The sequence below is a fragment of the Caballeronia sp. LZ003 genome, from assembly GCF_031451465.1.
Taxonomy (GTDB): domain Bacteria; phylum Pseudomonadota; class Gammaproteobacteria; order Burkholderiales; family Burkholderiaceae; genus Caballeronia.
Map to the genome: position 1 here is coordinate 1 of NZ_JARUXJ010000234.1, position 45,047 is coordinate 45,047.

At 61.4% G+C, this 45,047-nt stretch carries 42 protein-coding genes and 1 pseudogene; 18 read left to right on the forward strand and 25 right to left on the reverse strand.

Going from position 1 to position 45,047, the window contains the following annotated elements:
- From QCE79_RS35830 to QCE79_RS35860, 7 genes and pseudogenes are all read right to left on the reverse strand, one after another.
- A pseudogene (locus tag QCE79_RS35830) lies at positions 1-99 on the reverse strand (electron transfer flavoprotein subunit beta/FixA family protein); the annotation flags it as partial.
- Between the two features lie 46 nt (positions 100-145).
- Positions 146-754: a HutD family protein gene (locus tag QCE79_RS35835; RefSeq protein ID WP_309852972.1), complete on the reverse strand. Its 609-nt coding sequence runs from the start codon at positions 752-754 to the stop codon at positions 146-148.
- The gene (locus QCE79_RS35840; RefSeq protein WP_309852975.1) at positions 735-1,922 is read right to left on the reverse strand and encodes an FAD-binding oxidoreductase; all 1,188 of its coding nucleotides are present in this window, start codon (positions 1,920-1,922) and stop codon (positions 735-737) included. Before QCE79_RS35840 ends, QCE79_RS35835 begins: the two co-directional genes overlap by 20 nt.
- A 112-nt stretch (positions 1,923-2,034) precedes the next feature.
- The gene (locus tag QCE79_RS35845) at positions 2,035-2,820 is read right to left on the reverse strand and encodes an ABC transporter ATP-binding protein (protein ID WP_250495306.1); all 786 of its coding nucleotides are present in this window, start codon (positions 2,818-2,820) and stop codon (positions 2,035-2,037) included.
- Positions 2,808-3,581: an ABC transporter permease gene (locus tag QCE79_RS35850; protein ID WP_309852982.1), complete on the reverse strand. Its 774-nt coding sequence runs from the start codon at positions 3,579-3,581 to the stop codon at positions 2,808-2,810. The genes QCE79_RS35845 and QCE79_RS35850 overlap by 13 nt, the downstream gene beginning before the upstream one ends.
- 9 nt (positions 3,582-3,590) lie before the next feature.
- Positions 3,591-4,601, reverse strand: coding sequence for an ABC transporter substrate-binding protein (locus QCE79_RS35855; protein ID WP_250469924.1), 1,011 nt, complete (start codon positions 4,599-4,601; stop codon positions 3,591-3,593).
- Positions 4,602-4,735: 134 nt separating this feature from the next.
- Positions 4,736-5,737, reverse strand: a complete 1,002-nt coding sequence (locus tag QCE79_RS35860; protein ID WP_250469923.1) for a LysR family transcriptional regulator — start codon at positions 5,735-5,737, stop codon at positions 4,736-4,738.
- Positions 5,738-5,876: 139 nt separating this feature from the next.
- On the opposite strand from QCE79_RS35860, the gene QCE79_RS35865 reads away from it, so the two are divergent.
- Positions 5,877-6,893 carry a GlxA family transcriptional regulator gene (locus tag QCE79_RS35865; protein WP_309852988.1) on the forward strand — a complete coding sequence of 339 codons (1,017 nt, stop codon included), beginning with the start codon at positions 5,877-5,879 and terminating at the stop codon, positions 6,891-6,893.
- Between the two features lie 30 nt (positions 6,894-6,923).
- On the opposite strand, the gene QCE79_RS35870 is transcribed toward QCE79_RS35865, so the two are convergent.
- From QCE79_RS35870 to QCE79_RS35915, 10 genes are all read right to left on the reverse strand, one after another.
- Positions 6,924-8,126 carry an FAD-binding oxidoreductase gene (locus QCE79_RS35870; protein WP_309852991.1) on the reverse strand — a complete coding sequence of 401 codons (1,203 nt, stop codon included), beginning with the start codon at positions 8,124-8,126 and terminating at the stop codon, positions 6,924-6,926.
- Positions 8,127-8,179: 53 nt separating this feature from the next.
- Positions 8,180-9,826, reverse strand: a complete 1,647-nt coding sequence (locus QCE79_RS35875) for an NAD(P)/FAD-dependent oxidoreductase (RefSeq protein ID WP_309852994.1) — start codon at positions 9,824-9,826, stop codon at positions 8,180-8,182.
- Between the two features lie 31 nt (positions 9,827-9,857).
- Positions 9,858-11,222: an MmgE/PrpD family protein gene (locus QCE79_RS35880; RefSeq protein WP_309852997.1), complete on the reverse strand. Its 1,365-nt coding sequence runs from the start codon at positions 11,220-11,222 to the stop codon at positions 9,858-9,860.
- A 1-nt stretch (position 11,223) separates the two neighbouring features.
- Positions 11,224-12,327, reverse strand: a complete 1,104-nt coding sequence (locus tag QCE79_RS35885) for a hybrid-cluster NAD(P)-dependent oxidoreductase (RefSeq protein ID WP_309853002.1) — start codon at positions 12,325-12,327, stop codon at positions 11,224-11,226.
- Positions 12,320-13,573 (reverse strand): aromatic ring-hydroxylating dioxygenase subunit alpha, encoded by a 1,254-nt coding sequence (locus tag QCE79_RS35890; RefSeq protein ID WP_309853005.1) that lies wholly within the window; start codon positions 13,571-13,573, stop codon positions 12,320-12,322. The genes QCE79_RS35885 and QCE79_RS35890 overlap by 8 nt, the downstream gene beginning before the upstream one ends.
- 84 nt (positions 13,574-13,657) lie before the next feature.
- The gene (locus QCE79_RS35895; protein ID WP_244831419.1) at positions 13,658-14,503 is read right to left on the reverse strand and encodes a nitrilase-related carbon-nitrogen hydrolase; all 846 of its coding nucleotides are present in this window, start codon (positions 14,501-14,503) and stop codon (positions 13,658-13,660) included.
- A 10-nt stretch (positions 14,504-14,513) separates the two neighbouring features.
- On the reverse strand, positions 14,514-15,356 hold the full coding sequence (locus QCE79_RS35900; protein WP_244831948.1) for a glycine betaine ABC transporter substrate-binding protein: 843 nt from the start codon (positions 15,354-15,356) through the stop codon (positions 14,514-14,516).
- Between the two features lie 100 nt (positions 15,357-15,456).
- Positions 15,457-16,179: an ABC transporter permease gene (locus QCE79_RS35905; protein ID WP_250495298.1), complete on the reverse strand. Its 723-nt coding sequence runs from the start codon at positions 16,177-16,179 to the stop codon at positions 15,457-15,459.
- Positions 16,176-17,405: an ABC transporter ATP-binding protein gene (locus tag QCE79_RS35910; RefSeq protein ID WP_309853014.1), complete on the reverse strand. Its 1,230-nt coding sequence runs from the start codon at positions 17,403-17,405 to the stop codon at positions 16,176-16,178. Before QCE79_RS35910 ends, QCE79_RS35905 begins: the two co-directional genes overlap by 4 nt.
- On the reverse strand, positions 17,402-18,151 hold the full coding sequence (locus tag QCE79_RS35915) for an ABC transporter permease (protein WP_244831416.1): 750 nt from the start codon (positions 18,149-18,151) through the stop codon (positions 17,402-17,404). The genes QCE79_RS35910 and QCE79_RS35915 overlap by 4 nt, the downstream gene beginning before the upstream one ends.
- A 264-nt stretch (positions 18,152-18,415) precedes the next feature.
- On the opposite strand from QCE79_RS35915, the gene QCE79_RS35920 reads away from it, so the two are divergent.
- A complete protein-coding gene (locus QCE79_RS35920; RefSeq protein WP_309853017.1) occupies positions 18,416-19,384 on the forward strand; it encodes a LysR family transcriptional regulator in 969 nt (322 codons plus the stop codon).
- Positions 19,385-19,426: 42 nt separating this feature from the next.
- Positions 19,427-20,239, forward strand: a complete 813-nt coding sequence (hutG, locus tag QCE79_RS35925; RefSeq protein ID WP_309853020.1) for an N-formylglutamate deformylase — start codon at positions 19,427-19,429, stop codon at positions 20,237-20,239.
- Positions 20,240-20,671: 432 nt separating this feature from the next.
- Here the strand turns inward: hutG and QCE79_RS35930 are convergent, their stop codons facing one another.
- The 3 genes from QCE79_RS35930 to QCE79_RS35940 form a co-directional block, all read right to left on the reverse strand.
- Complete coding sequence (locus tag QCE79_RS35930; RefSeq protein ID WP_309853023.1) at positions 20,672-22,294, reverse strand: DUF1254 domain-containing protein; 1,623 nt, start codon at positions 22,292-22,294, stop codon at positions 20,672-20,674.
- Positions 22,295-22,482: 188 nt separating this feature from the next.
- The gene (locus QCE79_RS35935) at positions 22,483-23,820 is read right to left on the reverse strand and encodes a DUF1254 domain-containing protein (RefSeq protein WP_309853027.1); all 1,338 of its coding nucleotides are present in this window, start codon (positions 23,818-23,820) and stop codon (positions 22,483-22,485) included.
- Positions 23,821-23,891: 71 nt separating this feature from the next.
- Complete coding sequence (locus QCE79_RS35940; protein ID WP_309853029.1) at positions 23,892-24,536, reverse strand: hypothetical protein; 645 nt, start codon at positions 24,534-24,536, stop codon at positions 23,892-23,894.
- 493 nt (positions 24,537-25,029) lie between these two features.
- Here QCE79_RS35940 and QCE79_RS35945 point away from each other — a divergent pair, with 493 nt between their 5' ends.
- Positions 25,030-25,410, forward strand: coding sequence for a penicillin acylase family protein (locus tag QCE79_RS35945; protein ID WP_309853031.1), 381 nt, complete (start codon positions 25,030-25,032; stop codon positions 25,408-25,410).
- A gap of 7 nt (positions 25,411-25,417) precedes the next feature.
- Here the strand turns inward: QCE79_RS35945 and QCE79_RS35950 are convergent, their stop codons facing one another.
- Both QCE79_RS35950 and QCE79_RS35955 read right to left on the reverse strand, forming a co-directional pair.
- Positions 25,418-26,059, reverse strand: coding sequence for a 4'-phosphopantetheinyl transferase superfamily protein (locus QCE79_RS35950; RefSeq protein WP_309853034.1), 642 nt, complete (start codon positions 26,057-26,059; stop codon positions 25,418-25,420).
- A 507-nt stretch (positions 26,060-26,566) separates the two neighbouring features.
- A complete protein-coding gene (locus QCE79_RS35955) occupies positions 26,567-27,850 on the reverse strand; it encodes a cystathionine gamma-synthase family protein (RefSeq protein WP_309853036.1) in 1,284 nt (427 codons plus the stop codon).
- A 362-nt stretch (positions 27,851-28,212) separates the two neighbouring features.
- Between QCE79_RS35955 and QCE79_RS35960 the strand changes: the two genes are divergently transcribed.
- From QCE79_RS35960 to QCE79_RS35970, 3 genes are all read left to right on the forward strand, one after another.
- Positions 28,213-28,998 carry an iron-containing redox enzyme family protein gene (locus tag QCE79_RS35960; protein WP_244831408.1) on the forward strand — a complete coding sequence of 262 codons (786 nt, stop codon included), beginning with the start codon at positions 28,213-28,215 and terminating at the stop codon, positions 28,996-28,998.
- 187 nt (positions 28,999-29,185) lie between these two features.
- Complete coding sequence (locus QCE79_RS35965) at positions 29,186-30,031, forward strand: aspartyl/asparaginyl beta-hydroxylase domain-containing protein (RefSeq protein ID WP_309853039.1); 846 nt, start codon at positions 29,186-29,188, stop codon at positions 30,029-30,031.
- The gene (locus tag QCE79_RS35970) at positions 30,015-31,169 is read left to right on the forward strand and encodes a hypothetical protein (RefSeq protein ID WP_309853042.1); all 1,155 of its coding nucleotides are present in this window, start codon (positions 30,015-30,017) and stop codon (positions 31,167-31,169) included. Before QCE79_RS35965 ends, QCE79_RS35970 begins: the two co-directional genes overlap by 17 nt.
- 155 nt (positions 31,170-31,324) lie before the next feature.
- On the opposite strand, the gene QCE79_RS35975 is transcribed toward QCE79_RS35970, so the two are convergent.
- Entirely contained in the window at positions 31,325-32,242 is a 918-nt protein-coding gene (locus tag QCE79_RS35975) for a LysR family transcriptional regulator (RefSeq protein WP_250469903.1), read from the reverse strand.
- A 1,348-nt stretch (positions 32,243-33,590) separates the two neighbouring features.
- On the opposite strand from QCE79_RS35975, the gene QCE79_RS35980 reads away from it, so the two are divergent.
- On the forward strand, positions 33,591-34,481 hold the full coding sequence (locus QCE79_RS35980; RefSeq protein ID WP_309853047.1) for a DMT family transporter: 891 nt from the start codon (positions 33,591-33,593) through the stop codon (positions 34,479-34,481).
- Here the strand turns inward: QCE79_RS35980 and QCE79_RS35985 are convergent.
- Positions 34,453-34,725: a hypothetical protein gene (locus QCE79_RS35985; RefSeq protein WP_309853050.1), complete on the reverse strand. Its 273-nt coding sequence runs from the start codon at positions 34,723-34,725 to the stop codon at positions 34,453-34,455. The two genes, QCE79_RS35980 and QCE79_RS35985, sit on opposite strands and share 29 nt — an antisense overlap.
- A 158-nt stretch (positions 34,726-34,883) precedes the next feature.
- On the opposite strand from QCE79_RS35985, the gene QCE79_RS35990 reads away from it, so the two are divergent.
- The 10 genes from QCE79_RS35990 to QCE79_RS36035 all read left to right on the forward strand — a co-directional run bounded on the left by QCE79_RS35990 (position 34,884) and on the right by QCE79_RS36035 (position 44,007).
- Entirely contained in the window at positions 34,884-35,702 is an 819-nt protein-coding gene (locus QCE79_RS35990; protein ID WP_309853053.1) for an ABC transporter permease, read from the forward strand.
- A gap of 82 nt (positions 35,703-35,784) precedes the next feature.
- Positions 35,785-36,789: an ABC transporter substrate-binding protein gene (locus QCE79_RS35995; RefSeq protein ID WP_244831402.1), complete on the forward strand. Its 1,005-nt coding sequence runs from the start codon at positions 35,785-35,787 to the stop codon at positions 36,787-36,789.
- A gap of 62 nt (positions 36,790-36,851) precedes the next feature.
- Positions 36,852-37,325 (forward strand): MaoC/PaaZ C-terminal domain-containing protein, encoded by a 474-nt coding sequence (locus tag QCE79_RS36000; protein WP_250510592.1) that lies wholly within the window; start codon positions 36,852-36,854, stop codon positions 37,323-37,325.
- A gap of 21 nt (positions 37,326-37,346) precedes the next feature.
- The gene (locus QCE79_RS36005) at positions 37,347-38,189 is read left to right on the forward strand and encodes an ABC transporter ATP-binding protein (protein ID WP_250469898.1); all 843 of its coding nucleotides are present in this window, start codon (positions 37,347-37,349) and stop codon (positions 38,187-38,189) included.
- 17 nt (positions 38,190-38,206) lie between these two features.
- Positions 38,207-39,019 carry an enoyl-CoA hydratase/isomerase family protein gene (locus tag QCE79_RS36010; protein ID WP_309853059.1) on the forward strand — a complete coding sequence of 271 codons (813 nt, stop codon included), beginning with the start codon at positions 38,207-38,209 and terminating at the stop codon, positions 39,017-39,019.
- Positions 39,016-39,777, forward strand: a complete 762-nt coding sequence (locus tag QCE79_RS36015; protein ID WP_244831398.1) for a hypothetical protein — start codon at positions 39,016-39,018, stop codon at positions 39,775-39,777. Before QCE79_RS36010 ends, QCE79_RS36015 begins: the two co-directional genes overlap by 4 nt.
- A gap of 22 nt (positions 39,778-39,799) precedes the next feature.
- Entirely contained in the window at positions 39,800-40,651 is an 852-nt protein-coding gene (locus QCE79_RS36020; protein WP_250469895.1) for a fumarylacetoacetate hydrolase family protein, read from the forward strand.
- Positions 40,652-40,711: 60 nt separating this feature from the next.
- Positions 40,712-42,325, forward strand: a complete 1,614-nt coding sequence (locus QCE79_RS36025) for an acyl CoA:acetate/3-ketoacid CoA transferase (RefSeq protein ID WP_250495280.1) — start codon at positions 40,712-40,714, stop codon at positions 42,323-42,325.
- A gap of 2 nt (positions 42,326-42,327) precedes the next feature.
- Positions 42,328-43,134 carry a shikimate dehydrogenase gene (locus tag QCE79_RS36030; RefSeq protein WP_309853067.1) on the forward strand — a complete coding sequence of 269 codons (807 nt, stop codon included), beginning with the start codon at positions 42,328-42,330 and terminating at the stop codon, positions 43,132-43,134.
- A 57-nt stretch (positions 43,135-43,191) separates the two neighbouring features.
- A complete protein-coding gene (locus tag QCE79_RS36035; protein ID WP_309853070.1) occupies positions 43,192-44,007 on the forward strand; it encodes an IclR family transcriptional regulator in 816 nt (271 codons plus the stop codon).
- Between the two features lie 55 nt (positions 44,008-44,062).
- On the opposite strand, the gene QCE79_RS36040 is transcribed toward QCE79_RS36035, so the two are convergent.
- Positions 44,063-44,449, reverse strand: coding sequence for a hypothetical protein (locus QCE79_RS36040; RefSeq protein WP_309853073.1), 387 nt, complete (start codon positions 44,447-44,449; stop codon positions 44,063-44,065).
- Positions 44,450-45,047 lie beyond the last annotated feature (598 nt).

The window sequence follows — 45,047 nt, forward strand, 5'->3', positions numbered from 1 at the left end:
CATCTTCACGTTGGCGATATCGACACCCGTGTTGTCCGACTTCACCCGGACCTTCACGTTGTAGTCGACCACGCGCTTGACTGGCACCAGAATTTTCATGGGTGCATATCTCCTTGCTTGAATGATTCGAAAAGAGCCGCGCGGATCAGCGCCGACTGTCGGGCTCGACGAGGACGAGCGCAATCGATACATCGCTTCCCGACGACCGAGGCGCGAGATGAAGCGCAGGCGCGCCCGGCATGCGCGTCAACACGTGACCTTTCGCCAGCATGATCTCGTCGTCGCTGTCGGCAGCGTGGACGAGGCAGCGGCCATTCATCGTCAGCACGAGCGCGACACATTCGAGGGGCACGAACGCGGCGTCGCGCAATGGCTCGATGCGTGCTCGATAGCGCCCGCGCAACGCCATGACATTGAGCGCGACAACAGGGCCGTCGTGCAACGTGGCTTGCCACGCAACGCCGCCGTCGTATTCCATGGCGATACCGCGCCGCAAGTGACATTGCACGGCGTCGTCTTGCAGCGTGACGCCCGCACCGGTCATGACGAGCGATTGCCGCGTCATGCCGGGAAAGCGCGAATACGGACCGTCGCGTTCCACGTCGGCCAGGCTGATGCGCCAGCCGCCCTCCGCATCTTCCGCGAGCGCGCGCGTGGTGCCGCCGCCGTTGCGCCATGCCTGCGGCGCAAAAGACGCGAGCGGTGCAATGGCGACGCCCTCGGGCGCGCGCGCTTCAGGAGACGGCGCCGACACCGTACTTTCCAGTGAGCAGCGCGCCGGTCTCGAAGCGTTCGATCGAGTAAGGCGCGAGCGAGACATCGGTTTGCAGGCCGAGTGCGGCTTGCGCAAGCACCTTGCCGACCGTCGGCGAGAGCTTGAAGCCGTGCCCCGAAAAGCCGTAGCCGACGACGAGCCCTTCGATGCCGGGCAGCGCGCCGAGCACCGGGTTCCAGTCGGGCGTGACGTCGTACACGCCCGTCCACGACGACGCAATGCCCGCCGCTCCGTATGCGGGAAACCGTTCGGCGATCTGAGCGCCGACCTCGACGACATAGTCCATCGAGATGTCGCCCTGTTCGGTATCGGCCGTGGCGAGTTTTTCTCCGGCGGTGCCTTCGCTGACGAGCATCTGATTGCCGCCATAGCAGCGGTAATAGAGCATGCCGGGCGAGGCCAGATCCTTGAACACCGGCATGGTGTAGGTGTAGGCCGCGCCCTCGCATTCGAGCGCAAGCACCGCATGACGCTCCGGCGAGACGGGCAGTGTGCGGCCGGTCCATCCGGCGAGTTCCAGGGTCCAGATGTTCTGCGTGCTCACGACCATTGCCGCTGAAAAATCTCCGATGCTCGTCGACACGCCGCTCACCTTGCCGTGCTCGATCAGCAAGCGGTTCACGGTGACGTTCTCGCGGATCGTCACGCCGCCGCGCCGCGCCGCGCGAGCGAAACTGGTCGCCGTGAGATACGCATCCGCGAAGCCCGCCTCGGGTTCATAGCCGATCAACGCGGCGTCGTCGAACTGCGCGATGGGCATGAGCTCGTGAGCCTGGCGAGCATCGAGCAATTCGAGCGGAATGCCTTGCTGCTTCTGCTGTTCGAGCGATGCGCGCAGCGGTTCGACCTTGTCGCCATCGGCCGCGACGATCATGTAGCCGCACTTCACGAGTCCGCACGAGGCTTCATCGTCGCCGACGTAGCCTGCGAAATCGTTGAACACGGCCCACGACTTACGCGCGAGTTCGACGTTTTCCTTGACCGAATAATGCGTGCGCAAGATGCCCGACGATTGCGACGTCGTGCCCGCGCCGATGGTCGCGCGATCGAGCACGAGCACGCTTTTGGCGCCAAGCTTTTGCAGATGAAACGCAACGGAACTGCCGATCACGCCCGCGCCGATCACCACTACATCGTACGTATTCACTGTCGCGCTTCCTTTCTCATGCTGATGATGTTGCAGTGTGCCGGGTTGCCGCCATCGCGAGCACTTCATAAGCAAAAGCGATGGATAGCAGCAGTACCGGCGCGTTCGAACGTCAGCCAGCGCCTTCCAGGCCTCGCATGACTTCGGCCTGCACCGTTTCCCAGATCGACTTCTTCATCTCCAGATACGCAGGCGATAGCTGCACTTCGGCGGTACGCGGCAAGGGCAGGTCGTTGCGGATGTCCTGCACGATGCGCCCCGGTTTCGCGCCCATCACGATCATGCGCGTGGAGAGCAGCAGCGCTTCGTCGATCGAATGCGTGATGAAGACGATCGTCTTGCCGCTCTTCTCGTAGATCGACAGAAGCTGTTCCTGCAGCACTTGCCGCGTCATGGCGTCGAGCGCGGCGAAGGGTTCGTCGAGCAGCATCACGTCCGGGTCGTTGGCGAGTACGCGCGCAATCGACACGCGCTGTTTCATGCCGCCCGAAAGCGCGCCGGGATAGCTGTCCTCGAAGCCTTTCAGCCCCACGGCTTCGATATAGCGACGCGCGGCATCACGCCTTTCAGCCCGGCCGACACCGCGCATCTTCAACCCGAACGCGACGTTCTCGCTGACCGTTTTCCACGGAAACAGCGCGTATTGCTGAAAGACCATGCCGCACGCCGGCTCGACATCCTTCACTTCGCGGCCATTGACGAGCACGCGGCCCTGCGTCGGCGGCTCGAAGCCGGAGATCATGTTGAGCATCGTCGATTTGCCGCAACCCGACGCGCCAAGCAGCACGAGAAACTCGCCCTTCGCGACTTCGAGATCGACTTCCTTGAGCACTTGCAACGCGCCGAAGGACTTCGCCACGCCTTCGAGGCGAATCATGGGGGCATCTATCGTTGCCATGCGAGCACTCCGCGTTCGATGAGCCTGAACAAGCCATCCGTAATGAGCACCGTGATGCTGATGAGCACCATGCCGAGCACGACCGTATCGGTCTGGAAGAATTCGCGGCCGTTCATGATCATGAAGCCGAGCCCTTGCTGCGCGGCGACGAGTTCGGCGGAAATCACGCAGGTCCACGAGAGGCCGAGAATCACTTTCATGCCCGACAGGATCTGCGGCATGCAGCCCGGCAGGATGACTTCGCGCATGACCTGCCAGCGGTTCGCGCCGAGATTGCGCGCCGCGCGCACGAAGATCGGGTCGATGTTGCGCGTGGCGTCGATCACATAGAGAAGGGCAGGCGCGAACGATCCCATGAAGACGATGCTGTACTTCTGCGTCTCGGTGATGCCGAACCACAGCAGCGACAGCGGTATCCAACTCATCGACGGCAGCGGGCGCAGGAAGGACAGCAGCGGGTCGAACACGGCGCGCGCCACGCGCGAGGTGCCGAGCGCAATGCCGAGCGGTATCGACACGACCGCCGCGGCGAGAAAGCCCACCATGACCCGGCGTATGGAGGCCAGCACGTTATCGAGCAACGTATGCTGATTCCACATGCGGATGCCGCGGCTCAGCACTTGCGACGGCGCGGGCAGAAACACCGCATCGACCAAACCCGCGCGGCACACGAGTTCCCAGAGCAGCAGAAAGCCGATCAGCGAGCAGGCGCTGACGACGAGAAGCCCGCCGCGCTTCGTCCATTTGTTGTCGGATGCCATGCCGCGCGCTCAGAGATACGACGCGTTGATCCAGTCCGCCACTTTCGGCGACTGGTCGATCTGCTTGAGATCGACGAGCATGTCGCTCAGTTTCTGCACGCCGTCGACGAACGGTCCCGGCTTTCCGCCGCTGCCGACGAAAAGCGTCTTTTGCTGCGCGTGGGAATACCACTGCGTCTGCTTGAGCACCGCCATCTGCTCGTCCTGCGTGAGATTCGTGAGCGTCATCAGAATGGGCGCGACCTTCTCCGGCTCGTGCGTCATCATGTCGTTGGCTTGCGCGACACCTTGCAGAAAGGCTTTCGGCACATCAGGATGGGCGCTGGCGAATGCGGTACGCACCAGCAGCACGTCCGGGCCGGGCGTCAACTGATATTGCTTGTAGAGCGAGAAGGAGGAATCGTCGAGCAGCAGTTTGGTATCGGGCAGCGCCTTGATGCGGTCGAACGTCGGTGTCCATGCGGCGGCGGCATCGATCTGATTACCGCGATACGCCGCCAGCAGTTCCGTCGCCGGCAAGTTGATGATGCTCACGTCCTTCGCCGGGTCCAAGTTCGCCTGGCGCAGCACGTCGAGCAGCAGGACATGCGAGCTCGACGCATACGTGACGCCGATCTTCTTGCCCTTGAGATCGGCGAGCGACTTCACATTGCCACGCACGAGAAGGCCTTCCGATTTGCCGAAGTTGTTCGGCGTCGAGATGAGCTGAAACTGCTTCGCGCCGCTTGCCATCAGCGCGAGCGCCGAGACGACGCCGGTCCCCGCAATGTCGATGTTCCCCGCCATCACCGCGCCCATGCGCGCCGACGAAGTGGAGAACGATTGCCAGCGGCAGTCGATGCCGAGCTTCGTGAAGATGTCCGTCTTCATCGCGACATAGGCCGCGTAGTGCCCGAGCCATGCCGAGCCGCCGTAGTTGACGACGGTCGCGGCGCGCGCGAATGACGCAAGGCCCGAGGTGGCCGCGGCTACGCCGACGAGTGAAGCCTGCTTCAGAAAACTACGGCGGTTTGTGGTCATCGTCCTGCCCTGTCTCTTAGGTTGAACTGCGTGTATCCGCTGTCAGCTACGGATGGTAGAGGCGAACGCATCCCTGCCATTAAGCCGCGCGGCCGAATCAGAAACTCTTATGTTTTGAAGCAGTTCCGCTAATTTCACGCGGCGCTTTGCGCGGCGAACGCGGCGGTGTAGGCATCGAAAAGGTGGGGCGGCGCGCCGGGCAAAGCCGCAAGCAAGCCGGGTGCAATTACGTCGCGCGTCACGGCCACCGACTCGCGCGCGACGGCCTCTGCCATCGACGACCATTCGGCCTGACGCGTGAGAATGTAGAAATGACGATGCCCGATGCGCGTCGTGGCCAGCGGCACGACCGCGATATCCGCCAGATGCGCGCGCGATTGCCAGAGACACAGCGGCGACGTGATGGCGCAGCCGAATCCCGAGCCGACCAGACTCAGAAGCGGGTCGGTATCGTCAAATTCATAGCGGTTCGGGGCGTTGAAATTCATGTGCCTGATGAGCCGCTCCACTTGCTGCCCGATGAGCGAGCGGCCCGTATAACGCAAGAGCGGCAACTCGCGCAGCACCTCATGAAAGGACTCGGGCGCGCGCTTGCCGCTGAAGCGCCTCGGCGCGACCGCAATGAAAGTCTCGGAGAAAAGCGGCCGTAGTTCGACGCGTCGTGGATCGAGCGTGGCTTCCGTGCAAATGGCGAGATCGAGTTCGCGATTGGTAAGCTGTTCGCTAAGGGTCGGCGTGAGGCCGGACCACATCGACAAGGTTTTCATGCGCCCGGAAAGACGTTGCACGAGATGCGGCCCGACGCTTCCGGCGAAGGAATCCACGCAACCAATGCGCAGACTCGGCACGCCTTCGCTCGTCGCCGTACGCACGTCGTGCGAGACCGCCTGCGCGTGTTCGAGCAGCGCGCCCGCGCGATCGAAGAGAATGCGGCCCGCCGCGTTGGGCCGCACCGGACGGAACTCGCGATCGAAGAGCGCCACGCCTTGTTCGCGCTCGAGCGCCGCGATGAGTTGGCTCACGGCGCTTTGCGTGACGCCGAGTACGCGCGCCGCTTCCGTCATGGAGCGGGTTTCGCAGACCGCGACGAACGCCTGCAACGCGCGCAGATCGACCCCGACGAACGAATTTCGCATGCTTTCTCCTCGGCCGATTCCGCCGCAGATGCAGCGCGTGTCGCCGCTCAGATCCCATACCGTTGCGGCGCTTCTGGCCATACGCTTGTTTTAGCGACCATAATAGCGCTCACATGCTGGCCCCAAGCCGCCTTCGCGAATGCGGAGGTTCGAATCGTCCATTGCGAATCGCGCGTTGCTCAAATCCGCTTCTTCGTCCGCCGCCGTGCCTCGCCAGTTCGTGTTCTTGCTGGCCGATGGCTTGTCCATGATGAGCCTCTCGTCCGCCATCGAGCCGTTGCGCTCGGCCAACCGCCTTGCTGGCGAAACATTGTATGCGTGGACGCTCGCCAGCCTCGACGGCGAGCCGGCGCCTGCATCGAACGGCATCGCGCTTGCCGCGCGCAAGTTCGACGACGTGCTGGCCGGCGCGGACTATGTGTTCGTCTGCGGCGGCCTGCGGCTCGCACCCGCGCTCGAACCGGCCTTCGTCGCCGCGTTGCGACGCGCGGCGCGCACCGGTGCGGTCATCGGATCGCTTTCCACGGGCACTTATCTGCTCGCGCTGGCAGGTCTGCTCGATGGCTATCAATGCACCATCCACTGGGAAAATCTGCCGGCTTTCACGGAGGCTTTTCCCGACCTGCTGTGCAGCAGCAAGCTGTATGAAATCGATCGTGACCGCATGACGTGCTCGGGCGGTATCGCTTCGATGGACCTGATGCTGCATCTCATCAAGATGCAGCACGGCAGCGATCTCGCGGTGCGCGTGGCGAACCAGTTCCATCACGAGCGCATGCGCGACACCGCCGACAGCCAGCGCGGCTGGCGCGACCAGAATCACGCGAGTCTGCCGCGCGGCATCCGCCGGGCGATCGAGATGATGCGCGCGCATGTCGAGACGCCGTTGCAGATCAACGATATCGGCTCGGCTATCGGCATGACGTCGCGGCAGATGGAACGCCTGTTTGTGCGGCATCTGAACGCGACGCCCGCACGCTACTACGTGCAGTTGCGGCTGGAGCGCGCGCACGAAATGCTCACGTATTCGAGCGTGCCGGTCGCGGATGTCGCGGTGGCGACGGGATTCGCGTCGCCTTCGCATCTGGCGCGCTGGGTCCGGCGCGCCTACGGCATCAGTCCGACGGAGTTGAGGGCGGCGCAGACGCAGTCGTGAGCAGGCGGGCGTAAGGGCGACGCAATGCGCTCAGGCCGCTTCCAGCACCGGCGCCGATGCGCGCAGCGGCAACGGCAGCCAGCCCTGAAGCTCGCGCCAGTCCGGTTCGAGATGAGCGAAGCGCGCCAATCTCAGCGACGACAAATCCGCAAAACCGCAGCGCCCGTCCATCACGAGGTCGCGGATGGCGTGACCGCTTGCGGGCGAAAGGCCGAAGCCGACGCTCGATAGCGTGGCGACCGTCACATTGCCTCGTTCATCCGGACGATCGATCACGGGCCGTCCATCCGGCGTGTTCTCGATATATCCCGCCCAACTGCGGATGACTTTCGCGTGCGCCGCCTTGGGCAGCAACGCAGCCAGGCGCGCCGCGATACTGCACTGAAGCGGAGTCGATTGCGGCCGCACCTTCGGCACATCGTCGAGGCCGATCCATTCGTGCGGACCGCCGCCGTAAGCGAGATTGCCGCGCAGCGTCTGCCGTCCATAGAGGCCATTGCCGTCCACGCCGCCGATGGCCATTGGCGGCAACGGCTCGGTGACGATCATCTCGGCGCGTGCGGCGGCGAGCGGCACATCGATATCCAGTTGCGCCGCGAGCACGCCGGTATGCGGCCCGGCCGCGATCACGAGATGATCGCAGGCAATCTCGCCGTGAGCCGTTTTCACCGCGCTCACGCGTCCGCCTTGCCGGACGAATCCTGTCACCGGCGTGTGCTGGAGAATGCGCCCGCCGTGATCCTCCAGCGCCCACGCATAAGCCTGCAACGTGCGATGCGGATTCGCATGTCCGCCGAAGTGATAGAAGTAGCCGGCATGGACGTTGTCGCCGGCGAGCGGCACCAGTTCGCGCACCTGTTTCGCATCGAGCACGTCCGAGCGCAGGCCGTGATGTTCGCCGTTTTCGAGCGCGCGCCGGTACAACACGAACTGCTGTTCATCGAGCGCAATGCGCAGACGCTCGGCGCGGAACTCGGTCGGATAGCCGAGCAGGTCGTCCATCATCGGCCAGAGACGCTGTTCTTCGAGAAAGAGCGGGCTGTGATGATGCGAGCAACCGCCGCCGTTGCGGCCCGACGCGCCCCAGCCGATCATTCCCGCTTCGAGCATCAGCACGTCGACACCCTCGCGCGCGAGCCACCATCCCGCCGACAAACCCGTTACGCCGCCGCCGACGATAACCACCGAAGCGCCCTTCGGCGTGCCGCTGTCCTGTTGCGTGTCTGCTTTCATGCTTGTGTGTCCGGAAGATTCGATTCGAGTGCGACGGCCGGTCGATGCTTCGTTCATTCGCTCGCCACCGGTTCGCCCTGACGGCGCGTGGCCGCGCGATACAGCGGATCGACACGCCAGAACGGCACCCATTGCGACGCCATGCCGAACCAGCTGTCCCAATGCGCGCCGGTCGCCTGCGCTTCGGCCACCTCGGCTAGCTGCCGCAGCGCGAGCGGCCGGACGGGCGCGCGGAATGTGGCGAGCGGAATCTGCGGCAGCGCGCAGCCGGAGCCTATCGCGAGCAGCGCGGCGACTTGCTCGCGGCATCGGCGGCCCTGGCACGGGCCCATGCATGCGCGCGTGAGACGCTTCACCGCGTCGGGACTGGGCGGCCCGCTTTGCGCGAGACCCGCGACGCCGCGTGTGTCGTGAAGCGCGTCGGCGGGCTGCCAGCCGAGGTAGCGCGGCGGACGCACATCGAGGATTTCGCGCGCCGTCACTTCCTCGCACTGGCAGACGAACGGCTCGCCCGCCGCGCCGATGACGCTTGCCCGCACCCATTCGACACGCGATAGCGCGATGTCTTGCGCGGGTGCATCGGGTTGGCGCGCGGGCGGCGCGTCGGCGAGAGGAGCGCTTTCATCCAACGACGATAAAGCCGCGCGCGCCGCAAGGCGGCCTTCTTCACGCGCGATCGTTTCGTCGCGGCTCTTCGCCGGCCAGACGCCCGCGCAGTCGCCTGCCGCGTAGGCGAACGGCAACGAGGTGCGCTGTATCGCATCGACACGGGCGATATGACCGCCGCGCGCGGCATCGAACGCAGTCGCGCAGCCTGCCGCTTCGAGCAGCTCGATTGCAGGCAACGCGGCGATGCCGAGCAGCACGGTATCGCAATCGAATGTCGTCAGGGCGGTCGTGTCGGGCGTGGCTGCGTCGACGGAAGTCACGCCATAAGCATCGCCATGTGCATGGCGCACGACATGACGCGTGAGAATGTGCGCGCCGCTCGCTTCGAGTTGCGCCGCGAGCGCCGCATCGCCGACGATTTCGCCAGCCTGTTCGATCACCGCGACGATCTGCACGCCGCGCGAGACGAGTTCGAGCGCGACGTTCAGCGCCTCCCTGTCGCTGCCCACGAGCACCGCGCGCCGCGCGTCGAGCGCGCCGTAGAGAACCGCGAGCCGCCACGCGGCGCTTGCACCCATCACGCCCGGGCGTTGCCAGCCGTCGAAGGCGAGTCCCATGTCGCGCCGCCCCGACGCAACGATCACCTGACTGAATTGCAGCAGCCAGGTATGTTCGGCGTCCGCGAGACCGGCCACGTGCGTGCCGATCCAAGCGTTCGCCGGCCCGTGCGGGAAGAGTCCCCACACTGCCGTGCCCAGCTTCACGTCGATACCCGCTTCGAGCGCGTCGCCCAGTTCGGGACGGGCGTCGAGCATGGCTTCGAGCATCGCGTTGGCGTTGCCTGCCTCCGCGCCCATGCGGCTGCCGAAGTGCAGCGGCACGTCTTCGCCCATGGTTTCGAGCGGCACGGGGTTTTCGTCGACGAGCGTGACGCGTATACCGCGACCGGCCGCTTCGAGTGCCGCCGCGATGCCGGCCGGCCCCGCTCCGACGATCAGCAGATCGGTCGATTCGCCGATGGGCGGCGCCTTGCCCGCCACGGACGCGGGATCGTGGAACGGCGTTGAGAATGCGTCGGGATTTACTGGCATGGCTCGTTGTTTCGTTGGCTGATCGGAGTGTTCATGTTTGCGACGCACTGGGCGGCGTGCCCAGCACGAGTTCGCACAGGCGCCCGGCGCGGGCGTGCGGTTCGGCGAGCGCATCCACCGCGTCTTCGAGTTCGCGCGCGAACCGTGCGCCGAAGCGCGCGCCGCAGAGTTCACGAAATTTGTCGCGCTCGGCGTCGGGTGTCATCGGGCGCGCGAGGTCGCCGCTTGCCTGCATCGGACCGGAATCGAGGCGGCGGCCGTCGCGCAGTTCGACCGTCACGCGCGCCCAGCGCTCGGCGGGAAACGCGGCGCTGAACGCGGCGTGCTCCTTTGCGACGAGGCGCGGCAGCAACGCGCACGCGGCGGGATCGGCAAGGCCCGAATCGCCGATGGTGCCGGCATCGACACGGCCATGCGCCAGCGCCGCCGCGACGGGAAACAGCACGCCATACTGCGCTTCCTCGGTGGTGCGTGGCAGCGCGGACCAGAGACGCGTCGCCTCGTGGAAGGTTTCGATCTCCACGCGCTCGATGTTGGCCGCATCGAAGCCGTCGAGCGCACGCACTGCAAGCGCGGCGGCGATTGCCGGATGCGCCCAGCGGCACACTGGATACGGCTTCACATACTGTTCGAGGATCAGCCAGCGATCGCCGAGGTCGGACCAGCAGGCGGGCGCATCGCGTTCGACGGTGGTCGCGGGCGCGCCGGTGTAGCCGCGCGAGGCGAGCAGGGCGGCGCTGATGCCCGCCAGCGCGCCCCAACCCGAGCCGTCCTTCAGCATGGTCGGATGATCGATGCAGCGCATCATGTCCGAACGCGGCCCGTGATATTCGGCGATGCCGAGCGCGTGGCGCGTCGCCGGTATGTCGAAGCCAAGCGCGCGGCTCGCGATAGCGGCGGCCGCCAACGCATTCCACGCGCCCGAGGTGTGATATTCGCGGCTCGTCGCATGCAGCGCGATGCCGGCACGCGTGCCGATTTCATAACCGAGCACCGTCTGCACGATGAACTCGCGTCCGCTCATGCCGGGCGCGCGCTCGGTCATGGCGAGCAGGGCCGGCAAGACGGTGACGCCCGCGTGGCCCTTGGTGAGCGCGTGGCCGTCATGGCCGTCGAGACTGTCGATGGTCGTTGCGCCCGCGAACGCCGCGCCCGGAGCACTGACGATGCGCCCGTCGAACAGCATGCGCGCGGGGGTGCGTCCGGCCGCGAAGCAATCGAGCGCATGCTCGCGCGCGATTGTCGAAAGCCGTGTGGACGTGCCCGCCGCCGCGACGCCGAGCAGGTCCAGAATGCGGCGCTGTGCGTCGCGCACGACGGCAGCGGGAAGCATGTCGAAGCCAAGCGTGTGCGTGAAGCGGCTGGCGTCGTGATGAAGCGTCGGTGCCGTTTGCATGTCAGAAGGCGATTTCGACATCGGTCAAGGGACGGCTCGAACACGCGAGAATCCAGCCTTGCGCTTCTTCGGCCGCGGAAATTCCGCCTGCATGTTTCATCGCGACTTCGCCCGAAAGGTGGCGCACTTTGCACGTGCCGCACAGGCCGCTCGCGCAACCGCACGGAATCACCACTTGCTGACGCGTGGCCGCGACGAGCAGCGTTTCGCCCGCGCGTACATCGAAGCGCCGGCCGTTCAGCCACGCGTTGAAAATGGCATCGCGCTGTTCGTCGGACGAAGGTGCGCCGGTCGTCGCGGCTTCGCTTTCCATCGGCTCGATCACGGGACCGAAATGCTCTATATGAAACGCCGCGCGGCGGGCGCCTTCGGCAGCATGAATCTGCCGCACGCTCTGCATGAAACCGGCTGGACCGCAGCAATAGACCGTGCGGCGTCCGAAGTCCGGCGCCATTGCCCAAAGCGCGCCGCGCGACATGCGCCCGCGCAGACCGAACCAGCCGGGTGCGGGCGCGCTCAGCCACACGTGTACTGTCAGGTTGGGCATACGCGCCTGAAGCGTCGCGAGTTCATCGGCAAAAAGAATGTCGTCCACGCCGCGCGCGCAATGAAGCCAGGCGATGTCGGCGTGCGGCGAGCGGCGCGCCAGCGTGCGCAGCATGGACATCAGCGGCGATGCGCCCGAGCCCGCCGACACTAGCCCGAGAGGCGTATCGGCCGATGCATCGAGTGTGAAGCGTCCGAGCGGATAGCGCGTGTCGATGCGCATGCCCGGCGCGAAGCGCTCATGCAGCCAGCGGGTGACGACGCCGCCGGACTGCGCCTTGATCGTCAGTTCGAGCGCGTCCGCTTCGAGCGGCGTCGAGGCGATAGAAAACGTGCGATCGAAGCGCCGCCCCTCGATATCGAGCGTCAGCAGCATGGCCTGGCCCGGCGCGTAGCGGCGCGCGCCGTCGGGGTGCGGATCGCGCAGGCGAAAGGTCTTGACGCCCGGCGCTTCGTCACGCACGCCGATGCACTCGAGCGTGCGCGATGCGGGCGTGTCGCAGGCGAAGGCGAGGGTGCCGTCGAACGCCGTATCGGAAGATGTCGGCACATCAGCCATTCGACACCTTCAGCGCGATTGAGCGCTGCCCGTGTGCGCCGTCCAGATGTGACGCGAGCTTCCTTGCATACCAGTTCGTGAAGTTGCGCAGCATGAACTCGGACGGCGCATACGGGCCCGGCGCATAGCCGAGTGAGCCCACGCCCAGCTGATTGTTCGCCGCGAGCCGCGCGTCCTGCACGTTGGTCGCGTTCCATACGGACGTGAGCGTATCGACGTCGTAATCGACGCCTTCGACGGCATCCTCGTGTACGAGCCACGTCGTGCGCAACACCGTGCGCGTGGCCGACAGCGGCAGAATACGGAAGTGGATGATGTGGTCGGCGAGAAAATGATTCCAGTTGTTCGGCACGCGAAACATGCGCACCGAGCCGAGATCCGGATCGGTGAGGTCGCCGAGCAGCTTGCCGCACGCGGGCGATCCGTCCGGCGTGAAGGACACCGCGCCGCGATGAAACGGCAGCCGGATGCAGCGGAATTCGTCGCCGCCATCGGCGGGCAAATGCGGCAAGCCGTGACGGTCCCACTTCGCAGCCTGGGCTTCCATCAACAGACGGAAGTCGCGCGAGCCTGCGGGATCGTCGGGCAACGCGAATTCGACGAGCGTCGCGAGCAACTCCGGATGATTGGCCGCGCAGTGATAGCACTCACGATTGTTCTCGATGACGAGCTTCCAGTTGGCTTCCTCGATCATCGTCACGCTGGCCGCGACCTTGGTGCGCCACGGCTGATGCGGCGCAAGGTAGGGCGTGACCGCGTCGCGAAAGCGCGTGATGTCGGGCGGCGTCGCGGCGAGGCAGATATAGACCATGCCGCACACGATCTCGACATGCACGGCGCGCAGACCGTAGCCCTCGCGCTCGAAGCCCGCCGGCATCTGCCGCGCATGCAGGAGCGCGCCGTCGAGGTCGTACACCCACTGGTGATACGGACAAGTAAGCCGATGCGCATGCCCTTTCTCTTCGAGACAGATGCGCGAGCCGCGATGCCGGCAGGTGTTGAAGAACGCGCGGATTTCGCCGTCCATGTCGCGCAGCACGAGCACCGATGTCGCGCCGATCTCCAGCGTCAGATAATTGCCCGGTTCGCGCAGTTCGCAGCTGTTGCAGGCGAACAGCCACTCGTCGTTGAAAACGGCGTCGAGGTCGAGCCGATGAAAGGCTTCATCGGTATAAAAAGGCTGCGGCAGCGAGAAGTTGTCCTGGCGCTCGGCCAGGGCGGCGCGCACGCGCGTCGGGTCGATCATCGTCACACTCCCATGCGAACGATCAGTTGAATCGATTGTCGGTCGCGGATATGACCGGTGCGGGCAGACACACGACCAACGCGATCACGAAACCGACACGATGCCGCTTTCGAGTGCGTGGATGCCGCGGGCATCGCGCAGGGTCGGCAAGTCGAAGCGCGCGGCGCGCACGGCTTCGTAGTCGAGCGTCGCCACGACCAGTTCCTCACGTGCCGATTCGCTTTGCGCGAGCGTTTCGCCGCGCGGCCCGACGACGCGCGAGCCGCCCCAAAAGCGCAGGCCGTTTTCATGGCCGACGCGATTGGCGAACACGACAGGCAGACCGTAGACGAGTGCGTGGGCACGCAGCACCGTGTCCCAGCCGCGTGGATTGTCGAAGGCGTCGCCCACGGCTTCGACCGCCGAACTCACAGGCGCCGCGCATAGCGTCGCGCCGTCGCAGGCAAGCCGATGCATCACCGCCGGGCTCCACAAATCCGCGCACACGGGCGTGGCGATCTGCCAGCGCGGATCGGCGGGCAGCGTGAACTGGTCGAGCCGCGCGCCGTGTCCGTAGTGCTTGCCGTCGTCGAGCCGGCCGTAAGTGGCAAGCGCGATCTTGCGATGCACGTGCACCACGCGTCCCGCGTACAGTGTCGCGACGCTGTTGTAGAACTGCGCGCCCGCCGCTTCCTCGACGAAGCCAACCACGGCGGCAAGCGGCGAGCACGCTTCAGCCAGCTCGAGGAGCGCGGCGGCATTGCGTGGCAAGGCGAGCCTCAAGGCATCGGCGCCCGCACTGTGACCGGCAAGCGACAACTCGGGAAACACGAGCAACTGAACGCCGCGCCCGCGTGCTTCGTCGATAAACCGGCGATGCGCCGCCAGATTCGCGGCCAGATCGCCCGCGACGGTTTCGGTTTGCGCGGCGGCGACGATAAAAGGCTTCATCGGACGCGCGTCAGATCAGTCCGGCGGACTTGAGGAAAGTAGCCGACACCTCGTCGAGCGACTTCTTCTGGACGTCGACCTCGGCGTTGAGTCGCGCCATCGTTGCGTCGTCGAGTTTGGCCGACAGCGCGTTCAGGATGCCCGCGAGATTCGGATTCGCGTCGAGCGCCGCCTTGCGTGCGACCGGCGTAAGCGCGTAGGCGGGGAAGAAACTCTTGTCGTCACGCAGCACGATGAAGTTGAAAGCGGGCACGCGGCCATCGGTCGTGAAAACGAGCGCGGTGTCCACCTGACGGTCCTTCAGCGCCTGATAGGTGAGACCCGAATCCATCCGCTTGATCTGCGACGGACCGAAGCTGAAGCCGTATTCTTTTTGCAGCGGACGCAGGCCGTCCGGGCGCGCATAGAACTCGGAGTTACACGCGAAGGTCAGTTCCTTGCCGCTGTTGAGCACCTTGGCGAGGTCGCTCATGGTCGTGACGCCGAGCTTCTGCGCGACATCGCGGTTCATGGCGATGCCGTAGGTATCGTTCGCCTTCGACGGGTCGAGCCACACGAGACCTTTTTGCGCATCCAGTTCCTTGACGCGCGCATAAGTTTGCTGCGGGTCGAGCTTGTCGGTCACCTTGTTGTAGGTGATGAGCGAAGTGCCGGTGTATTCCCAGTACACGTCCACCTGACCGTTTTCCTGCGCCTGACGCAGCACCGTGCTGCCCATGCCGTCTTTCTTGACGACCGTGAAACCCTTCGCCTTGAGCAGTTGCGTGGTCATTTCCGCCAGCAGCACTTGTTCGGTGAAGTTCTTGCCGCCGACCGTGACGGTTGGCGCAGCCTGCGCGGCCTGCAGGGCCATCGTTCCGAGGGCAAGCGTGAACAGGGATGCGCCGAAAAGACGCGACCACAGTTTGCGTGACAGCAAAGGCTTGAGCATGAGCTTCGTTATCCAGGAAAGTTCAGCGTTGAGGACTGACGCCGCGCGGCACGAGCCAGTGCTGCATCTGCGCGACGAACAGGTCGGTTGCCACCGCGAGCAGGGCGGTCGGGATGGCGCCGGCAAGCAGCATCGTGAAATCGTTGAGGTCGATGCCCGTGAAAATAAGCTCGCCGAGACCGCCGCCGCCGACGAGGAACGCGAGCGGTGCGGTGCCGACTGTGATGGCGAGCGCGGTGCGCACGCCCGCGAGAATCACGAACATGGCGTTGGGCAATTCCACCTTGAAGAGAATCTGCCGTTGCGTCATGCCGATGCCGTTCGCGGCCTCGATCAGCGCGGGCGGCACGGCGCGTATGCCTTCGTATGTATTCATCGCGATGGGCAGCAGCGTGGCGAGCCATAGCGCGAGAATCGCGGGCTTCGCGCCGATGCCGAGCACGCTCATGGCGAGCGCGAGAATGGCGAGCTTGGGCACGGCCTGGCCCGCGTTCAGCGTGAACATCACGAACTGCGCGGCCCGGCCGTTGTCGGGGCGACTCAGCCAGATGCCCGCGGGCACCGCAACCACGATAGCCGCGACGCCCGCGATCAGCACCATCAGCATCTGCTGGCCGGACTGATAGACGATGTCCGCGCGATACTGCCCGATCGATGCGAGCCAGTCGTCTGCATGCGCCGATGCGCTGGCCAACGCCATCATCGCGCCTAACGCAATACGCGAACCGTCGCGTCGATGGTTCATCGCGCGCCTCCGAATGCGAGTTCGGGATGCGCCCCGTCATCGCGCGATGCATCGCCTGCTTTCGCCGCGTCGCCAGCGGACGAGGCCAAGCCGCCTTCGGGCAATGCCGCGCCGGACACGCACGCCGCGCGCGCCATCAGCGCGATGCGTTCATACGTCACGTAGCCGATGAAGCGTCCGTCCGCGTCGACGCCCGGCAGCCATGACGCGCCGTGCGCGAGCAGCATCGACATGACCGCGCGCAGGTCGTCGCCCGCGCGCACCACGCCCGGCAGCGCGCGCAGACTCGGCGCTTCGAGCGTGGCGCCGCTGGCGTCGAGCTCGGCCGCGCCGACGTGGCCGGCCGGTCTGCCGTGGGCGTCGAGCACGACCAGTGCGTCGGCCACGTGATCGCGCAAGAGCGCGCGGGCATCGGCGCTCGGGTAGCCGAGCCGCGCGACGCGCGCCGGTTCCAGCGCCGCATCGACGGCGCGCATCAGGCGCAGACGCTTGAGCGCCCGGTCAGTGCCCACGAAATCGGCGATGAACGCGCTCGCGGGACGCGCCAGCAGTTCATCCGGGCTCGCCAGTTGTTCGAGCTTGCCGTTGCGGAAGATCGCGACCTTGTCGCCCATTTTCATGGCTTCGTCGATGTCGTGGCTGACGAACATCACGGTCTTCTTCAGGGTCGTCTGAATACGGCGGAATTCGTCCTGAATCGACGCGCGATTGATCGGATCGATGGCGCCGAACGGTTCGTCCATCAGCATCACCGGCGGATCGGCGGCGAGCGCGCGCGCCACGCCCACGCGCTGCTGTTGCCCGCCCGACAGGTCGCGCGGATAACATCGCATGTAGATGGCCGGATCGAGCGTGACCATCTCCAACAGCTTTTCGGTGCGCTCGCGGATGCGCGTTTTGTCCCAGCCGAGCATCTTCGGCACGATACCGATGTTCTCGGCGACCGTCATGTTCGGGAACAGGCCGACTTGCTGAATCGCATAGCCGATGCGCCGCCGCAACTCGACGATATCGAAGCCCGCCGTATCCGCGCCGCCGATCAGAATCTGCCCTGACGTGGGCTGCACGAGCCGGTTGATCATCTTGAGCGTCGTCGTCTTGCCGCAACCGGACGGCCCGAGCAGCACGCAGAGTTCGCCTTCGCCGATCGTCATCGACACGTCGTCGACGACCGGCTTTTCGCCGCGCTTTTCGAATCGCTTCGTCAGATGTCGAAGATCGATCATCGTCCCTCCGCTGTGGATGAAATCGGCGTCGCGGCCGTCGCGGCCGTCACCAGCGGCCCGCGCGTCGCGTTGCGGCGCCAGAAGAAGCGCGCCTGGCGCGGCCGCATGCCTTCCGGCGTCAGGCGCCATTGCAGCGCGCCCAGGCCGAGGTCGGCGAGGATCGCGAGCAGCGCGACGATCACCGCGCCCGCGATCAACTGGCGCGGATCGGATTGCGAAATGCCCCGGCTGATCAGCCGCCCGAGCCCGCCCGCGCCGATATAGGTGGCAATCGCCGCAATGCCTATATTCATGACCACCGCCATGCGTACGCCCGCCATGATGATCGGCACGGCAATCGGCATCTCCACGCGGTAGAGCCGCTGCCACGCGGTCATCCCCATGCCGTTGGCGGCTTCGCGCAGCGCGGGATCGAGATTGCGGATCGCGGCGTAGGTGTTGCGCACGATCGGCAATTGCGCATACAGAAAGAGCGCGATGGCGGCAGGCAGAAAGCCGATGCCCTGTCCGATCAGCGAGAGCACCGGAATCAGCAAGCCGAAGAGCGCGATGGATGGGATCGTCATGAGCATCGCGGCGGCGTACAACACCACGCGCGCGAGCCGCTCGTTGAGCGTGATGACGATGCCGAGCGCGACGCCCGTCACGATGGCGCAGCCGACGCCGGCAAGCACCAGCAACACGTGATCGACCAGCATGGAAGCGATCGACGCCGCGTTGCTCCAGATAAAAACCAGTGTCTCCACTGCGGCCTCCCGCGCCTCGATGCCCGTGACGAATGAATGTACCGGTCCAAAATAGCCGGAACCGGCACAAACTCGACGTCTACTGTCATCAATGCGACACGGGCCCCGATCTCGACAAACGACGCACGATCATTTTGCATAAGGCACACTTATGGTCCATGCGGGCGTTTGCGCGAGACGCGCGGCTTCCAGCCCAGTGCGTGCAACATGAGCGCCGCACGGCGGGACTTGGCCGGGCGCGTGCCTGCAAACCACGGAAACGCGATGAGACGCACCCCACCACCTATCGATCTACGCGCATTGCAGGCCTTCGTCGCCGTTTGCGAGACCGGTTCGATGACGGCAGCCGCGAAACATCTGGGCGTGAGCCAAAGCGCGGTGAGCCAGTCGATTGCGTCGCTCGAGCGCGAGCAGGGCGCTGGCTTGTTCGATCGCGACAGCCGCCCGCCGCGTCCGAATCTGGCGGGACGCGCGCTGCTCGAACTCGCCGGGCCGCTGCTCGACCATGCGCAAATGGTGAGCACGCGTATCGGCGATGCGTCGCTGGCGGGAGCGCTGCCCCTGCGGCTTGGCTGCGTCGATTCCTTCGCGGCGACGGTCGGCCCCGAACTCATTCGCGCGATGTCCGGCTCCGCGCGGCAGATTGCCTTGTGGTCGGGACTCACGCCGGGCCTGTCCGACCAGATGCACGCGCGCGAGGTCGATATCGCGGTCTGTACGCAAACGGTGCTGAACGACAGCCGTATCGTCGAGATGCCGTTGTTTTCGGAAGCGTTCGTGGCCGTCGTGTCGCGACGCTGGCTCGATGAGCGCCAAGGAGCGTCGTCATGGCGGCAGCTTGCAACGGAACTGCCGTTGATCCGCTATACGGCGCGCTCGGTGATCGGCCAGCAGGTGGAGCGCTTCGCGCGGCATCTGGGTATCGAAAGTCCGCGCCGCTACGAGTTCGATGCGACCGATCCGCTCCTGAGCCTCGTCGCCGCGAAACTCGGCTTCGCCATCTCGACACCGCTGTGTCTCTGGCAAGCGCGGCATTATCTGGATGAAATCGCCGTGCTGCCTCTGCCCGCGAGCCGGCTTGGGCGACGCGAGTTCTTTCTGCTGCATCGACAAGGCGAATGGAGCGATTTCGTCGATGAAACCGCCGTGCTTACACGCCGCGTGCTCGACCATCTGATTCGTCCCGCGCTCAAGCGCGCCTTGCCAACATTGCGGGACGACGCGTTGCTTTGAATGATCTGCTCTCAACCTCGATTACCCTTCGCTACTCACGCCATGAACGAAATTTTCACCCTGACTCGCGGCGATGCGCCGCTCCTGCTGTCGATTCCGCACCTCGGCACGATCATCCCCGACGACCTGCGCGGCCAATACACGGACATTGCGCTGACGGTCGCCGATACCGACTGGCATCTCGACCGCCTCTACGCGTTCGCGCGTGAACTCGGCGCGACCGTGCTCGGCGCGCGCCTGTCGCGTTATGTGATCGACCTGAACCGGCCGTCTTCGGACGAAAGCCTCTATCCGGGGCAGACCACGACGGGCTTGTGCCCGGACCTGACGTTTCGCGGCGAGCCGGTTTATCGCGAAGGCTGCGTGCCCGACGCCGCCGAAAGGCAGCGCCGCGTCGCGGCTTACTGGAAGCCGTATCACGACACCATCGCCGGCGAACTCGCGCGCCTGCGCGAGAAGCATGCAAACGTGCTGTTGTGGGAAGCGCATTCGATCGCAAGCGTATTGCCGCGTCTGTTCGAGGGCAAGCTGCCGGATCTAAACATCGGTACGCAGGACGGGCGGACGGCAGCGCCGCCGGTGTTGCAGGCGGTCGCCGACGGGGCTGCGGAGAGCGGCTATACGTGGATCGCCAATGGCCGCTTCAAGGGCGGTTTCATCACGCGGCACTTCGGCGCGCCGGAGAAGGGCGTTCATGCCGTGCAGCTGGAGATGTGTCAGAGCACGTATATGGACGAGACGCCTCCGTTCGACTATGCGCCAGCGCGTGCCGATGCCGTACAGGCGGTGGTCGAGCGGATGGTTCGGGGGGCCGTGAAAGCGGTGGCTGGGATATCGTCAACGACTGGTGGATGACGAACTCGTTGGAGCATCGAGCGGGCATGCGTCAACGCAAAAGCCCAGCAGCCTTCAAGGCCGCCGGGCTTAATTCAAGTCATTGGATTGCCATCGCGGTCGCCTTTACGGATTGTTCGGTTTTCGCCGCGGCTTCGGGGTTGAGCGCTTGCGGTGCGATGTCGAGCCTTACGTGGTCGAGTTGAAACACTGACATCGCTACGCGTGCTGCGAATAGTCACGCGTGGCTTCGGGGTTGAGCGTCAGCGTTTTGCACCTCCAGCCGCGTCGCCTTCACTATGTCGCTCGCGGGTCGTCCGGCGCGAATCAGGTCCGACAGCACGCGCAGATAAGGCGCGACGTGCGAAAAGAACCTGTACTACCCATCGCATGGAAAATTCAGACCGGCTTCGCCGTCGCGCGTCACGGCAAAGCAAATGAGATTCTTTTGTTCTAGGGTGCTTGCCGAAGCTCTGGTGTGTGCCACTGATCATTTAGAAGCTCAGGCTTGGGCCAGTAATACCGCATTGTCACCATGAAAGGGCCGGCCGGCGAGGGTAGCCAGTTTGCCTCCTTGGCCTTGCCGGGTGATGTGCTTTGGACGTAGATCGTCGTACCACCATCGCGATCGGTTTTCAACGAAGGCAGCATCGGAGAATTGATCAAGTAGCGATCGATGGAGTTCTTCACCAGCAACTGGCTTGGCAAGGCATACATGGTCATCGACCAGAACGCATTGACGGGGGGCAGTTGGCCTTTCTCGAAGTGCAACGTATACCGATGCTTGCTGCCGTCAAGTGGCTGGCCGCTCGAATCCTTTTCGAGGATCGGATAGAGCGCCTCCTCCCGCGAATTCGCGCCGATACCAACCTGCGTACCTGTAGCCCGTGCAACATAGTCGTTCTTCAGGTACGCGCGTGTTCCGAATAACGTGTCAGTCTTCCCACCAAGGGACGCGCGCTTTGAGTCGATCTCTTTCTGACCGTCTTCCATTCCGGAGAGCAGCGCCGCTTTCTGTTCCTCGGAAAGCGCGCCGACGTCGAACGGTCGTCCCGGAACGATTCCAATCGTCGTGAACCGGCTTCGCAAGTCGCTCTCCGTTGGGTTGACTGGCGTGAACTGCAAGGCGAACGCGAGTTGGTTGAAGAACTCGAGCGACGTGTGCTGCATGTCAGGTCGTAATGGCTTGATCCATTGAATCGAGGGTGCCGAGGGCGGGGCCGCGCTACCAGCAAACGAAGAAAGAGTTTGCACCCGATAGCCTTCCTGGATGGTCTTGACGTTATCGAGATCGCCTGGGTTGAAGAGCTGGGTGCGGCCAACGACATTAACGAGCTCGGTTTCTGAGCGGATAACCTGCGTGATACCGGGCGGCGGCGCTTCCTTCCAGTTGGGTCCGGCAATCAAGAAATTGCCTCCACCATTACCAGTGGTGCGAGTGCCGATATAGGCAAAGTTGAAGGTATAAAGGTCCATCAGTTGGAACACGAAATAGCGTTTCGGCTCCATTGGCGGGATCGTGATGACAACCGGCTCGGCGCGAAGGTCGAGGCCGGCGAACGAGTAAGGTGTGTCCGAGTTCGGTGTGACGAAGGCAGTGTCGTCCGGCGTGAAAACCCGAGAGATATTCAGGATAGTGTTGAAAGGACCTTTGTACTGCGGGTTGCTTGAATCGATCGAAAACGCGTACATCGTCGTGTAGGTCGCGACCATGGGTGTTCCATAGATATACGCGTCCTTGGCGACGGCTCGAATTTCATTCGTACTGGCAGTAATCGCAAGCTTCGTTGGCGGCTGGGACGAATTGATCAAGTGAGTCGTGTGGCAGGCGGTTAGTGTCACTGCAATCAGTGCGGCCGCGATGGCTCGTTTGTTGTTTGCAGTCGCGCTGCGCCGTTGCAGCGCGCAGCACGACTCCATCGGCAAACTGGTCACGGCAGTCACAAGAGAGACGAGCTTACGTGCTCTTTTCATCGCGAAGCCCTTTTTCTTTGAAGTACGGTTCAATTCACAGCAGACGGCAACGTCGCTTACCTGAATGTCCTTCTCAAATGTCGCGCTCACCGAGAGTTGCACGAGATTCCCTTCGGAAGACGGCTTACTTGAAATTCGTCGACCCGTCGAAGCGACGCTGACACTGGCGTGACTTACTGTGCCCGATCGTGTGACCATCGGGCCAATGCCGAGAGCGTGCCACGTGCACCGCCGTGGGCTTCTTCACAGCACGCTCCCATAGTGTTGATCAACCGTTCAATCAGTCGAATTCAACGCTTCTGCGGAACCGGAAATTTCCACGTTCCATCAAAGACCGAAGGGCCTGGTCCGTAGATTCGCGCGATGACATCATAGGGGCCGTTCGGGGCTGGCAGCCAGTTCGATTCCTTGTCTGCTCCGGGCGAAGCGTGCTGTAGATAGATATCGAGCGAGCCATCGGCACCGTATTTGATGCCTTTGGTGCGGTCGCCGATCGAGTATCGCTTGATGGGATTCGCGACGAGGTGCCGGCCTGGCAAGTCGTACATTGTCATTGACCAGAAGAAGCGTGCAGGCGGCAGATCTTTCTTGTCGAAATGAACGACGTAAGGTTGCGAGCCCATCAATTGTTGGTGATCGGCACCCAGTCGAGTGCCGACATACACCGCCTCTTCCTTGGTGTTGCCGTAAATTCCCATCGCGGCAGCCACGGCGCGCGTCAGATAGTTTCCCTTAAGGTCGTCCCGCGTGCCGAAGAGGTCATAGGAACTGGTCGTGTGCTTCATGGCATCGTCGAGCGCGGCTTTTCCATCCGCGACGCCCGCCACGATGCTCTGCTTCATGTCCGGCGACAAGGCAGATGCGTCGAAACGCCGGCCCGGCGCAATGCCAATCTTGGCGAAGCGCCGCATGAGTTCCGCTTCGGACGGTGCGGGCGGTTGCGTGAACTGCAGCAAGAAATTCAGATAGGCGATGAAGTCGATAGACGTTGCCTTCGCCTCGTTCCATACCGGAAAGTTCAGCTTAGGCGCTGCAGCGGGAGCATGATCATGTTCAAACGCAGAGAGCGGCGTGACCCGGTATCCTTTCTGCACGGCCTGCATGCTCTTAACGTCCTCAGGACCGTTCAGGGCGGTACGGCCGAGCGTTAAGATAAAGTCCGTCTCCGAACGAAACACCTTGTCAACACCCTTTGGCGTTTCGCCATGCCAGTTCGGCCCTGCAAAAAGATAATGACCCGCGCCATTGCCCGTGGTTCGCGAGCCGACATATGCAAAGTTGTACGTGAAAAGGTCGATCCACTGGAACACGTAGTAGCGCTCGTCAGGGACACGCGGCACGGTCAGCACCCAAGGTTCCCGTCGCAAATCGAGCCACGCCCAGGAATAAGGCGTGTCGTTGTTGGGCGTGACAATGTCCTTGTTCTCGGGACTATAGGGCTGCGAGTAATTGCGAAATTTGCCGAAGCCGCCTACATAGCTCTTCGACTTGGGATCGACCGCTTGCTCATACATTGTTTTGTAGTTGAACAGCATCGGGTAGGCGTAGATGAACGCATCCTTGGCGATGCCGCGCGCCTCCTCCGGACTGACCGTATCTTGCGAGTAAGCGCCGGGCGCGAGAAACAACAGGCTCAGCGCAATCGTCCCGAAACGAGTGATGACTCGATGCATGGCGTCTCGTCCTTTGACGTTGCCGTCTATCTTCCGAAAGTCATATTGAGTCCCGCGAAAATTTGCCAGCGCGGAACACCTGCGCCCGAGTGAGCAACGGAATATTGAGGTTCGACGAACGCGTTGTAGATAGTCGATCCGCCTTTCCACGCCTTTCCGGCACCCAGGCCAACTGGGATGTAGTAGCTGCCGTGCTGAAGATCGAAGGTCCAGATTCCCGTCGACCGGATATACCAACCATCGGGAAGATTGAAAATGCCGAACGGCTCCGCCGTCAATGACTGAACCGTCGGCCGGCTGCTCTGTCCGGCGAATGAATGCTGCCACTGAACCAACGCACCGATGAGCCGGGCTTTATTCGCGTTCACCACGACCGCCGCGAGCCCGGCCTGCCACTTGCCGCTTCCGAGGCTCGGGTCGGTCGCTGTCGGCAAAGTGATGAGCGGGCCAATGCCGATCTGCGTCTGTCCCTGACTGAGCAGAAAAATGTCGAAGAGATTGATGTCGCCTAGTCCGGTGTTGTAGCCGCCGGTTGGATCTGGCCTCGTGCTGAGCGGTGCCGTCAATCGAAAAATTTCAGGCACCGGCACGATGCTGTTGGGACCGACGGGAACGGTTGGTCTCAGCAGGAAGTCGTTGGTATGTGCGTGCGCGCCATGTACGCTCGGCACGTAATAGTCTTGAATGTTGAACGACGCCGCGAGATTGAGCAGGTTATTACTTTTGTTTGCGTCATCCGCGGAACTTTGGGCGCGCGACGCGTTACCGAAAAGCAGAAGCGAGGCCGCGACAATCGTGCTGATTGTGGATCGACATCCGGCCAGCAACGATCTCGTATATCGCTCACACATCAGCCGTCCTCACAAACAGCAGACACGTATCAGGGTCGCGCACACACGCTGAAAGCGTTCCCCGGCACTGGGAAACGACCAGCGCCGCGACCGGTTTTGGTGGCCCTACAAATGATAGATAACATTGTTGGAAGGGCAACGTCAAGATGATTGCCACCCTACGACAAACGTCGTGCAAGCGATATTCCGGACACGCGGCTTTATGCCGAAGCATTCGATCCTGCGCGTCCGCTCGCGACGCCTGCTGGCCTCAGAACGGATAACCCGGCGATCGCGCAGGCGCTCGCGGCGGCGGCGGTGGCGCTGAAGACGAATGGTTTCGCGTTCGATTCGACGCGCGGCGAAATGCTTTATGCGCTCGATGACAACACGAAAATCCCGCTCTACGGCGGTTGCGATTCCAAAGTTTATTTCCATGGTGGCGTGTCCGTCGCACGACCTCGATAAGCACGGCCTGCTGCTCGATCGCGATGCACAGGGCAATAACTATGTGCAGGTGGTCGGCTTCGGCGCAAATGGACCGCAGGCTGACACCTTACTCGCGCATTCCGAATCGGACGATCCGGCATCTCCGCGTTATCGCGATGGCACGAAGCGTTACGCGCGCAAGGAGTGGACGCGTTTTGCATTCACGGAACAGGATATCGATAAGTCGCCCGGGGTGGTCGAGACGGTTATGGGGGGCGCTGATTGAGGTTGTGCTATGACACGATCGATGCTGAAGACCACGCGACGGCGGCGACGTAGCCTGCCGGCGCATCGAGCGCCGCGGCGCGAATATCGCCCGCCGCGCTCGATACGGCGAAGCGGCCCTCTAGACAAGGCAGCACCGAAAAGCTGGTGAGACCGAACTGTGCGCTAACCAGGCCTTCGCCGCGTGCCTTCAACACCGATTCCTTGCCGCTCCAGCAAGCGAAAAAGCTTGCGCTGCGAGCAAGTTCGGGCAGTGCATCGAGAGCGCGCCGGTCGGCATCGGCAAAAACGGCGGACTGCAGTTCGAGCCAGTCGAGCGAAGACCGCGTCTCTTCGATATCCACGCCCACGCGCCGCGATGCCGATAAGGCGATCAGTCCATAAGCACCCGAATGCGAGACGTTGATATCCGGCGCGTGAGGCATTGCGAGAAAGGGTCGGCCATTCGCGTCGGTTTCGAGGACGAGGCCTGCGGGATCGGCATCCAGCGTGAGAGACAACACGTGTCGCAAGGCGGCGCGTACGGTGGCGAAGCGCGCGGCATCGGCCGGATGCCGGTAGCGACTCGCGCGTGCGAGTTCTTGGGCGTTCAAGACGCCGGCGGCCGCTTCCATCAGCGACGCGGTTACGTCGATTTCAACTAGCCACATGTAGACGTCGTCAGGGACATCGCGATGGAGCGGAAGCTTCGATAAGCATGGTTTCTGCATGGACGATAGTTCGATGCGTGTTGCGATTCTGATGTTGACGATCCACAAAAGGTCGCTCTTTCTGCGTCACGTCGCTTCCAACAAACGGTATTGCGCAACGCTTCAAAGAGCCGACGACCGAAGCAGACGCGGCGATCCGCAGCATCGGGGATGTGCCATCGCATTTTGCTTGAATGTTTGCGGGTGCGCATGGGAGGGTGCGTTGACTATTGCCAGCTTTCATAGCTGGCGACAGAAAGAAGCAATGGTTCTAATGACGGTTGACCCCCACTCTAAGCGACATTATAAAAATAATGTCCAATCGACTAAGACTTAGAAGACAGGTTTCTCGTGAATTACGTCGTATTTCATGAGCCAGTGAACCTGGCATTGTCCGCCTACATCTTCTCCGGCACAAATTGGATCGAGGCGCCCAAGTTCAAATGGATCATGAAGAACAACGAGCCCTCAGCATTGCTCTAAAGCATTCGACAGATCGGCGATCAAATCGTCAGGATGCTCCAGCCCCACTGACACACGAATGAGTCCTTCTGACACGCCCGCGGCGGCGCGTACTTCAACGGGAACACCAGAGTGTGTCGTCGATGCCGGGTGACAAATAAGCGACTCCGTGCCACCGAGACTCACGGCCGATTTAAACAAGCCGAGCCCGTTGATGAGCTTGAATGCTTGTTCGCGCCCGCCGTCGAGAACGAATGCGAATGTCGATCCCGGCCCGCTGCATTGACGTCGATACACCGTCTGATAAACCGGGTCGTCGATGAGTTCGGAATGCAGCACCTTGATCGGTGTGAAAGGGTTGTTTGCGAGCCATCGCGCGACGGCCGTGCCGCTCTGCGCTGCGCGCTCCATCCGCAAAACGAGGGTCTCCATCGAACGCGTGATCATCCAGCAGGAGTGCGGGTCGAGTTGTGATCCTAGCGTGCCGCGAATCGCGCGAACTCGCGTGATCAGAGGTTTGCTGCCGGTGACGCCTCCCGCAACGAGATCGCTATGCCCCCCGATGTACTTGGTCAGCGAATACACACTCAGGTCGATGCCTCGATTTACCGGTTGCTGAAACAACGGCCCGAGCAAAGTGTTGTCGCATACGGAAAGAGGGCGATAGCCATGCCGCGCTTCGAACGCATCGATTTCCTGACGCAGACCGTCGAGATCGAACAACGCGTTGGTCGGATTGGCCGGCGTTTCGACGTAACACATGCCGACACGGCCTTTCTTCGCTGCCGCTTCCAGTGCGGTGGAAATCGCTTCACGGGAAAGGCCATCGGCAATCACGTGCGAACGAATACCCCAGTCAGGAAGGAATTTGGAGATCAAAGTTTCGGTGCCGCCATAGAGCGGCGCGGACTGCACGACGCAATCGCCGGGTCGGAGGAACGCGAACAGGATCGCGGCAATCGCCGCCATGCCGCTAGACGTGACGGCGGCGGCTTCTGAGCCGTCCAACAGCGCGAGACGATCCTCGACAATCTCGAGATTGGGGTGATTGAAACGACTGTAGACGAGACCGGCGCTCTCTCCATCGGGCGAAGGCTTGCGCCCGGCGACCATATCGAAAAACGCCGCACCGTCTTCGGCCGTGCGGAACGCGAAAGTCGATGTGAGAAACACGGGTGGCTTGACTGAACCCTCCGAAAGAAACGGGTCGTAACCATACGACATCATTTGCGTTTCGGGATGCAGATCCTGATTGGCGATCTTGCGCTTGTGATAGTTGTGATAGGCCATTCGTCACTCCATGCAGGTCAGGAAGAATCGGTTCCGGCTCACATCGATCGCGCAGGGTCGCATGCACAGTGCTCCGCTCTCGGCGCGTCGATGCTCGGCCATGCTACTCCCGTCTGGATCGTGTTTAAGCTCGCAGGTCTCCATTGCCATTCGAATGCGCCGGGTATCGCGCGCCGTGAATCCGAGTCACGCAGCAATGTTCGAGCACTCCCATCATCAAGGCGTCTTCACGGTCATCAGAAACCGTCATCAACCTTATCAATAACTTTTGTTGGCGCTATGACAGGTTGGCGGTGGAAACTGCGCGTGTTGTCTAAGTCATTGAAAGTAAACGAATTTATTTGATTTAAAAGGAAACTGAGATGCTTGATCGCACGAGCGTTCGGGACGGGTCGGCACGTCTGTCGACAAAGAACTTCTCCGACGAACTAGAAGCATTAGCCCGATCCGCCATGTCGAGTGGAGCGCTCGATAACGACTTCTACTCTCTATGGACCCGTGAGCGCTTGAACGCACGGCAGATCGCAATCTTTGCGAGGAACTACGGGGAATTCAATCGCGCGTTCCCAGAAGTCTTGGCGGTGATGATAAGCAGCACGCGCAACGTGGTCGCGCAAGCGGAATACGCGAAGACGTTGTATTCGGAAATGGGATACGGCAATCCGGAGAAGGTCCACTCGATTCTCTTCGACGCTTGGTTGAGCGATCTCGGTCGCAAGATTGGAGAAGGTTCTCGTCTCGATTGGGCTTCGGTTCAACATGACTTGAAGGTTCTGCCGGAAACGCAGGCGCTCATCGAAGGAGAAAAGCGTCTTTATGGCGATGACAATGCAACTGCCGCTGGAGCACAACTGGCGCTCGAATGGCAGGCGTACACGATGCTCCGAAAACTCTATGACGGAGCTTTGGTCTACAAGGATCTATGGGAAGAAGAGGACGAGTTTCACGAGTCCTGCGAGTACTTTTACGCACACATTGGCGCTACAGAGAAAGAACACAAAGTCGAGTCCCTCAGCGCGGCGAAGCAATTCGTATCGGACACAGACGCGCTCACGAGATTAACCGCAGGCTTCAACACGCACCTGCAACTTTTCGAGCGCTTTTGGAATGCGGTCGCCCGCGAGATGATGTCCGTTAAAAGCCACTGACCCGGCAGTTCTTCAAAAAGTCCCGCCCACGCTCGCGCGCTTATCGCAGCAAAGATTCTTGCGACAAGGGCGCTCGCGCAGCTCCATTCAAACGCTCGTTGCGGTCGAGTTTTCATGCTCGACTGCTGGCTCAACTCGGCCTAAACAATCGATGAATTCGCGAATAATTGGTAAGTCGCACTTTATTATGGCTCCGTGCGAACTCAACGCAGTTCTTGCCTTTACCGATGACAACAAGCACTACAGCGAGTTTCACTTCGGAGACTGGAAGAGCTTCGTCATCTGGAATCAAACAGGAAGCGACGACGATGGCGTCGTGCTAGAACGCGGGTCATCGGTCAGGCCGACATCACGCGGGAATCTTCTCCCTGCGCTCAACGATTGGATAAGCGCGACGTTCGACACGTCGTTGCTTCGACTTGCTCGAATTCATTCGCTTGGCGACGGCGTGTTGGTTCCCCACAGAGATTTTGTGGAATTCGCGGCAGCGCCATGGACTCGTGTGCATGTACCGTTACTGACGAATCGTATCTGTCTGCATTCCGATGGCGACACGGTCTTTCGCATGCGTCCAGATGAGATCTGGTTTCTCGATGCATCGAATCTGCATTCGGCCATCAATTACTCGGCTGGGCGCCGCTTGAATCTTTGTCTCGACTTTGATTTGGGCAAGCTGCCCATCGAGAGCGTATTCAATGCCGGTGCGGGCTCAACCGGGCACGTCGTGAATCGACCCGAAGTCGTGCAGCGAATGCCTCTGGGTGATTCATTCCAGGAAGAGCTTCGTTCACTCGCCGCCACGCTCACTCTTGCAAACTTTCATCAGGCGGTTGGGCTTTTATCGAAAGTCCATTTCTTTCGGCAAGCGCATATCGCCGAGTTCTTCGAGTGGCTGCCTTACGTGGCGGAACATTCGCGCGACGCCTCGTTGCGATCGAAGGCAGATCGCTATGTTCGTTTTCTCCGCGACAAACGCAGCGTTGGCGAGCGCTTCACGCTGCAAGACGAGGTGCAAATTGGCCTCGACGCGTGAAAGTTATCAGGTATTTCCGTGGTGGACAGCCAGGTTCTGGACCTGGTTGACAGGAAAGCCGGCGCCCGGGCAAACACCTCTGTTCGAACCGACGCCGACGCTTTACGCCTTGAGTGCGGTGGCGACTTATGTGACGGGTCTCTCGCTTGCCGTCATTGCCTTCAGGACCGAAGGTCCGTGCTTCATTCTTGCGCTATCGTGCGGCTGGATCATGGCGGTGAATGGAGCGCGTCGCATGATCAGCACGGTCGCGCACCAGTGCATTCACGGTCGCTTTACAGGGATAGCTTCTCGTGATCTTTTCATCGCCGATCTTCTCGCAGTAATGACGCTGACACAGACCGCGGGTGACTATCGTGAAGAGCACTTCAACCAGCATCATCGGCCTGCCGTATTCACGACAATCAGCGATCCGGCTGGCGCCTTTCTATGGCGCGCTGGCTTTAAGTCTGGAATGTCGGTCGGGGCACTCTGGCTTAAGCTCTTCGTCACTCTGCTGTCGCCGCGATTCCACGCCTCGTTCTTCATGCATAGGCTCATGAGCCTGGTTCGAAATCTGCCACCGAAATTCAAGCTAATCGCTGCGGCTGGCGGTGCACTAGCGTGTTGGGGCGCAATTGAACTCTGCCCCGTAACAGCGCTGGTTTTCGGCCTGCTGTTTCCAATCGTTGTTCTTTACCAAATAAGCGTGCTGCTTGAATTTATCAGCGAGCACGCGTGGTTTGTGCCGGCGCAAAGGTGGGATCAGCCCAAGTACATCCATGCGACGCATTCGTGGGGGCGTTTTTGCGGACGAAGAACTCCTGAGCGGGACGAAAGGCATGTCGCGCTTTACGTTTTGTCCTGGATTGCATGGGCCGTCGAGCACGCGATTTACCATTTGCCAGTCCGTTTGTTTGTCATTCCCGGCGATCTATCGCAACACGATTTTCATCATCGAATGCCATCTACCTTGCGCTGGACTACCGCAACGTACGCACGAGAAGAAGACCTGAGATCGGGTGACTCACGTTGGCCTCCTTACCAGGAGTTCTGGGGTCTTCACAATGCGATCGCGCATGTCTTCAATGGAATGGCTAAGACAGCTTCGCATGTCGATGCCGGTACTTCAGACGCGGCGAGCGAAGCGGAAATCTGAAGCCGTATCAAGACGAGACCGCCGAAAAGCGTGTCTCGCCTAAAGGCTCACCGTACTGCGTCAGGACAAAGACGCATTTTCGTCACCGCGCGTAGGGCGAGTAAGCGCGATGAAGCCGTCAGCCCGGACATCCGCAGATGGCTTATCTCGGCTCGTCAGTCGATAATCGCCGGAGCAGTTAAAGACTGTATGGTGCTGACTTTGCGCTCGCACAGACGTGCCGCAAAATGCTTGCGGATGATTTCGGAGACGTTGCGAACGACCGGTGATACATCGGATCGGCGTGAATACAATTCAATCGCGGTCGGCTCCAACGTTGGAAAACCGTCCGAAGGTTCCAAAACCCGGTGATGCTCGGTCACGGCGCTCTCGATCATGATCGACACAGCACTGCCGGCTTCCACGGCAGCGAGAAGTCCCTCGTGATTCAGACTCGTGTAGGCAATGCGCCAATCTTTCTTTTTCGCGTCGAGCGCTGCAATTCCCGCGCGCCGATAAAGGCATCCGTCTGGAAACACCGCCAGCGGTACAGGCTTTTGCTGATAGACGTCGCTACCCTGTTTGCAGACCCACATCAAACGCTCATGTCCCAAGGGCACGCCGTCGGGGCGAGAGGGATATTTCGTCGCGATAACCAGGTCGATGTTTTCAGTCTCCATGGACTCAAGCATCTTCCAGCTATGGCCGCAGCGGATTTCCATTTCGATGTTGGGAAACGTCGTCCCAATGGCGCCGAGAATGGGCGGCAACAAGCACGATGCGAATGTTTCCGAAGTCGCGAGCGTGAGTTTGCCGGCCGCAAGGCTATGCTTGAGCGAGAGAAACGCGTCTTCATGCGCTTCGATCAGCCGCTGGGCGATTCCGACGAATCGCTCGCCAATCGAGGTTAGCGTTACGGCGACGGTGTCTCTTTCGAACAGGCGCTCGCCTATCGATTCTTCGAGACGCTTGATCTTCATACTCACAGCCGACTGAGTACGATGAAGACGCGCGGCCGCCTGCGTGAAGTTGCGCGTGTCCGCAACCGCAACAAAAGCTCGGACAAGATCTAAATCAAAGTCTTGTGGCCTCACCTGGCCTTCTCCCTAAACAACGCGTGCGCCAAGTCGGCTACGGCGATTTCTCTCATGTCGATCAAACATCCAGTGCGCCTTACGTGCTTAACCAAGTTCGAATCTGCACGGCCGCAGTAGTTGAGTCTGCTCCGTTCGACCTTGTAATCGCAAAATAACGAAAGTTATAGTCAGTGGATTCAGGTATTTTACCTCGTAAAACCGCCCAGTCAGTTATAAAATTCACCGCCGCCTAGTTTTAGTATGATTAATAATTCAGTTCTTACCTGCTCGATACGGACCTTCACCTGATGCAACCCGTCAGGCGCTTCTATCGCCGTAGATCGCACGGTGGCGCCTAAACGAAAACCGCGAAAATCGAGGCATCCTCAAAGGTTAGCTCCATCATATTATCAACGCCAAAAATGGTGGGGCGTCGTCAAGGTTATATTCAGCAATTTTGGCCTTTGAATAAGGCAAAGCTTCTTGATGAGCGGTTGCTCAGTGTTGATGAACGGGAGCGATCCAGCGATGGCCATCTGTAAAGGGCGTAGTATGGCAGCATCGATCTTTGTGAAGTAAAGGCTCGAAGCTTATTTAAGAGCTGCTATTGATCCTTGCATCGACTTAAAAAGAAGGAAGATTCGCCAATAGCTTTATTTGAAGGGCGCCGCAGATCCAAATCGGTAACAAGTCGAGCGTCAATCTATAGCTTAAATGCGCATGAGCCGGCCAATCGCGATTAAAATCGACCAGTTCATACGAATAATCGAAGCGGGCAAATCGACGAATTTAGCAGCATCGAGAAAACACACTAGCACCACGCGCCGACGAAGCCTGCAAGTGCGGAAAGGAGAGGAACAGAAGGTTGTTCACGGATGCCAAAACGCGCGAGTCACGATAAACGAAGAAGGGAAGCTAAGATTGATTCCTGCGCCCCGGCCGGCTTGGCGACCGACCGGGGCGCAGGGCAGACAAGGCTCTGCTTGCTTATCGACTGCTCTCTCAGGTCCCTCACGTGCAAACGAGATAAGCGATACGCTGTCGCTCCAGTCGCTCCCTCCGACTTCAACGAATCTGGGAACGCTCACGCAAGGCGAACGCTACGCGTCACAACATACGCCCGCGCAAAAGGCGAAACGTCTTGTGACAAATTTTCGTATGCGTGCTTTCTAACGGCCAATTCATAAACTTCATTAGGCATATCAGCGACGCGAATGAGTCAGCGGAGAGCGTTCACGTAGGCCGTCCGAGGCGCCTTTACTTCTGGCCGAACTCATCTCTATGGTGAATGGCCGCCATCAGGATAATTCGTTGGGCGGTATTATAAGGATTCTGTAGATTTCAGGTAATTTAGCAGGGAAGGGCAATGAAAGAGCGTCGCGGAATTTTGGAACTTGTCTTTGCCATGCTTCTTTCGGGAAGCATCGGCATTTTCGTCGTTTCCTCGAATCAGCCACCCGCGAACGTCGTTTTCTTCAGATGTATTATCGCGTTCATTTGTCTAGTTCCGTATTGCGCTGCCCGTGGTCTTATCCGCCGAGAGTATTTTCAAGTCCGGCTGCTTTTGCCCATCATCGTCTCGGGAATCTTTCTCGTTCTAAATTGGCTGCTGCTGTTCAAAGCTTATCCGCTTATCGACATCGGGCTGGCTACGGTCATTTACCACGTCAACCCGTTCCTGGTGATTTTGGGCGGCGCCGTCGTCCTCCGGCAAGCGGTAAGCCGGAACGACATCTTATGGTCGGCCGTGGCGTTCGCCGGTTTGATCTGCCTGGTCGGGACCGCCAATGGCGCTCTAATGCTGGGCTCGGACGTGTTTGCCGGCGTTGTCCTGACGCTCTCAGCCTCCGCGCTGTACGCCGGCACAGTGTTGTTGTCTAAGGCTTCCGCGGGCGTTCCTCCCGCTGTCGTCGTCCTGGTGCAGACAGCGGTGGGCTCGCTGTTACTCGCTCCGCTCGCCGATTTCTCGGTTTTGCCGACGAGCACCAGCGAATGGGCTTGCCTCGCGACCCTCGGCGTCGTTCACACGTTTTTTCTTTACTGCCTGGTGTTCTCCGCGTATCAGAAACTCAGCGTCAAGGCGATCGCAATACTTTCGTTCATCTATCCGCTGTCCGCCGCTGCGTTCGACTACATCGTCTACGGCCACAAGTTCAGCATGGGTCAATGGCTCGGCGCGGGACTGGTGCTGCTGGGTATTCTCGGCGTCAAAACAGGATGGGCGCCGATCAAACTGCGGCGCGCGATAGCCCAGTGAGTTGGTTGCCCATCGCGTTTTCCAATGCCGCGCACTCCTTCCCGCGACGATCGAACGATGAAACGCATCCGCGCGGAATAACGTCGACAACGAGATTCATCGACCCATCTGCGTCAAATCCCACATCGATGTTCACGTACATCAGCGCGCAGCGACGGCGTTGATCATCGAAATCCGCTTCGCCAGCGATGAAGCCGTCGACTGAGAAATCAGCGTAAGGCTCACCGGCCACCTTTGTACGCAAGCGACCGAAGTCCCTTCCCAAACTTACAGTTCTCTGGGTTTGCCCCAATATTCAATCAACCAAGATTGAACGACATTCAATCTAAGAACGGCGCTGAATCTTCATGCGGTTGCCGTTTGTCAAGGCATCGAAAAAGTTCTGCTTCGGGAGCGTTCTCCATGAATCAAGCATCGGCGCGAGCACCGGCGACCCATCCACCTTCGGCGGCTCTAAGGCGCGCGAAGCGGATCGGCTGGCTATGCCTGCCACCGTCGACGTTCATTGCGCTCATCGTGCTATGGGCGGTTGCCATACCTGTATTCAAGATCCCGCCTTATCTGGTGCCTAGCCCGGCGGGGGTGTTCGCGCGCATCGTCACCGACTGGCGGGATATCTGGTCGAACTCGCTCATCACCATCGCGGAGATTTTGCTGGGCTTCGGCGTAACGGTGGTGACCGCCATCCCGCTTGGTCTTGCAATCGCGCTTTCGCGGGTTGCGCGGCAGATCGTGTATCCGCCGCTCATGTTCATGCAGCTGGTGCCAAAGATCGCGGTCGCGCCGCTCTTTCTCGTGTGGCTTGGATTCGGCATGGAGTCCAAGGTGCTCTTGACCGTGTTGATGACCTTCTTCCCGCTCTTGCTCGCGAGCATCAGCGGATTCCAGATTCTCGACACTCGCTTGCTGTATCTGACGAAGTCGATGGGCGCATCGTCCTGGCAAACCTTCCGCTTCCTTCGCCTTCCCGCAGCGCTGCCCGTGACTTTCTCGGGTATCAAGACTTCCGCCACGATCGCGTCCACCGCGGCAATCGTCGCCGAGTTCGTCGGCTCGAACAAAGGTCTGGGCTACGTGCTCCTGCGCGGGACCAGCACGATGGATGTCGAACTGACCTTCGCCGTCCTTGCCGTCCTCACGCTGATCGGCATTGCGATCAACTATGTCGTCGAATTCGCCGAATGGGCCATGACGCCGTGGCAACGTGCGAAGTTCAACTGAGGTCAACGCTCGGGCATTGGCCTGAGGCCAGTCGCCTACAACAAACGGACCGAGCGGGTCCAACTACAGAGGGAGCGCGACTATGCGCAGCACCATCGGCAAACTGTCTTCGGCAATCTTGACTTGCGCGCTCGCGACGGGTCTATGCGGGACGGCCGTCGCCGACACCGAGGTTCCTTTCCAGCTGAACTGGACCGCAGGCGGCGCGAACGCCGGTTTTGCGGCAGCGGTGGCGGAAGGGTTCTATAAGCAGGTCGGGCTCGACGTGAAAGTGACCGAAGGCAACGGCTCCGGCAATACGGCGCAACTCGTCGCAAACGGGCGCGCTCAACTTGCCTATGCCGACGCTGTTGCCGTGAGCCAGCTGATTGCCAAGGGCGCGCCGATGCGAGTCATCGCCACGATCTATCAATCGAACCCGAACGAAGTGTCGGCATTGAAGAAGTCGGGCATCAAATCGATCAAGGATCTCGCCGGGCACAAAGTGGGCGTTCCTTCCGGTTCCTCGCAAACGACCATGCTTCCGCTTTTCCTGCAGGCAAATGGCCTCAAGGAGTCGGACGTGACGCTCATCAGCATGCCCGTGGCAAGCATGGTGCCCGCGCTGCTGCAAGGCCAGGTCGATGCGATCCTAGGTTCAATGGATTCCTACCAGTTGCAACTCGAAGCCCAGGGCGCCGAACTCGTGAATTTCCGGTTTGCGGACTATGGCGTTCCGACGGTGAGCACGTCGATTTTCGCATCCAACGAATATCTAAAGGCCAATCCGGATCTCGTGAAGAAGTTCGTTGCCGCGAGCCTGAAAGGATGGAGCTTCGCCATGGATAACCCGGCGAAGGCGGTAAAGGATCTCAAGACGGTGTTCCCCAACGTCAACGAGAAGCTCGCTACCGCCGAGTTGGCCGCCATCACGCCGTTGTTCTGCAGCGGCGGCGCCAAAAGCGTAGGCAAGGCCGAGGATGCGTCATGGACCAGGACGCAAGATCTGCTCGCACAGGTCAAATTGCTTCCCGCCGGACAGAATCCGAAAACGTACTACACGGACGACTTCTTGCCGCCGGCGAACCAGTTGCGCGCGTGCAAATGAGCCGTCCGTTCGGACAGACTTTTTCGCACGACGGATATCGAATCACGACTAACGAGAAACACATGGGATACCGCTACTCGGATCTTCACGTAGGCATGCAATTTCGCAGTCCCGGACGAACGATCACGGACGCGGACCTTGTCGGGTTCGCGGGACTGACGGGCGACTTTTCGGAGTTGCATACGAGTGATGTGTACGCCAGAGCCAGCCAGTTCGGGCGGCGCGTCGCGCACGGCATGCTTGGACTCGCGTACGCGCACGGCTTGATGTGGGCGCGCACCGGCGAGTTGCGCGAGACCGCGATTGCCTTTCTCGGCATCAATGACTGGAAGTTCGTCGCGCCGCTGTTCGTTGGCGACACGATGTTCGTCGACTACGCGATCAGAGAGCTGCGCGACAGCAAGTCGAAGCCCACGCAGGCCATCGCGCTCTTCGACGTGAAGATCGTGAATCAGGACGGCGAAGTCGTGCAGCAGGGCACCAAGGCGCTTTTGTGCTCCAAGGTGCCGCTGGCCGCGGTCGAGAAGTCCGCCTGAATCAATGACATCGAGCCGATCATGCCTACTTCCGTACACGACGATATAACGCCGGCCGGTGTGCCGATCCGCATCGAGAGCGTCTCGAAGACTTTCGGCGAGGACACGGAGAAGCCGTTTCGCGCGCTGAAGCCAATCAACATGAACATCGAGGCGGGCGAGTTCGTGTCCGTCGTGGGACCGTCGGGCTGCGGCAAGAGCACACTCATGCTCATGGTCGCGGGTCTGCTTGCGCGCTCCGACGGGACGATCGTGGTGGGCGACCGGACTGTGGACCGGCCCGTGACGGATGTCGGCATCGCGTTTCAGGATCACCTGCTGCTCGACTTTCGCACGGCGATGGAAAACGTGCTCCTGCAGGCCGACATTCGCGGATTGCCCCGTGACAGGATCGAAGCGCGGGCGCGTGAGCTCTTCAACCAGTTGCGTTTGCAGCCTGCGGTCGACAAGTATCCCCGGCAGCTTTCCGGCGGCATGCGCCAGCGCGTGTCGCTGATTCGAACGCTGGTCCACGATCCTTCGCTCATTCTCATGGACGAGCCTTTCGGCGCGCTCGATGCGCTCACGCGTTTGCAGGTTCGCATGGATCTCGAAGCACTGTGGATGCGGCGCCGTCCCACTGTGCTGTTCATCACGCATAGCGTCGAAGAAGCCGTGGGACTGTCCGATCGCATCTTCGTCATGAGTCCGACACCGGGAGAAGTGGTGGACGAGATCGTCGTCGAGCTGCCGCGCCCTCGGCCGATCGTGCTCGGCGACGCTCCGGAGTTTGCGCGCTATGTCGACAGCATCTATGGCCACTTCGCACGCATGGGCGTGTTGCGCGGTATCGACGTTCCGCGTTCCCGCAGCGAGCAGACGTGAAGAACGGAGACCTTTTCATGGACACGTCCGGTTCGCCTCCCATCTCACACGCTGATGCCGCGAGCGAAGTCACCTTGTGGATAGACGGCCATGTCGCGGAGATCGGGCTCTCGAACGGTCCGCTCAATCTCGTCACGCGCACTCTGCTGCGTTCGCTCAACAAGGCGATCGACGCACTGGAGGCGCAAGCCGATCTGCGGTGCGTCATCGTGCACGGCGGCTCGGCGCGGGCCTTTTGCGCCGGCAGCGATATCAAGGAGTTCGCGGAAATCTTCGCCGACGCGAGCGAGAGAAAGATTCTTTTCGAGGACATGGTGCTGCGGCGCCTCGCCCGATTGCCCGCGCCGACCATTGCCGCAATGGACGGCCCCGCGCTCGGCGGTGGCCTCGAACTCGCGCTCGCGTGCGACCTTCGCGTTTGTCGTGCCGAGGTGGTGCTTGGACTGACCGAGTCGCGTCTCGGCGGTCTGGCAGGTAATGGTTCGCTGCGACTGACGCGGCTCATCGGCCCGGCTCGCGCGAAGGAGATGCTCTTCACCGGAAACACGATCAGCGCGCAACAAGCGCTGGCCTGGGGACTCGTCAACCGTATCGCGGAGACGGGCGCCGCACTCGAAACAGCACGCGCGCTGGCGCTCGAGATCTGCGCGCGCGGCCCGCTGTCGAACCGCCTGGCCAAGCAACTCGTCGATGCCGCGCAGGATCAGCCGCTCGATGCCGCGTTGTCGCTTTCAACCGTCGTTCAGCAAAGGATCTTCGACAGCCACGACCTTCACGAAGGCGTCGCCGCGTTCTTTGCCAAACGAGAACCCGAGTTCCTCGCACGATGAAACCCGACAGCCAAACCACGCCGGATAGCCTTGCTGCCAGCGCGCCCACGCACGACATGCCCGGTGCGACCAGCGCCGCGCTGCTAGGCCATGGCATCGTTCTCGTGTGGAACGACATCGAATTCGAAGGACGCGAGCAGTTCTACGCGTGGCACGACAAGGAGCACATTCCCGAGCGGCTCGCCATTCCTGGCTTCAGGCGCGGCAGGCGTTTTCGCCGGGCAGGCCATTCGCCCGAGTGGTTGACCATGTACGAGGCGGCCGATCTCGACGTCATGGTTTCGCCCGCATACATGGCGCGCCTCAATGCGCCGACGCCCGCGACCACGAAGACGCTCACGTACTTTCGCAATACCTCGCGCGCAGTTTGTCAGCCCGTTTGCAGTATCGGCGAGAGCAGCGGCGGCTATTTGTTTGCCGTTCGTATCGACCGGACGGGCGCCGCGGACAACACGCCGGAAGCTTACCTGCGCGACGTGGCTTTTCCACAGGCGATGCGCGCGACCGGCGTGCTCGCGTGTCATCTCTTCGCGTCGGATCAGGCGAGCTTCTTCGACACCGAAGAGGCGCGCACGCGCGAGTTCGATGTTCCGGCGTGGATCGTTCTCGTCGAGGCATCGACGGAAGAGGCCGCAAGCGAGGTGCATGCCCTGATCGACGTTCCGCATTTGCGCGATGCAGGCTTGCACATCAGGCCCGACGCCGCTGTCTATGCACTTGAAATCTGCCGCCTTGGCGCTTCCTCGCACCAATCCTGAACTCAACCCGCTCAACCCGAACATGAAACTCGTCCGACACGGCCAGCCCGGCCAGGAACAACCCGGCATTCTCGATGGCGACGGTCGCGTGCGCGATCTCACTGGCCATTGCGATGACTTCAATCCCGCGTTCTTTGCAAGCGGCGGCATCGAGCGCTTGCGCGCAATCGATCCGCACACGCTGCCCCTCGTAGATGCGTCCGTGCGCCTCGGCCCTTGCGTGGCGCAGCCCGGCAATTTCATCGCGGTCGGCTTGAACTACGTTCAGCACGCAATCGAAACCCATGCCGATATCCCAAAGGACCCCATTCTCTTCAACAAGGCGCCGTCCTGCATCTGCGGACCCGATGACGACGTCATCCTGCCTAAAAATTCCGTCAAGTCGGACTGGGAAGTGGAGCTGGCGTTCGTCGTCGGCCAGGAAGCGTACTACGTGAGTGAAGCCGAAGCGCTGAGCCGTATTGCGGGTTACTTCATCTGCAACGACGTCTCGGAGCGCGAGTTTCAACTCGAACGCAGCGGTCAATGGGTGAAGGGGAAGATGTCGCCGACCTTTGGCCCCATCGGTCCGTGGCTCGTTACCTCCGATGAGATCGAGGACGTGCAGAACCTCGGCTTGTGGCTCGAACTCAATGGCGAGCGCATTCAGAACTCGAACACGAACGACATGATCTTCACCGTCGCGAAACTCGTGTCGGACATGAGCCAATACGTCCGTCTCATGCCCGGCGACATCGTGACGACAGGCACGCCGCCCGGCGTAGGTCTCGGCATGAAACCGCCGAAATACCTAAAGCCAGGCGATCGCATGCGGCTGGGTGTCGAAGGCCTGGGCGTGCAAGAGCAGCGGGTCGTCGAATGGCGCGACCGATGACCGGCGCGACAGCCTGACGAGACCGATTTCCCATCCCGATTACGGAGCGATCAGCGAACCATGGAACGAATCACCGCGGACGAAGCGGCTCAACTCGTCGCCGATAACGATGCCATCCTGATCAGCGGTTCCGGCGGCGGGCATTCCGTGCCCGAGGCGCTTCTGGCTGCCGTCGAGCGCCGCTTCCTGGCGGAACGGAAGCCGCTTGGATTGACCTCGGTGAGCATCGTGGGTGTGGGCGACCGCGGTGAACTGGGCGCATCGCACCTCGCTCACGAAGGTTTGCTGCGACGGGCCATTACAAGCGCGCTCGTCGATTCGCCGGGACTCGTAAGACTCGCGGCGGAAGACAAGATCGAGGCTTACACATTCCCGCAGGGCGTGCTGTCGCAATTGATGCGCGAGATGGCGGGCGGCCGGCCGGGTCTCTTCACGAAGACGGGCTTATACACCTTCGTGGACCCGAGGCAGCAGGGTGCGCGGCAAAGCCCCTGCACGCCGCCCGCTTTCGTCGAAGTGACCGAGATTGCCGGCGAAGAGTGGCTGTTCTTCAAGCACATTCCGGTCGATGTCGCGTTCCTGCGGGGCACGACGTCCGACGAAGACGGCAACGTGACAATGGAGCAGGAAGCCGTATTCGGCGAGATGCTGGCAATGGCGCAAGCGACGCGGCGCGCGGGCGGCATCGTCGTGGTTCAGGTGAAGCGCATGGCGCGAAACGGTACTCTGCCCGCCAAGCACGTCAAGATTCCCGGCATTCTCGTCGATTTCGTCGTGGTGGAACCGGGACAGCGCCAGACCTATGCGACCGACTACGACCCGAGCTATTCCGGCGAGTTGCGTGTTCCTGTCGACCAGATCAGACCGCTGCCGTTCGGGCCGAGGAAGGTCATCGTCCGGCGCGCGGCAATGGAATTGTTCCCCGAGGCGATTTGCAACCTGGGTGCGGGCGTATCCACAGGGCTATCCACCGTTGCGGCCGAAGAGGGGCTGCTCGAAGCGGTGCATCTGACCAACGAGCAGGGACTTATCGGCGGCGCGCCCATTACGGGTCGCGATTCGGGCGGCGCCCAGAACTTCGCCGCGATGATCGAACAACCGTCGCAGTTCGACTTCTACGATGGTGGCGGCCTCGATCTCGCCTTCCTCTCGTTTGCCGAAGTGGACGCTCAGGGGAATGTGAACATCAGCCGGTTCGGCGACAAGATCATCGGTGTTGGCGGCTTCATCAACATCAGCCAGAACGCGAAATGCGTGATCTTCAGTGGAACGCTCACGGCGGGCGATCTCGACATTGGCTGGGAGAACGGGAAGACCGTCATTCGCAGGGAAGGGCGGCACATGAAGTTCGTGCCGAAACTCGAACAGGTTTGCTATAGCGCCCGGATTGGTCAGCAACGCAAGCAACTCACGCTTTTCGTCACCGAACGGGCCGTGTTTCGCGTCGGGCCGCAAGGGCTCGAGCTGATCGAGATCGCTCCGGGGCTGGATGCCGAACGCGATGTCGTCGCCCACATGGGTTTTCGGCCCGTGGTGTCGCCGCAGTTGCGTGAAATGGATGCCAGACTCTTCGAACCGGGCTTAATGAACCTGGCGCAAGACGTGCGCGCCAAGGCGCGTCGCCACCGTAGCCAGCGCGTGGCGCAATGGTACGAATCGCGCGGGAGAGGCTGAACATGGCGGACAGCATTCAGATCTCAGGTGCAACGCGTGTCTATGGCATCGTAGGCGATCCTGTCGTGCAGGTTCGATCTCCGGCGGTCTATACTGCGCGCTTCGCGCAGGAAGGCATCGATGCCGTGCTCGTCCCTCTGCACGTCCATGCAGATCGCTTCGACGACGCATTCCCCGCGCTGCTGGAGATTGTGAACCTCGATGGCTTGCTTATCACCGCACCGTTCAAGAAGCGCGCTTGCGCGTTTGCCCGACAACTCGGCGTGGCCGCGAAGACAGTCGGCGCGGTGAATGCGCTGCGGCGCGAGGCCGACGGTTCGTGGACCGGCGACATGTTCGACGGCGCCGGTTTCGTGCATGGCGTCGAGGCGCGGGGCTTGAGCGTCTCCGGCAGGCGCACACTGTTGTTCGGGGCGGGAGGCGCGGGCAGCGCGATTGCCGCGGCGCTTGCCGAAGCCGGCGTCGCTTCAATCTCCATTCTGGATATCGATGCCGAGCGCGCGGTTATCGTGGCAAGAAATTTGAGCGAAGCGTTTCCGCATACGCGAGCTGCTGGCGTATCGGACGCGCGCGGCGAGTTCGACCTGATCGTCAACGCATCGCCGGTTGGCATGTCCGCGGGCGACGGCTTGCCCGGCAACCTCGGCCCGCTGAAGAAAGACGTGCTCGTGGGCGATGTGGTTTTATCGGAAGAGCCGACGGCGCTCATCGCCCATGCGCAGCGATTCGGCTGTGCATGGGTCAACGGAAAGGACATGCATACCGGTCAGATCGAATCCATCACTTCGTTTTTTCTGACCGATAGATAGCATGTGTCGTCAGTGGCGCACGCGGCGAAATTTCAACCTCAACACGTCTGGATCGCTATGTCGCATGTTCCCGCTGAACGGTGTCTGGAAATCATCGCGCTCCTTGCCGAGGGCGCGAACACCTTGCCCCTCGGGGAAATCGCCGAGCGCCTGTCATTGCCGAAGAGCGGGGCACACCGGCTGCTCTCGACGCTCGTCGATCTTGGCTGGGTTGCCAAGGAGCCCGACACCGGCTTCTATCGGCTGACCATGCGCCTTGCGGTGATGGGGCAGCGGTTTTACGCGGCCACCGGCATTCCGAACATCTGTCAGCCGGTACTCAACAGGCTTGCGCACGAGACGCGAGAGTTCGTGCGTCTAGCCGTTGCGGACGGCGACACCCTCGTCTGGCTCGCGCAGGCGCAGGGCGCGACGGCAGGTCTCATCTACCAGCCACCCAGTTCCGCGACTGGGAGAGTCACGGTCTACTCGACGGCAACCGGCAAGGCATGGCTCGCTTCGATGCCTCGTGACCGGGCGATTCAAATCGTGGCCAGCATGGGCTTCGGAGAAGCCGACCGGCAAGGGCCCAATGTCGTGCGGTCTATCGAGGACCTTTTGAAGGAACTCGCGCTTACGGAAAAGCGTGGCTATGCGGTTGCGGTCAGCGAGGCCGAGCCTGGTGTTTCGGCTGTTGCCGTGCCGATAAGGGTGAACGGTCTTGGAACCGCGCTCGGCACGGTCAGCGTTGCGGGTCCAAGTGTTCGCATGACGACCGAGCAGATCGAGGAAATCGCCCCGAAGTTGCAGAGCACGGCGTCCGAACTCGCAGAACTGTGGCCGTTGAGACCAAGCGGGACCGCGCTACGTGAGCGAACGACGATGGTGGCTTGAGAGGTCCGTGGGCGACTATGGAAATCGGATGCATCGAAGAAGAATTTCACGCAGGCTATGTGACAAACAAAGGATGGCGGAGAACGTAATCAGGGGATGAACGTTCGCCGATCTTGTGTTCTTCGACGATAAACCCTAAGGCTATCAAAAGGGGCGGGAGAAATACACAGGTGACTTCACCTTGTATGTAAGCCCAATGTGCGAGATAGCTTCCTTCGTCGCTAAAAATATTTCTGCACGAGGCGCACCTGGTAAAGCCGCCGCTGTATGGCAGGGCTTTGCGAATCGCCTCTTGTATCATGTCCAGTCTTTCTATCGACGCGCGCAAATCCTGCTCGGCCAGCCTGCGTTTATCGTCATCATGGGCCTGATCCAACGCGCACCATGCTAAAGACACGGTGATAAGGGCATAAGATTCTTGCTTGCGGAGGCCTGCAGCCATCTAATGGGGTCCCGGTCCACTTCGCTTCGTCAGCGAGCGTAGCGCACGAATGGCTTCGTGCTGGCGTCCAGGCGTCTGGATAGTTGTTTGTCTTATGTTACAGGAGTTTAAGTGGCCGCTGATGGGGTCGCTGGGCGGGGTTTGTAGGAAGGCGCTGGATTAGCGCTTCGTGTAATTTTCGTTTCGACGTCCGGCTTGGATTTTGCGGTTCGTGTCAGGTGCGGGAAGGCCTTTAGCAAATGGTGACGGGGATCGTTGTGAGCGCTGTAGCGGGTGGCGTTGGTGACTGGTCGAACTCGTAGCCGTGCGGGAACTTTGTAGGTTCAGGGAAAGTAAGTGTGGATTGGAAGTCTTCCGTTATTTTTGGTCGGCTTGATCATATTAGACATAATAGTATTTAGCGCAGTTTATGTTTGTAGCGGCTAGATTGTAATGTCCGCTTTTAGCCAGATTCAAATGTCCGCTTCGAGCCGCCTAAGCTTACCCCGCGCCGATGCTTCGGCGCAGGAGACCGCGATGGCTGCAACGGACACGATTACCATGTCGATGCGCGAGTTGGACCGATTCAAAGTGATTCAGTCAGTGGTCGACGGACTGC

Coding starts and splice junctions, on each gene's coding strand:
- QCE79_RS35885 (WP_309853002.1), bottom strand. CDS start 12,327: ATGGCTGATGTGCCGACATCTTCCGATACGGCGTTCGACGGCACCCTC.
- QCE79_RS35890 (WP_309853005.1), bottom strand. CDS start 13,573: ATGATCGACCCGACGCGCGTGCGCGCCGCCCTGGCCGAGCGCCAGGAC.
- QCE79_RS36040 (WP_309853073.1), bottom strand. CDS start 44,449: ATGGCTGCAGGCCTCCGCAAGCAAGAATCTTATGCCCTTATCACCGTG.
- QCE79_RS35860 (WP_250469923.1), bottom strand. CDS start 5,737: ATGCGAAATTCGTTCGTCGGGGTCGATCTGCGCGCGTTGCAGGCGTTC.
- QCE79_RS35895 (WP_244831419.1), bottom strand. CDS start 14,503: ATGAAGCCTTTTATCGTCGCCGCCGCGCAAACCGAAACCGTCGCGGGC.
- QCE79_RS35965 (WP_309853039.1), top strand. CDS start 29,186: ATGGCTCCGTGCGAACTCAACGCAGTTCTTGCCTTTACCGATGACAAC.
- QCE79_RS35945 (WP_309853031.1), top strand. CDS start 25,030: ATGGTTTCGCGTTCGATTCGACGCGCGGCGAAATGCTTTATGCGCTCG.
- QCE79_RS35870 (WP_309852991.1), bottom strand. CDS start 8,126: ATGAAAGCAGACACGCAACAGGACAGCGGCACGCCGAAGGGCGCTTCG.
- QCE79_RS35990 (WP_309853053.1), top strand. CDS start 34,884: ATGAATCAAGCATCGGCGCGAGCACCGGCGACCCATCCACCTTCGGCG.
- QCE79_RS35960 (WP_244831408.1), top strand. CDS start 28,213: ATGCTTGATCGCACGAGCGTTCGGGACGGGTCGGCACGTCTGTCGACA.
- QCE79_RS35880 (WP_309852997.1), bottom strand. CDS start 11,222: ATGCAAACGGCACCGACGCTTCATCACGACGCCAGCCGCTTCACGCAC.
- QCE79_RS35900 (WP_244831948.1), bottom strand. CDS start 15,356: ATGGCCCTGCAGGCCGCGCAGGCTGCGCCAACCGTCACGGTCGGCGGC.
- QCE79_RS35920 (WP_309853017.1), top strand. CDS start 18,416: ATGAGACGCACCCCACCACCTATCGATCTACGCGCATTGCAGGCCTTC.
- QCE79_RS36010 (WP_309853059.1), top strand. CDS start 38,207: ATGGACACGTCCGGTTCGCCTCCCATCTCACACGCTGATGCCGCGAGC.
- QCE79_RS36030 (WP_309853067.1), top strand. CDS start 42,328: ATGGCGGACAGCATTCAGATCTCAGGTGCAACGCGTGTCTATGGCATC.
- hutG (WP_309853020.1), top strand. CDS start 19,427: ATGAACGAAATTTTCACCCTGACTCGCGGCGATGCGCCGCTCCTGCTG.
- QCE79_RS35980 (WP_309853047.1), top strand. CDS start 33,591: ATGAAAGAGCGTCGCGGAATTTTGGAACTTGTCTTTGCCATGCTTCTT.
- QCE79_RS35855 (WP_250469924.1), bottom strand. CDS start 4,601: ATGACCACAAACCGCCGTAGTTTTCTGAAGCAGGCTTCACTCGTCGGC.
- QCE79_RS35845 (WP_250495306.1), bottom strand. CDS start 2,820: ATGGCAACGATAGATGCCCCCATGATTCGCCTCGAAGGCGTGGCGAAG.
- QCE79_RS35955 (WP_309853036.1), bottom strand. CDS start 27,850: ATGGCCTATCACAACTATCACAAGCGCAAGATCGCCAATCAGGATCTG.
- QCE79_RS36015 (WP_244831398.1), top strand. CDS start 39,016: ATGAAACCCGACAGCCAAACCACGCCGGATAGCCTTGCTGCCAGCGCG.
- QCE79_RS35950 (WP_309853034.1), bottom strand. CDS start 26,059: ATGTGGCTAGTTGAAATCGACGTAACCGCGTCGCTGATGGAAGCGGCC.
- QCE79_RS36000 (WP_250510592.1), top strand. CDS start 36,852: ATGGGATACCGCTACTCGGATCTTCACGTAGGCATGCAATTTCGCAGT.
- QCE79_RS36020 (WP_250469895.1), top strand. CDS start 39,800: ATGAAACTCGTCCGACACGGCCAGCCCGGCCAGGAACAACCCGGCATT.
- QCE79_RS35865 (WP_309852988.1), top strand. CDS start 5,877: ATGCGGAGGTTCGAATCGTCCATTGCGAATCGCGCGTTGCTCAAATCC.
- QCE79_RS36035 (WP_309853070.1), top strand. CDS start 43,192: ATGTCGCATGTTCCCGCTGAACGGTGTCTGGAAATCATCGCGCTCCTT.
- QCE79_RS35850 (WP_309852982.1), bottom strand. CDS start 3,581: ATGGCATCCGACAACAAATGGACGAAGCGCGGCGGGCTTCTCGTCGTC.
- QCE79_RS35905 (WP_250495298.1), bottom strand. CDS start 16,179: ATGAACCATCGACGCGACGGTTCGCGTATTGCGTTAGGCGCGATGATG.
- QCE79_RS36025 (WP_250495280.1), top strand. CDS start 40,712: ATGGAACGAATCACCGCGGACGAAGCGGCTCAACTCGTCGCCGATAAC.
- QCE79_RS35910 (WP_309853014.1), bottom strand. CDS start 17,405: ATGATCGATCTTCGACATCTGACGAAGCGATTCGAAAAGCGCGGCGAA.
- QCE79_RS35995 (WP_244831402.1), top strand. CDS start 35,785: ATGCGCAGCACCATCGGCAAACTGTCTTCGGCAATCTTGACTTGCGCG.
- QCE79_RS36005 (WP_250469898.1), top strand. CDS start 37,347: ATGCCTACTTCCGTACACGACGATATAACGCCGGCCGGTGTGCCGATC.
- QCE79_RS35875 (WP_309852994.1), bottom strand. CDS start 9,826: ATGCCAGTAAATCCCGACGCATTCTCAACGCCGTTCCACGATCCCGCG.